This is a genomic window from Geobacter grbiciae, from assembly GCF_018531165.1.
Classification (GTDB): Bacteria; Desulfobacterota; Desulfuromonadia; order Geobacterales; family Geobacteraceae; genus Geobacter; species Geobacter metallireducens.
Map to the genome: position 1 here is coordinate 1 of NZ_JAHDIW010000020.1, position 53,227 is coordinate 53,227.

The 53,227-nt window shown below is 62.0% G+C and carries 41 protein-coding genes; 28 read left to right on the top strand and 13 right to left on the bottom strand.

All coding sequences use genetic code 11. The annotated features are described in order from the left end of the window. Positions 1-323 precede the first annotated feature (323 nt). The 12 genes from KJB29_RS16970 to KJB29_RS17025 all read left to right on the top strand — a co-directional run bounded on the left by KJB29_RS16970 (position 324) and on the right by KJB29_RS17025 (position 15,502). Positions 324-998, top strand: coding sequence for a DUF3793 family protein (locus KJB29_RS16970; RefSeq protein ID WP_215735528.1), 675 nt, complete (start codon positions 324-326; stop codon positions 996-998). A gap of 35 nt (positions 999-1,033) precedes the next feature. Next, on the top strand, positions 1,034-1,339 hold the full coding sequence (locus tag KJB29_RS16975) for a DUF2325 domain-containing protein (protein WP_215735529.1): 306 nt from the start codon (positions 1,034-1,036) through the stop codon (positions 1,337-1,339). A 187-nt stretch (positions 1,340-1,526) separates the two neighbouring features. Continuing rightward, positions 1,527-2,012 carry a MarR family winged helix-turn-helix transcriptional regulator gene (locus KJB29_RS16980; protein WP_215735530.1) on the top strand — a complete coding sequence of 162 codons (486 nt, stop codon included), beginning with the start codon at positions 1,527-1,529 and terminating at the stop codon, positions 2,010-2,012. After that, the gene (locus tag KJB29_RS16985; protein WP_215735531.1) at positions 2,009-2,449 is read left to right on the top strand and encodes a PaaI family thioesterase; all 441 of its coding nucleotides are present in this window, start codon (positions 2,009-2,011) and stop codon (positions 2,447-2,449) included. The genes KJB29_RS16980 and KJB29_RS16985 overlap by 4 nt, the downstream gene beginning before the upstream one ends. Before the next feature lie 95 nt (positions 2,450-2,544). Then, complete coding sequence (locus KJB29_RS16990) at positions 2,545-3,186, top strand: flavodoxin family protein (protein ID WP_215735532.1); 642 nt, start codon at positions 2,545-2,547, stop codon at positions 3,184-3,186. Positions 3,187-3,208: 22 nt separating this feature from the next. After that, on the top strand, positions 3,209-3,781 hold the full coding sequence (locus KJB29_RS16995) for a class I SAM-dependent methyltransferase (RefSeq protein WP_215735533.1): 573 nt from the start codon (positions 3,209-3,211) through the stop codon (positions 3,779-3,781). A gap of 124 nt (positions 3,782-3,905) precedes the next feature. Beyond that, positions 3,906-7,502 (top strand): DUF748 domain-containing protein, encoded by a 3,597-nt coding sequence (locus tag KJB29_RS17000; protein WP_215735534.1) that lies wholly within the window; start codon positions 3,906-3,908, stop codon positions 7,500-7,502. 141 nt (positions 7,503-7,643) lie between these two features. Continuing rightward, positions 7,644-9,296, top strand: coding sequence for a methyl-accepting chemotaxis protein (locus tag KJB29_RS17005; RefSeq protein ID WP_215735535.1), 1,653 nt, complete (start codon positions 7,644-7,646; stop codon positions 9,294-9,296). 373 nt (positions 9,297-9,669) lie between these two features. Continuing rightward, on the top strand, positions 9,670-10,080 hold the full coding sequence (locus KJB29_RS17010) for a response regulator (RefSeq protein ID WP_215735536.1): 411 nt from the start codon (positions 9,670-9,672) through the stop codon (positions 10,078-10,080). A gap of 3 nt (positions 10,081-10,083) precedes the next feature. Beyond that, positions 10,084-10,647 (top strand): CheB methylesterase domain-containing protein, encoded by a 564-nt coding sequence (locus KJB29_RS17015; protein ID WP_215735537.1) that lies wholly within the window; start codon positions 10,084-10,086, stop codon positions 10,645-10,647. A 35-nt stretch (positions 10,648-10,682) separates the two neighbouring features. Continuing rightward, positions 10,683-12,395, top strand: a complete 1,713-nt coding sequence (locus tag KJB29_RS17020) for a methyl-accepting chemotaxis protein (protein ID WP_215735538.1) — start codon at positions 10,683-10,685, stop codon at positions 12,393-12,395. Positions 12,396-12,445: 50 nt separating this feature from the next. Then, a complete protein-coding gene (locus tag KJB29_RS17025; protein ID WP_215735539.1) occupies positions 12,446-15,502 on the top strand; it encodes a response regulator in 3,057 nt (1,018 codons plus the stop codon). A gap of 104 nt (positions 15,503-15,606) precedes the next feature. On the opposite strand, the gene hpnH is transcribed toward KJB29_RS17025, so the two are convergent. The 4 genes from hpnH to shc form a co-directional block, all read right to left on the bottom strand. Continuing rightward, positions 15,607-16,605: an adenosyl-hopene transferase HpnH gene (gene hpnH / locus KJB29_RS17030; RefSeq protein ID WP_004513981.1), complete on the bottom strand. Its 999-nt coding sequence runs from the start codon at positions 16,603-16,605 to the stop codon at positions 15,607-15,609. A 60-nt stretch (positions 16,606-16,665) separates the two neighbouring features. Then, a complete protein-coding gene (dxs, locus tag KJB29_RS17035) occupies positions 16,666-18,573 on the bottom strand; it encodes a 1-deoxy-D-xylulose-5-phosphate synthase (RefSeq protein ID WP_004513982.1) in 1,908 nt (635 codons plus the stop codon). A gap of 75 nt (positions 18,574-18,648) precedes the next feature. Then, positions 18,649-19,635, bottom strand: a complete 987-nt coding sequence (gene hpnA, locus KJB29_RS17040; RefSeq protein ID WP_004513983.1) for a hopanoid-associated sugar epimerase — start codon at positions 19,633-19,635, stop codon at positions 18,649-18,651. Between the two features lie 78 nt (positions 19,636-19,713). Next, positions 19,714-21,753 (bottom strand): squalene--hopene cyclase, encoded by a 2,040-nt coding sequence (gene shc / locus KJB29_RS17045; RefSeq protein ID WP_004513984.1) that lies wholly within the window; start codon positions 21,751-21,753, stop codon positions 19,714-19,716. A gap of 232 nt (positions 21,754-21,985) precedes the next feature. On the opposite strand from shc, the gene KJB29_RS17050 reads away from it, so the two are divergent. From KJB29_RS17050 to KJB29_RS17060, 3 genes are all read left to right on the top strand, one after another. After that, positions 21,986-24,706, top strand: a complete 2,721-nt coding sequence (locus KJB29_RS17050; protein ID WP_215735540.1) for an MMPL family transporter — start codon at positions 21,986-21,988, stop codon at positions 24,704-24,706. Between the two features lie 10 nt (positions 24,707-24,716). Then, positions 24,717-25,379: a tRNA 5-(aminomethyl)-2-thiouridylate-methyltransferase MnmM gene (gene mnmM, locus KJB29_RS17055; RefSeq protein ID WP_246561838.1), complete on the top strand. Its 663-nt coding sequence runs from the start codon at positions 24,717-24,719 to the stop codon at positions 25,377-25,379. A gap of 81 nt (positions 25,380-25,460) precedes the next feature. Then, positions 25,461-27,410: a SpoIIE family protein phosphatase gene (locus KJB29_RS17060; protein ID WP_215735541.1), complete on the top strand. Its 1,950-nt coding sequence runs from the start codon at positions 25,461-25,463 to the stop codon at positions 27,408-27,410. Here KJB29_RS17060 and KJB29_RS17065 read toward each other — a convergent pair. Then, positions 27,367-28,485, bottom strand: coding sequence for an HD-GYP domain-containing protein (locus KJB29_RS17065; RefSeq protein WP_215735542.1), 1,119 nt, complete (start codon positions 28,483-28,485; stop codon positions 27,367-27,369). The two genes, KJB29_RS17060 and KJB29_RS17065, sit on opposite strands and share 44 nt — an antisense overlap. Further along, entirely contained in the window at positions 28,482-30,644 is a 2,163-nt protein-coding gene (locus KJB29_RS17070; RefSeq protein WP_215735543.1) for a HEAT repeat domain-containing protein, read from the bottom strand. The genes KJB29_RS17065 and KJB29_RS17070 overlap by 4 nt, the downstream gene beginning before the upstream one ends. A 158-nt stretch (positions 30,645-30,802) precedes the next feature. Here KJB29_RS17070 and hpnI point away from each other — a divergent pair, with 158 nt between their 5' ends. Further along, positions 30,803-31,978 carry a bacteriohopanetetrol glucosamine biosynthesis glycosyltransferase HpnI gene (hpnI, locus tag KJB29_RS17075; protein ID WP_215735544.1) on the top strand — a complete coding sequence of 392 codons (1,176 nt, stop codon included), beginning with the start codon at positions 30,803-30,805 and terminating at the stop codon, positions 31,976-31,978. A 239-nt stretch (positions 31,979-32,217) separates the two neighbouring features. After that, positions 32,218-32,844, top strand: a complete 627-nt coding sequence (locus KJB29_RS17080) for an HAD family hydrolase (RefSeq protein WP_215735545.1) — start codon at positions 32,218-32,220, stop codon at positions 32,842-32,844. Between the two features lie 6 nt (positions 32,845-32,850). On the opposite strand, the gene KJB29_RS17085 is transcribed toward KJB29_RS17080, so the two are convergent. Next, on the bottom strand, positions 32,851-33,225 hold the full coding sequence (locus KJB29_RS17085) for a sll1863 family stress response protein (protein WP_215735546.1): 375 nt from the start codon (positions 33,223-33,225) through the stop codon (positions 32,851-32,853). A 135-nt stretch (positions 33,226-33,360) separates the two neighbouring features. Here KJB29_RS17085 and KJB29_RS17090 point away from each other — a divergent pair, with 135 nt between their 5' ends. The 3 genes from KJB29_RS17090 to KJB29_RS17100 all read left to right on the top strand — a co-directional run bounded on the left by KJB29_RS17090 (position 33,361) and on the right by KJB29_RS17100 (position 38,380). After that, on the top strand, positions 33,361-34,326 hold the full coding sequence (locus tag KJB29_RS17090; RefSeq protein ID WP_215735547.1) for a PfkB family carbohydrate kinase: 966 nt from the start codon (positions 33,361-33,363) through the stop codon (positions 34,324-34,326). Continuing rightward, complete coding sequence (locus KJB29_RS17095; RefSeq protein ID WP_215735548.1) at positions 34,323-36,530, top strand: sensor histidine kinase; 2,208 nt, start codon at positions 34,323-34,325, stop codon at positions 36,528-36,530. The genes KJB29_RS17090 and KJB29_RS17095 overlap by 4 nt, the downstream gene beginning before the upstream one ends. Positions 36,531-36,640: 110 nt before the next feature. Next, entirely contained in the window at positions 36,641-38,380 is a 1,740-nt protein-coding gene (locus tag KJB29_RS17100) for a sensor histidine kinase (protein WP_215735549.1), read from the top strand. Positions 38,381-38,505: 125 nt separating this feature from the next. On the opposite strand, the gene KJB29_RS17105 is transcribed toward KJB29_RS17100, so the two are convergent. Together KJB29_RS17105 and KJB29_RS17110 are read right to left on the bottom strand one after the other, a co-directional pair. After that, positions 38,506-42,639: a translocation/assembly module TamB domain-containing protein gene (locus KJB29_RS17105; protein WP_215735550.1), complete on the bottom strand. Its 4,134-nt coding sequence runs from the start codon at positions 42,637-42,639 to the stop codon at positions 38,506-38,508. Beyond that, positions 42,636-44,447 (bottom strand): autotransporter assembly complex protein TamA, encoded by a 1,812-nt coding sequence (locus KJB29_RS17110; RefSeq protein WP_215735551.1) that lies wholly within the window; start codon positions 44,445-44,447, stop codon positions 42,636-42,638. The genes KJB29_RS17105 and KJB29_RS17110 overlap by 4 nt, the downstream gene beginning before the upstream one ends. A gap of 166 nt (positions 44,448-44,613) precedes the next feature. On the opposite strand from KJB29_RS17110, the gene KJB29_RS17115 reads away from it, so the two are divergent. From KJB29_RS17115 to KJB29_RS17130, 4 genes are all read left to right on the top strand, one after another. Next, a complete protein-coding gene (locus KJB29_RS17115; RefSeq protein ID WP_214187724.1) occupies positions 44,614-45,048 on the top strand; it encodes a PPC domain-containing DNA-binding protein in 435 nt (144 codons plus the stop codon). A gap of 16 nt (positions 45,049-45,064) precedes the next feature. Continuing rightward, positions 45,065-45,433 carry a translation initiation factor Sui1 gene (locus KJB29_RS17120; protein ID WP_215735552.1) on the top strand — a complete coding sequence of 123 codons (369 nt, stop codon included), beginning with the start codon at positions 45,065-45,067 and terminating at the stop codon, positions 45,431-45,433. A 72-nt stretch (positions 45,434-45,505) separates the two neighbouring features. After that, a complete protein-coding gene (locus tag KJB29_RS17125; RefSeq protein WP_215735553.1) occupies positions 45,506-46,399 on the top strand; it encodes an ROK family protein in 894 nt (297 codons plus the stop codon). Between the two features lie 4 nt (positions 46,400-46,403). Then, the gene (locus KJB29_RS17130) at positions 46,404-46,985 is read left to right on the top strand and encodes an LOG family protein (RefSeq protein ID WP_215735554.1); all 582 of its coding nucleotides are present in this window, start codon (positions 46,404-46,406) and stop codon (positions 46,983-46,985) included. A 170-nt stretch (positions 46,986-47,155) separates the two neighbouring features. Here KJB29_RS17130 and KJB29_RS17140 read toward each other — a convergent pair whose 3' ends face one another. Then, complete coding sequence (locus KJB29_RS17140; protein ID WP_215735555.1) at positions 47,156-47,512, bottom strand: four helix bundle protein; 357 nt, start codon at positions 47,510-47,512, stop codon at positions 47,156-47,158. A 618-nt stretch (positions 47,513-48,130) separates the two neighbouring features. Between KJB29_RS17140 and KJB29_RS17145 the strand changes: the two genes are divergently transcribed. After that, entirely contained in the window at positions 48,131-48,472 is a 342-nt protein-coding gene (locus KJB29_RS17145; RefSeq protein ID WP_215735556.1) for a hypothetical protein, read from the top strand. A gap of 13 nt (positions 48,473-48,485) precedes the next feature. On the opposite strand, the gene KJB29_RS17150 is transcribed toward KJB29_RS17145, so the two are convergent. Both KJB29_RS17150 and KJB29_RS17155 read right to left on the bottom strand, forming a co-directional pair. After that, positions 48,486-48,800: a helix-turn-helix domain-containing protein gene (locus tag KJB29_RS17150; protein ID WP_215735557.1), complete on the bottom strand. Its 315-nt coding sequence runs from the start codon at positions 48,798-48,800 to the stop codon at positions 48,486-48,488. Beyond that, positions 48,790-49,122 carry a type II toxin-antitoxin system RelE/ParE family toxin gene (locus KJB29_RS17155; protein WP_215735558.1) on the bottom strand — a complete coding sequence of 111 codons (333 nt, stop codon included), beginning with the start codon at positions 49,120-49,122 and terminating at the stop codon, positions 48,790-48,792. Before KJB29_RS17155 ends, KJB29_RS17150 begins: the two co-directional genes overlap by 11 nt. Before the next feature lie 295 nt (positions 49,123-49,417). Between KJB29_RS17155 and KJB29_RS17160 the strand changes: the two genes are divergently transcribed. After that, complete coding sequence (locus KJB29_RS17160; RefSeq protein WP_215735559.1) at positions 49,418-50,263, top strand: tyrosine-type recombinase/integrase; 846 nt, start codon at positions 49,418-49,420, stop codon at positions 50,261-50,263. After that, a complete protein-coding gene (locus KJB29_RS17165; protein ID WP_215735560.1) occupies positions 50,260-51,366 on the top strand; it encodes an IS91 family transposase in 1,107 nt (368 codons plus the stop codon). Before KJB29_RS17160 ends, KJB29_RS17165 begins: the two co-directional genes overlap by 4 nt. A 332-nt stretch (positions 51,367-51,698) precedes the next feature. Here KJB29_RS17165 and KJB29_RS17170 read toward each other — a convergent pair whose 3' ends face one another. Next, positions 51,699-52,181 carry a phage N-6-adenine-methyltransferase gene (locus KJB29_RS17170; RefSeq protein ID WP_215735561.1) on the bottom strand — a complete coding sequence of 161 codons (483 nt, stop codon included), beginning with the start codon at positions 52,179-52,181 and terminating at the stop codon, positions 51,699-51,701. Between the two features lie 106 nt (positions 52,182-52,287). On the opposite strand from KJB29_RS17170, the gene KJB29_RS17175 reads away from it, so the two are divergent. After that, on the top strand, positions 52,288-53,130 hold the full coding sequence (locus KJB29_RS17175) for a hypothetical protein (protein WP_215735562.1): 843 nt from the start codon (positions 52,288-52,290) through the stop codon (positions 53,128-53,130). Positions 53,131-53,227: the final 97 nt, after the last annotated feature.

Genomic DNA, 53,227 nt, shown 5'->3' on the forward strand with positions numbered 1-53,227 from the left:
TCCTGAGGGCGACTGCCAATGCCAACAAAGTTACAGAACAGAAACTTCGACTAGCGGAAGATTGGCGCTAATCAGGTTCCCATTTGTGTTTCCTCCTTTTAAGTGGTTGTGACAGTTGTTGAGCGAGAAAGTATCTTAAACTTTACCTGCTTGCCGCTCATTTGCAATCGTTCGCGTGATCTAGTGATACCGCACTCGCTGCCGGTTATCTTTGACCTTGGTCAAGATTTGTGAGAATTGAAGACCGGTCAAAAAAAGCTTGACGGCTCGTTTCGGTACTGTTAAATGAAATGGAATTTCAAAATCGTTGTCGGGAGGAAGGTATGGATGAAATACAGCCGGTGAGGCAAGAGGGGGGCAAGCGTCCGGCGTGGCATGAACTGGCGGTGCGGTTCGCTGATCCGCGGGAGTGTCTGGCGTCGTTTCTGGCGCTGGAGGCGGCGGAGGTCCTGGCCGGCGAGAAGCCGGCGAACCTGATCGGCATCGCCAACCGTTCCCGCCCCTGCGGCCGCAATCTCTACACGCTCTGGAAGCAGTGGGGGGCGTCGGTGCTGCCGGAGAGCGGACTGGCCGTCTGCGAGCTGGTCGACCGGGGAGATTCGCTCCTGCTGCTCATCTACCGTTCCGAAGCGCTGGGAGGTCTGCTGGGGCGCCCCAGCACCTCCGCTGTCCTGGGACGGGCGGGATATGCGGACCTGTCGGACATCGACGCAGTGCTGGGAGAGCTGGCCGCGCGCATCACCGGCGAGAGCTTCCCCCACGAGATCGGCGTCTTTCTCGGCTATCCCCTCAAGGACGTAGCGGCCTTCATGGGGCTGGTTACCATCCCCTTCGTCTGCCAGGGGCCCTGGAAGATCTTCGGCGACCCGCGGGAAAGCCTCCGCCTTGCCGAGGTCTTCCGCAGCTGCCGGGCACGGATGGCGGAGCGCCTCGGCAGTTGCGCATCGGCCCTGGAGTGCCTGGTGGGCGCCGAGCAGCACGTTGCCGTCGCCATGTAGTGAAAATGAATATCATAACTGAGGGGGGTGAGGGTATGTGCATCGCGGTAATCGGCGGGATGGACCGGCTGGAACGGCACTATCGGCAGGAAGCGGCCCGGACGGGGTTCGAGCTGCGGGTCTTTTCCCAGTCCGAAAACAACATCGCCACGAAGCTGAAGCGCTTCGACGCCCTGGTGATCTTCACCAACAAGGTTTCCCACCGGGTGCGGAACGAGGCCATGAGCGCGGCGAAGCTGAACGGCATCCCGGTATTCCAGTACCACTCCTGCGGGGTCTGCACCCTCCGGGACTGTCTGAACTGCCTCGCCCTCCCGGCTGACGGCGGGGCGGGGCAATGAGCGCATTCAATTCAATGACAGGGGGATGCAATTGGTGAGGTTTTGAAACGTCAATCGATTCTCAAGGTGTCCACAGCGCCGCTATCGCAGTAACTCCGGCTTGACAGCAGCGTATTTAGTTTGTATGGTTTGCATGTAAACTATTTGTTGACGTAGTAAGCTGCAATTTGTCGAATCAGGAGTGTGTATGCTCTTCGAAAATTGTCTTTGTTTCACGCTTGCTCGCGCGTCGCGACGGGTGTCTAAGGCGTACCGTGAGAAGCTGGAGGATTTCGGGCTCACGCAGCAGCAGTTTTTTCTCCTTATTGCTCTGTATGAGCAGGACTGTGTCTCGATCACCGCTCTGGCCGAAAAGGTTGCACTCGACAAATCGACCCTTACCGGGCTCCTTGACAGAATGGTACGTGATGGGCTTGTGGAGCGGTCGGCGGCTGCCGGAGACAGACGGGCCTTCAGAATCAAGCTCTCGACTCGGGCCGAGGCGCTTCGGCCGAAGCTGACGGCCATCTACGAACAGACAAACTCCTGGCTTCTCTCTCGATTGACGGAAGAGGAACGGGCAGGATTCGAACGTGCGATCTCGGCCCTTGAGGCTGCCACCCCGGATGATGACGCCGGAGCTGGTGGTGTGCCTGTGCCGGGGCGGAAAGGTATCATGGTATGCACCTCTTGAACGAAATCGGTCCCCACCTGGCGGGTATTGACCAACTCCGAACCATGATGGAAGCAGACCGGCGTCCCGGCATCGGGGAAACCCTCGACATCCGGCTGATCGAGGTAGATGATGGCCGCGTGATGTTCGAGGCAACACCCGACGTTCATCTTTACAACCCGCTTGGTACGGTCCACGGAGGCTTTGCAGCCACCATGCTGGACTTTGCCTGCGGGTACGCTGTTCTCTCCAAGATGGTTCCCGGTCAGGCGTTCACCACCCTCGAACTGAAAGTCGCCTACCACAAGGCGATGACCAAAGATACGGGCACGGTCCGCGCTGAAGGCCGCATTGTTACATTTGGCCGCCGCGCCGCATTCACCGAGGCACGACTCACGGACATGGCCGGGAAACTTTACGCTTCGGCGACCTCAAGCTTGCTCGTGATAGCTGCTTGAGGATTTTAACGGGTTCAGAATAAAACGGCAACAACGCCCGGAGCATGCGTTCATCGAGCTTTGATGCGCAAGCGAATGCCAAAGGAAAATTTTAAATGAGTAGTTACGTATTGGGACTTTCAGGCAGTCCGGTGAAGGATGGGAATACAGACGCCTTTCTCGAGCACCTCCTCTCCGTCGTCAAGGGTAAGGGTTTCGAAACCGAATCCGTTAAACTCTCTGATTTGGGCCTCCGAGACTGCATCCACTGCAACTTCTGCATGGTCAAACAGAAACCCGATCGCTACTGTTCTCTTGATGACGGTGCCCAGGCTCTGTTCGAAAAAGTTGAGCGCGCGGACATCCTTATTCTGGCGAGCCCCGTCTATTTCATGCGCCAGAGTGGATACATGGCGTCGTTTCTTGATCGGCTCCGAGTGTTCATCTATGGTAACGTAGCGGGCGGGAGGCTGAAGAATAAGGTCGGTGTCAGTGCCGCTGTATCCTGGCTCAGGCATGGAGGAATAGAAACTACCCACCTCTCTCAGATCTACGGCTTTTGGACCCTGGACATGATTCCGGCCACGGTTCAGAATTGTATCAGCCCGATGGGCGCCTCTGCCGTGGCCAGCCCCGGCGGGAGCGGGAAATTCGAGAAGGACGTGCGGTTGGGGGTAACGCTCGACGAACCGGGCCTGCGCTCCGGCATGGCGATCATGGATCGAGCCGTTGAATTGCTTCAGTTGGTTCGGCGGTGACCGAACCATAGGGATGAACGCCATGAACGACGATAGCGCACGCTGGGACGTGCGGTACCGGAGTGAGGAGTTTCTCCTGGGGGAAAAACCGTCGCGGTTTCTCGCCGAGCGGATCGAGGAGGTGAAAACGCTCTGCCCCGGCAGAAAGGCCCTGGACATCGCCTGCGGTGAGGGACGGAACAGCATCTTTCTTGCCCGGCACGGCTTTGCCGTCACCGGCCTCGATATCTCTCCCGTGGCCGTGGAGAAGGCCCGCCGCTGGGCCGGGCGGGAAGGGCTCGATTGCGAGTTTCTCCTCGCGGACCTGGAAAAATTCCGTTTCACCGAGACCTACGACCTCATCATCAACTTCAACTTCCTCCTCCGGGACCTGATCCCCCGGGAGGTGGCGGCCCTCACCCCGGGGGGCGTCGTCATCTTCGACACCATCCTCGAATCCCCCACCGCGCCGGTGCCCCACCGAAAGGAGTTCCTCCTGCAGCCCGGCGAACTGGCGCGGCTCTTCGCGCCATACCACGGCACCATCCTCTTCCGCGGGGAGTACCCCGACAGCGCGACCCCCACCGCCAAGCTCATCTATCGACACAGCAGCTAACCTTCCGAAACCATGAAGACAGGCCGCGTCAGCGGCCTTTTTCTTTGACATGAGGCCTGAATCTGGCACATTTTATTAGAGAAACGCCCCAACTTGGCAGAGTAAAAGGGGCTGGAGGGGATGCATGAAAACCTGGCACAAAGTCCTCATCGGTTGTGGTGTATTTCTGGTGATCCTGGCGGCGTTCACCGCCTTCATCCTGCCGGGAATGGTGAAGGGGCGAGCCATCCGGGCGGTGGAAGAGTCCACCGGCCGAAAGCTCTCCATAGGCGCAGTCAGCATCAACCCCGTCACCTGGACCGCCGAGGTGCAGGGGGTCCGCCTCACGGAGCGGGACGGGACTACGACCTTCGCCTCCTTCTCCAGCGCCCGGGTTGCCGTGAGCCCGGCCTCCATCTTTCGGGGAGCCCCCATTGTTTCCGAGGCCCGGCTCCGCTCCCCCTACTTCCATCTGGTGCGGACCGGGGCGAACGCCTACAATTTCTCGGATATCCTCGAAAAGAAGGGGCCGGAGAAACCTGAACCCAAGAAGGAGCGGGCCCGCTTCTCCATCTCCAATATTGCCGTCACCAACGGCTCCATCGACTTCATCGACCAGGGGCTGGCTGTCGAGAAGCGGCACCAGGTGAGGGGGCTGGAACTGGGGGTCCCCTTTGTCAGCACCATTCCCCACTATGCGGATATCTACATAGCCCCCCGGTTCCGGGCGGTGGTGAACGGCTCCCCCCTGGCCCTGGATGGAAAGCTCCGTCCCTTCACCTCTGCCGCTGAATATTCCCTCGACGTGAACCTGAAGGACCTGGACATCCCCTACTACCTGGCCTATGTGCCGGCGAAGCTTCCCGTCCGGGTGGAGCGGGGGACGGCCGCCACGAAGCTTGCCCTGACCTACCGTATCGATACCAACAAAAACCCCGAACTCGTGATGAGCGGGGACCTTTCCCTGGCCAACCTGAAGGCAGCCGGCGCGGACGGCGCGCCCCTGGCCGCCCTGGACCGTCTCGGCGTGGTGATCGGCAAAAGCGAGCTTCTCGCCCCTGCCATCTCCCTCTCCTCCGTTACCCTGGATGGCCCCGTGTTCCATTTGGCGCGGGACGGAAAAGGGGTGTGGAACGTGGCCCGGCTCTCCACGGGAGAGAAGCCGGCTCCTCCCCCTGCAGAACCGAAGGCCGACCCCAAGGAGAAAGCGAAAGGGAAACCGGTCGTCGATGTGGGGGAGTTCACGCTTCGCAACGGCACCGTGACTGTTGCCGATGGCTTGCCGCCGAGGGGGTTCAAGGCCGAGGCCCGGGAGATTGCCTGCACCGTGCGGGGTTTTTCCACCCGCCCGGGGAAAAAGGCCGATTACTCTCTTTCCTTTGCCACGGGCCGGGGTGAGAGTGCGCGCATTACGGGTGACTTTTCTCCCGAACCGGTGGCTGCCTCCGCCATGGCCGAGTTGAAGGGGGTCGTGCTCGACGCCTTTTACCCATACTTGGCCGACACTCTTACCGCCCCGGTCACGGGCAAGCTCGACCTCTCCGGCCAGATGACTTACGATGCCGCCGCCGGTCTGTCGGCCGACAAGATCGCGGTGCGGCTCACCAACCTTGCCGCTCCCTTCGGCCCCAAGGAGGGGGCGCGCCTTGCCCGGTTGGATGCCACAGGGGGGCGGTTCAGCCAGAAGGAAAACCGCCTGGAGATTGTACAGGTGACCCTGGCGGGGGGGGATATCCGCCTTTCCCGGGATGCCGCAGGGAATCTCTCCCCCCTTGCCCTCGTGAAAAAGGCAGAGGGGACCAGGCGTCCGGCAGCACGGGAGTCCCGGTCATCAGTGGCGAAGCCCTTCCGGTACCGGATTGCCGCAGTGGCTGCCAGCGGCCTCGATCTCACCTTCACAGACCGCAAGGCGGTCGGCAATCCCCGCTTCGACCTTCGCCGCATCGGCTTCAATGCCAGTAACATCACCGGACCCAGGCTGGAAACCATTCCCTACCGCCTCACGGCTGGCTATGGGAAAGGAGGGGCGCTCAACGCGTCGGGAAGCGTCACGCCGTCCCCCCTTGTTGCAAAGGGGAACCTTTCCCTGCGGCGGATTCCCCTCACCGACTTCGACGCCTACCTCCCCGAGGGGCTCAACATCATCCTGGCAGACGGCGCCCTCGACACCCGCCTTACCTATGCCGTGGCAAAACGGGGAGAGGGGGTCGGCGGCACCTTTGCCGGCAACCTTGGCGTCCGCTCTTTCCACTGTCTCGACGCCGACGCCGATGACCTCCTCACGTGGGACAGTCTTCAACTCGACAAGGTGTCGGGTAGCCTCGATCCCTTCTCCCTGAAGATCGGCGAGGTTTCCCTTGCCAAGTTCTTCTCCAAGATTGTCATTGGCAAAGATGGGCGCCTCAACCTTCAGAAGCTCTACACGCCGGACCAGAAAGGCGGAGACCGGGGACCGGGGACCGGGGACCGGGAAAGGCCTGAACGGCAAGCCGGCCAACCGGTGCAGCTTGCTCAAGTTGCCCAGCCGGCTAAGCCCCAACGTCAGATCGCCATTGATACCGTGATCCTCCAGGAGGGGACCCTCGCCTTCTCTGACCATCACATGAGCCGGCAGTATGACACCACCTTCTACAACCTCGGCGGAAGGATCAGCGGGCTATCCTCCGAGGAGAGCCGGTTCGCCGACGTGGACCTGCGGGGGAACCTGCAAAACCTCTCGCCCCTCCAGATCACCGGCAAGCTGAACCCCTTGCGCGACGACCTCTATGCCGACATCACGGTCCGCTTCGCCGACATCGACCTGACCCCCCTTACCCCCTATTCGGGAACCTACGTGGGATACGGCATCGACCGGGGCAAGGTCTCCTTCGACCTGAAATACACCATCGAGAACAAGCAGCTCAACTCCGAGAACAAGGTCTTCATCGACCAACTCACCTTTGGCGACAGGATCGAGAGCAATAAGGCCACCAGCCTTCCGGTGCGGCTGGCGGTGGCGCTCCTCAAGGACCGCAAGGGGGAGATCCACCTGGACATACCGGTCACGGGCCGCACCGACGATCCCCAGTTCAGCGTCTGGCGCGTGGTCTGGCAGATCATCAAGAACCTCCTCGTCAAAGCGGCGACCTCTCCCTTCTCCCTTCTCCAGTCGGCCTTCGGCGGCAAGGAGGACTTCAGCGTCATCCCCTTTGTGGCCGGGTCGGCACATCTGGCCGAGACCGAACAGGCCAAGCTGGCGAAGATTGCCCAGGCCCTCAACGACCGGCCATCCCTCAAGGTGGACATCAAGGGATACGTGGATAAGGAACGGGACCCCGAGGGGTACCGCGTCGAACTGCTGACCCGGAAGATGAAGGCCGAAAAATTCCTGGTGCTGGTGAAGGAAAAGCGGAACCAGCCGGGGGATTCGGCGGAAACCATGGTTATAGCTCCCGATGAGGCATCCCGCTATCTCAAGGCGGTCTACAGGAAGGAAAAGTTTCCCAAGCCCCGCAACATCCTGGGCCTTGAGAAGGATCTCCCCGACGCCGAGATGCGCAAGCTGATCCTCGCCAACACCCGGGTGGGGGAAGGGGAGCTGAAGGCGCTGGCAGCCGAGCGGGCCGGGGCGGTGAAGGCTCTTCTGGCGGGGCCGGGCAAGGTGGATCCGGCCCGCCTCTTCCTCCGGGCCGACGATATCCACAAAGCACCCGCAGACAAGGGGCCGGGCTCGCGGGTGGAGTTCGGGGCGGCGGTGCAGTGAGGGATGGCTAATGCACTGATTTTTTTAGAGATGTGATAAATTCCGCTCAAGTTATTCGGGAATTCTCCGAAACGAGATGTAAGGACCTCTGCGCGTCGTGTGTGACGGAGCGGGGACCCGAATTCAGGGGAGGAAAAGAATATGTCGTTCAAACTTACCATCAAGGCCCGGATCGTTTTCATCGTCGCGTTTTTTTCGGCCATGCTCATCGTCTTCGGCATGCTGGGGTTGTCGGGGATGAAGGCCGCCAATGAAACCAGCCACGCGCTCTATGGCGAGAACATGAAGAGCGTGCAGGTCCTCAGCAGGATCGCGGCCCTCATGCGCGACAACCGCATCCAACTCCTTCTCAGTCTCCAGCATGATCCCAAGAGTGAATTCAGCACCCTCCACGACCATCCCCTCACCATGCACATCGACATTGTGGCCAAGAATATCGAGGAGATCACGGCCCTCCTGGCGGAATACGAAAAACTTCCGAAGAGCGAGGAAGACAAGAAGCTCGCCGCGGAGTTCAAGACGGCGAGGGAGGCCTTTGTGCAGGAGGGGCTCATTCCCGTGCGCGAGGCGGTCCTGGCCGGGAAATATGGAGAAGGCGTGGAGCTCACCCTCAAGAAGGTGAACCCGCTCTTCAAACCGGCCAATGAAGCGCTGGAAAAAATGATCAAGCAGGAATTTGCCGCGGCAAAAGAGGACTTCGAGCAGGACGACAAAACCTACCGTACCGACAGGCTTATCATGTTTGTCGGTCTTGCCGGATCCATAGCCATAGGAGTCTTGCTGAGCCTTATCATCATCCGTTCCCTGCGCCGCAGCTCCGAAGAGCTGGCATCCGTTGCCACGGCCGTGTCCGCCGGCGACCTGACCAGGCGCGCCACCGGCCTCTCCAACGACGAGCTGGGAGCCATCGGGGGGTCGTTCAACGAGACCGCCGACTCCTTTGCCCGGGTCATCGCCGGCATCCGGGGGAACGCGGAACAGGTGGCCACTGCCGCGACCCAGGTCCACAGCACCGCCGAGCAGATGGCCACCGGCGTCGAGGAGGTGGCGGCCCAGACCGGAACCGTTGCCACTGCCGGCGAGGAGATGGCGGCCACCGCTGCCGAGATCGCCCAGAACTGCCAGATGGCTGCCGAAGCTGCCCAGCGGGCCACGGCGTCGGCCACCGGCGGTGCCACGGTGGTCCAGCGGACTGTGGACGGCATGGCGCGGATCGCCGACCGGGTGCGGAGTTCCGCCAGGACCGTCGAGAGCCTCGGCTCCCGCTCCGAGCAGATCGGCGAAATCATCGGCACCATCCAGGACATCGCCGACCAGACGAACCTCCTGGCCCTGAACGCCGCCATCGAGGCGGCCCGGGCCGGGGAGCAGGGGCGCGGCTTTGCCGTTGTGGCCGACGAGGTCAGAGCCCTGGCCGAGCGCACCACGAAAGCGACCCGGGAGATAGGCGAGATGATCAAGGCGATCCAGCAGGAAACCCGTGGAGCGGTTGCCGCCATGGAGGAGGGGGTCCACGAGGTGGAGGCTGGGACTGCCGATGCCCAGCAATCCGGCGCGGCCCTCCAGGATATCATGAACCAGATCAACGAGCTGGCCATGCAGGTGAGCCAGATCGCCACCGCCGCCGAGCAGCAGACCGCCACCACCGGCGAGATCAGCGGCAACGTCCAGCAGGTTTCCGAGGTGGTCCAGGAGACCGCCAAGGGTATCCAGGAATCAGCCCAGGCTGCGTCGCGTGTTGCGGAGTTGGCTGACGAGCTCAACGGCCTCGTGGGGCGGTTCAAGGTGGCGTAACAGCCGTTCGGGCACGGAACAAAGGAGGGGGCGACCGGTGATGCGGTCGCCCTTTTTTCATATTCACCGCACATGGAAATCATCCTTCCTTCAACCGAAACAACAGTACCCCCTTCACAAACCATCGCAGGAGATGTTGGCTTTCGGTGCCCCGCCAGCCTCTCTTGACAATTCTGCTAAAGTTTCGCCCGCTCCTGACGATAAGCAAGAAAACGACGTTTCATCACAAAGCAAACTGAGTTCCAGGATGTGGCGTCGATCTCCTCGAACGCGCGTTTCGCCGGTCACGGGAACTGGCCACTGACGAGGCTTTCCGAAAGTGGCGAAGAGGGTTCACGCAGGTACCGGCTCACGCTTCAGGCCGGAGGCATCTATGGCAACAGACCCTCAGGATACGGCACAGGTCGTGATCGTGGACGACGAACCTTTCGTCCGGGATGCGGTGGCTAAACTCCTCGTGCGTGAGGGAATCGCCGCGGTGGCCGCGGAGAACGGGGACGAATGCCTGGACCTTTTGCGGAAAGGGTTCAGGGGAATCATTCTCATGGACGTCATGATGCCCCGCAGAAACGGCTGGCAAACCATCCGCGCCATGGCGGACGAATCCCTGGTGGCCGGCAATATCATCTCCATGCTGACCTCCGTCGACGAGCCCGATGAACAGATGGAAGGGTTGCAGGAACTGGTGTTCGACTACATCACGAAGCCTTTCGACCCTTCCGAGATGGTTGCAACGGTACGCACGTACCTTGGCTGCCTGGAGCAGATGCGAGGCGGGAACTGAGCCATGCCATTGCCCAACCTGGCGGTCATAGGGGCATCGACGGGAGGACTCAAGGTGTTTGAGTCGCTGTTTCCCCGTCTTCCGGTCCTCAATGCCGGTGTCGTGATCGTCCAGCACATCGTCCCGCTCGTTGACCGGTCCTTTGTCGCTTCCCTGCAGAGGGCCTCCGCCATGCCCGTTGCGCTGGCACGGGATGGCGATGCCATACGCCATGGTACCGTCTACCTGGCGCCGGGAGCGCTTCACCTGCACCTTGTCGCCAATCAGACCATACGCCTTGCAGCCGGCGAGAAGGTCAACTCTGTCTGCCCGTCCATTGACGTCGCCATGAAGAGCGTCATTCCGAAACCCGGCGCCCGGATGGCCGGCGTCATCCTGACCGGGATGGGCCATGACGGTGCCGATGGCATCGCCCACATGAAACGATGCGGAGCAGTGACCATTGCCCAGGACAGGGCGACGAGCGTCATCTATGGCATGCCCAAGGCTGCCCAGGCCACGGGGATGATCGACTTTGTCCTCTCCGCCGAACGAATTGCCGACAAACTTGCTGAGCTCTTTAAATAAATCCATCCAACCGCATCCCAAAGGGGGAAAGGCACATGAGAGTAACCAGGTACAAGAATTGGAAGATCCGGAACAAAATCATGTTCATAACAGTCCTCAGCGTCATACTGATGCTGGGAGGGCTCTTCTCCTTTCTCCTGCCGAGACTCGAGACGAAGATCACCAAGGAGAAGCGGGACGCAACGCGGCATGTGGTGGAAACGGCCATGGCAGTCCTCGAAGTGGAGAACGAGCTGGTCAAGAGCGGCAAGGAGCCCCTCGCAGCGGCCCAGCTCAAGGCTGCGAATATCCTCTCGAAGATGCGCTATGAGAAAAAGGAGTACCTCTGGATCAATGACTTGGGAAATCCCCCAAAAATGATCATGCACCCAACCCTCTCGGCACTCGATGGCAAGGTGCTGGATGACCCCAAGTTCAACAAGGCGACCGGCATGATCGAGGGAACGGACGGGAAGGTGATACCCCTCGACGGCAAGAACCTCTTCGTTGCCTTTGCGGAGGTGGTGCAGAAGGCGGGGCACGGCTTCGTGAACTACGAATGGAACAAGCCCAAGGAGGGTGGAGGCACCACCTCCGAACTCTACCCCAAGCTTTCCTATGTCAAGAAGTTCGAGCCGTGGGGATGGGTGGTCGGAAGTGGCATTTACATCGACGACGTGGAAAAGGACATCAGCAAGGTCCGGTGGATGTTCCTGGCCCTGAACGGCCTCATGGCCCTCATAAGCCTTCTCCTCGCCTATTTCGTGAGCCGGGGGATCACCCGGACCCTCGGCTATGTCGACGCGAACCTGGATGATATGTCCAAGGGTGGCGGAGACCTCACCCGGCGCCTCGCCGTGGAGCGGGAAGATGAAACCGGCTCGCTGGCCCGCTCTTTCAACCGTTTCCTCGACAACATGAAGGAGATCGTCCAACGGATCAATCAGAACGCCGTGGATGTGGCCAAATCGGCGGACCACCTCAACGAGACCGCAGGTCATATCGCCAGCGGGACGGAGCGTGCTTCGACCCAGTCCACATCGGTGGCCATATCGTGCGAGGAGATGGCTGCCACCTCTTCCGAGATAGCCCACAACTGCATCCGGACCGTGGAGATCGCCAACCGTGCAACCCAGACAGCCCAGGACGGGTCCCAGGTGGTGAGCCACGCGGTCAGCAGCATCCAGCGCATCGCCCACAAGGTCCAGGAGTCGGCAAAAACCGTCGAATCCCTGGGTGTCAGGTCCGAACAGATCGGCAATATCGTGGGGACCATCGAGGACATCGCCGACCAGACCAACCTCCTGGCCCTGAATGCGGCCATCGAGGCGGCACGGGCCGGTGAACAGGGGCGCGGCTTCGCCGTGGTGGCCGATGAGGTGAGGGCCCTTGCGGAGCGCACCACCAAGGCCACCCGCGAAATCAGCGAGATGATCAAGAGCATCCAGCAGGAGACCAAATCCGCCGTGGCCGCCATGGAGGAAGGGGTGCACGAGGTGGAAAAGGGGACCGCGGAAGCGGGTCGGTCAGGAGAGGCCCTCGAGGAAATTCTGGCCCAGGTTGCGGAGCTCACGAGCCAGATCAACCAGATAGCAACTGCCGCCGAGCAGCAGAGTGCCACCACCAATGAGATCAGCAAGAGCATGTACGAGATAACCGCAGTGATATCCGATGCCTCGGGCAGCTCACAGAACACGGCCAATGCCGCAAGCCAGCTGGCCGGCATGGCTGACGAGCTGAAGCGGATCGTGGCCCAGTTCAGGATGTAACCGGCTCCGGATGGATGTCTTGATGGAACCACTCGGGGGCACAGCACTGTATGCCGGAGCTTAACATTGAGGAATTCAAGCGGCGGCTCAGCATCTTTGTCGGCATTGTGCTGGCTGCCGTTATCTCCATTTCAGCGTGGAGCATCACGACCGAATACCGGGATATCCTCAGTGAGGCGGAAAAGAAGGCGTCAGGGTACGCCCAGGCCCTTGGCGAGCACACGGAAAGCGCCTTTGCCGAGGCTGACCGGGTGGCCAGGGATCTGATTCATGATATCAATACGGCAGGGGGGGCCGAACGGATCCCCCTGCCGCAGCTCTACGAGCTTCTGCGGCGCCAGGGAGGGGATGCACCACAGATCGGCGCCTTGTTCATCACCGGCAAGAACGGCATCATGTTCATCAACACCCAGGAGTACCCCCCCCGGAAGATCGATGTTTCCGACCGCGAGTATTTCCGCCATTACCTTGACAATCCCGGCGCGGACCTGTACCTGAGCAAACCGGTCATGAGCCGGCTGGTTAAGCGATGGCGCTTCAACCTCATACGGCCCCTCACCCCCGCCGGTACAGAATTCTCCGGACTTCTGGCGGTTGCCTTTGAGGTCGACTATTTCAAGAAATTTTTCACAGCCTCAAGCATCGGCCCCCACGGAAGGATTGCCCTCTTCCGCACCGACGGCATTCCGCTGGTATTTGAACCCTACGTGCAGGACATCTACGGGTCGACCATGCGGAACACAGAATTGTTCCGCACCCATCTCCCCGCCTCCCCTTCCGGCACGTATTACGACGAGTCCAGCATCATTGACAAATCACCGCGGATAGTGGCCTACAAACGGCTTTCCCGTTTTCCCGTAGTGGCGACGGTGTCCCTCAACCGCGACGACGTCCTTGAACCCTGGACCGACAAGGCACTGCTTCAGGGGGCTGTGACCCTCGGCCTCTGCCTGGTCATCGTCTGCCTGACGCGCCTCATGTTCCGCCACCTCGACCGGCTGAGAATCGCACAGACCGGTCTGCGCAGCCACCAGGAGCGATTGCGGATCAAGGCGGCCCAGATCGACGTCGCCAATGACGCCATCCTGCAGATCGATCATGAAGGGCGCCTGGTGCACTTCAACCAGGCACTCTGCCGAATGAGCGGATTCAGTCATGACGAGTTGACGGATATGATGCTCCATGACCTGGAGCCTCCGGAGAGCGTTGACCACACGAAAACCAACCTGATGCTGGCCATGAGGGATGGCGAAGCCATGTTCGATGCAGCGCTCCTGGCCAAGGATGGTTCCTCGGTACCCATCGAGGTCCACGCTCACCCCATGGAGAGCGCCGGGGGAGCGTTCATCCTCTGTATTGCCCGGGATGTACGGGAACGGAAACGGTCCGAAATGCGTGAGCAGGCCCGCCTGATGATACTGGAGAAACTGGCGACCGGGGCTCCCCTTGCGTCATTGCTCGACCAGATCGTCTACTTTGTGGAACAGCAGATTCCCGGTGCCATCGGATCCCTGCTCCTTGCCGATGAGACCGGCGAGCGCCTTCTCCATGGCGCCGCCCCCAGCCTCCCGGAAGAGTACAACCAGGCGGTACACGGGCTGCGCATCGCCCAGGGGATGGGATCGTCGGGCACTGCGGCCCACCTGAGGCAACCGGTAATCGTCGATGACATCACGCGCCACCCCTACTGGAAGGGGTTTCAGCCCGCACTGGAAGCGGGGCTGAGGGCATGCTGGTCCCAGCCGGTTCTCTCCTCGGATGGCGAACTGCTCGGGGCCTTCGCGGTCTACCATCGGGAGCCACACTCCCCGGATGATAGAGAACGTGCCCTGTTGGAGTCGGCCGCGCACCTGGCAAGCATCGCCATCGGCCGGGTCCGCCAGGAAGAGCAACGCGAACACCTGGAGGGACAGCTTCGCCACATTCAGAGGATAGAAGCCATTGGCCAGCTTGCGGGCGGAATCGCCCACGACTTCAACAATCTGCTGACCCCTATTTTCTGCTATGCGGACATGATCAAAAGGGGGCTTCCGCAAGAAACGCCAGAGGCTCAAATGGCGGAAAGCATTCTCAAGACCGCCCACAAGGCCAAGGGACTGACCCAGAAACTGCTCTCCTTCGGCCGCCGGCAGAGACTCAACATGCAGCCCCTGGACCTGAACGAGGCGATCCAATCCTTCCATGACATCCTGCGGTGCACCATTCGGGAGAACATCGCCATCCGCATGGATCTGGCCCCAGGCACCGCCCCTGTCATGGCCGACCGGGGGCAGATCGAGCAGATGCTTCTCAACCTGGCGGTGAACGCCCAGGATGCCATCAAAGGGACCGGCACCATCACCATCAACACCGGTTACGTTCTCCTGGACGACGAATACGCCAGGCTCCATCCCGGCATGCAGCCAGGGCCCCATATCCTGCTCGCCTTCGCCGACAGCGGCCATGGCATGGATGACGAAACCCTGTCCCACATCTTCGAGCCGTTTTTCACCACCAAACAGGTTGGCCACGGAACGGGACTGGGGCTGGCAACGGTCTTCGGCACCGTGAAACAGCATGATGGATATGTTGCCGTGGAAAGCCGCGTGGGGAAAGGGACCACGTTTACCATCTACCTGCCGGCAAAGGCCCATACGGCATCAACCAGTGCCCCGGAGTCAAAGAGCACTGGCAGCCAGCCGGAACATTCAGGAAACAGCAGCACCGTTCTTGTGGTTGAGGACAACAGGATGGTCAGGGAGATGATCGTTCAGATGCTGAAATACGCGGGCTACGGAGTGCTGGCTGCCCCGAATCCCGACGAGGCATACGAGATTGCGCAGGCTGCACCCTACGCCTTCGATCTGATGCTATCCGATGTCATAATGCCGGGGATGAACGGCCCTGAGCTTTTTGAGCGGCTGCAGGAGCTTCGGCTCGATCTGCCCGTGGTCTTTATTTCCGGCTACACCAACGAGGTAAAAATCCACAACTGCAGGCTGGAAGAAGGGGGCAATTTCCTTCCGAAGCCTTTCACCAGCGAGCAGCTGTTGCGGAAGGTCAGCCAGGCGCTCAACACGGGTGCAGGTAGGGCGGATGTGACGTTCGGGCGGGCAGGGGGGACATGATTGTTACAACCATTTTGCAGATTTAATGGTTGCCCATGCACCAAATGAAAAACCCGCTGACCTCAATGGTAAGCGGGTTTTTTTCATTGCCGGCGCAGAGACGGTCAACTCATGTTCCAGATGGCCATCTCAAGAATATCCTTCCAGCTCTTCCCGATCTCGGAAACCACCGTGGGTTCGAAGCCGCAGTGCATCATGCACTGGGCGCAGCGGGGGTCTTTCCCCACGCCGTACTTGTCCCAATCGGTCTTCTCCATCATCTCCCGGAAGGTGGGGTAGTGGGTGTCGGTGATGAGGTAACAGGGGGCCTTCCAGCCGAGGGGGTTGCGGGTCGGGTTTCCCCACGGGGTGCAGTCGAGCTTCTTTTCCCCCTTGAGGAAGCGGAGATACATGGGGGTTGACCAGAAGCGGAACCGCTTGCTCATCCGGTAGACTTCCTCGAATTTTTTCTCGATTTCCCGCCGCTGCAGGAAGAGGTTCTCCCCCACAGCTTCGTAATCGAACCCCGGCGCCACCAGGATGCCGTCCACCCCCAGGTCGGTCAGAAGGGAGAAGAGCATCTCGATCTCCACCAGGTCCGTGTCCTTGAAGATGGTGGTGTTGGTGCAGACCCGGAACCCCATGGCCTTGGCCTTTTTGATCCCCTCGATGGCGATCTTGAAGGTTCCCTTCCGTTCAAGGATCCGGTCGTGGGTCTCTTCGAGGCCGTCCATGTGGACGTTGAGATAGAAGTTGGGGTGAACCTTGATGTTCTCCAGGGCCTTTTCCAGCAGCAGGCCGTTGGTGCAGAGGTAGACGTGCTTGCCGCGGTTGAGGACTGCCGGGATCAGCTCGTAGATGTGGCTGTAGAGGAACGGCTCGCCGCCGGTGATGGTGACTACCGGCGCCGGGCATTCGTCCACCGAGCGGAGGCACTCCTCCAGGCTCATCATCTGCTGGATGGTGTCGGCGTATTCCCGGATGCGGCCGCAGCCGGAGCAGGCCAGGTTGCAGAGGTGGGTCGGTTCGAGCATGAGGACCAGGGGGAACTTCTCGATCTTCTTCACCTTGTTGGAAATGATGTACTTCGTGAGGTCAGCGTTCAATTTCAGGGGAAAACGCATTAAACGGTACTTCCTTTCATTGATGCTTGTGTGGGGGCGCGTGTCCGCCCCTTCGAATGGTTATTTCACCAGCGACAGCGCCGCTTGTCCTTTTGCAGTCAGAAATGCCTCGACGGTGGCGGCGATGCCGGCGCCGTCCAGGCCCAGATCCTTGCGAAGCTGGGGTTGGGGCCCCTGCTCGATGAAGCGGTCGGGGATACCGATCCGCTTGGCCCGCACATCGGTCATCCCTTCGTCCGCCAGCAACTCCAGGACGGCGCTCCCGAAGCCTCCCTGGAGGGCGTTCTCCTCCACGGTGACGATGCACCCGGTCCGCCGTGCCGCGCCGAGGATGAGCTCCCGGTCAAGGGGTTTCACGAAGCGGGCGTTGACCACCGTTGCCCGGATCCCCCTAGCTTCCAGGAGCTTCGCTGCCTCCTGGGCCGGATAGACCGTGGAACCGATGGCCACGATGGCGACATCGTCCCCTTCAGTCAGAAGCTCGCCCCGGCCGATCTCCAGGGACTGGATAGTCTGGTCAAGGGGAAGTCCATACCCGGCACCACGGGGGTAGCGGAGCGCCACGGGGCGGCCGGCGTAGATGGCGGTCTTCAGCATGTGCTGGAGCTCGTTCTCGTCCTTGGGGGCCATGAGGGTCATCTCCGGCAGGTGCCGCAGGTACGAGAGGTCGAAGGTGCCGTGGTGGGTGGGGCCGTCGTCACCCACGAGCCCCCCCCGGTCCAGGGCCATGGTCACCGGCAGTTTCTGGAGGCAGACATCATGGAATACCTGGTCGTAGGCCCGCTGGAGGAAGGTGGAGTAGATGGCCGTCACGGGCCGAAACCCGTCGGCGGCGAGGCCCGCCGCAAAGGTGAGGGCGTGCTGCTCGGCAATTCCCACGTCGAAGAAGCGTTCCGGGAACCGTTTCGCGAAGGGGGTGAGGCCGGTGCCGTCGGGCATGGCCGCAGTGATGGCGATGATCTTCTCGTCCTCCTCGGCCAGCTTCACGAGGGTCGCGCCGAAGACCCCGGTGTAGGATGCCGCCCCCGGCTTGCCGCCGGTGGTCTTGCCCGTGGCCACGTCGAAGGGGCCGACCCCGTGGAAGGCGGCCGGGTTCTCCTCGGCCGGCTGGTACCCCTTCCCCTTGGTGGTCATGACGTGGACGAGCACCGGCCCTTCGAGCCCCTTCACGTTCTCGAAGACCTCCAGGAGCTGCGGCAGGTCGTGTCCAGGAATCGGGCCGATGTAGTCGAAGCCCAGGGCCTCGAAGAGCATCCCCGGGGTGAGGAACCCCTTGAGGGAGTTTTCGGCCCGGCGGGCGAAGTGGAGGATGTCCTTCCCGATGGCCGGGATGTTCTCCAGAAGGCCCTGCATCTCCTTCTTCAGCTTGCGGAAGTCGCTGCCGGTCATCTTGCGGGAGACGAACGAGGAGAAGGCCCCCACGTTTTGGGAGATGGACATCTCGTTGTCGTTCAGGACCACGATCAGGTTTTTCTTCAGGTGCCCCGCCTGGTTGAGGGCCTCATAGGCCATGCCGCCGGTGAGGGAGCCGTCGCCGATCACCGCGATGGCCCGGCTGCCGCTCCCCTTCAGATCCTGTGCCGCGGCCATGCCGAGCCCCGCCGAGATGGAGGTGGAGGAGTGGCCGGCCCCGAAGGCGTCGTGGGGTGACTCGCTCCGCTTGGGGAAGCCGCTGATCCCCTTGTACTGGCGCTGGGTGTGGAAGCTTTCGCGCCGACCCGTGAGGATCTTGTGGGTGTAGGCCTGGTGCCCCACGTCCCAGATGAGCTTGTCGGCCGGGGAGTCGAAGCAGTAGTGGAGGGCGACGGAGAGCTCCACTGCCCCCAGGTTCGAGGCCAGATGGCCGCCCGTTTGCGACACTGTCTCGATGAGAAACCGGCGGATTTCATCTGCCAGCCCCGGGAGCTCCTCCCGGGGAATATTCTTGAGATCGGCCGGGCCGGTTATGGTGTCGAGCAGCTTGTACATGACGCTCTCCTTCATCGGTTGCGTAGGGGCGTGATTCACCACGCCCGGGGAGCAATGAATTGCGCCCCTCCATATTTACCGTACATATCCGTTGGCGCGGAACCATTCCACCGCACGCCCCAGGGCTTCGACGGCCGGGCGCTGGGGAAGCCCCAGTTCCTTCACCGCCTTGGACGAATCGAAATACATGAATTTTCTGGCCATCTGCACCCCTGCCAGCGGGATGAGGGGCTCCCTGCCGGTGATCCGCGACAGGGCCTCGTTTGCGTAGGCGGCTGCGAGGATAGGTAAGTAGGGGAGGCGCACCTTCGGCGCTGCGAGTCCCGTAACCGTTTCGAGGAGAGAGAATATCTGCCGCAACGTCAGATTCTCGTGGCCGAGGATGTACTTCTCGCCGATTCTGCCGTGCTGAGCCGCCAGGATGTGTCCCTGGGCGCAGTCCTCAACGTCGATGATGTTGAGCCCCGTGTCCAGGTAGGCGGGCATGGCGCGGTTGAGGAAATCGACGATGATCTTTCCGGTGGGAGTCGGTTTCACGTCGTGGGGGCCCACCGGGGTCGAGGGATTCACGATGACCAGGGGGAGTCCCCGGGCCAGGAACGTCTCAGCCTCCCGTTCCGCCAGAAATTTGCTTTTCTTGTAGTCCCCCACCATGTCGGCGAAGGTGACGGGGGTGGCTTCCGTGCCGGGGGTGCCGTCGCCGGGATTTCCCAGGGTCCCGACGCTGCTCGTGTAGACGACCCGGGATACCCCGTGCCGCAGGGCCGCGTCCAGGACGTGGCGGGTTCCCTCCACGTTGGCGGCGTACATGGCGGCGGGGTTGCGGGTCCAGAGGCGGTAGTCGGCCGCGGCGTGGTAGAGGACCTCGCACCCCTTGACCCCCCGGTCCAGGGATTCCGGGGAACAGAGGTCCCCCTCGCACACTTCCACATCGAGGCCATCGAGATTGCGCCTGTCGGAGCCGGGCCGGGCCAGAACCCTGACATGGCAGCCGTCCTTCAGCAGTTCCCTTGCTATGCTAGCGCCTATGAAGCCGGTTGCGCCGGTAACGAAAACCTTCATGGTTCCTTCTATCAAAACTGATGTAGGGGCGGTTCTTGAACCGCCCCTACGCAGGTGCCCGTTTCTGCGACTGGCTGGTTATCCCTTGTGGCCCTTCAGCGCCCGGTAGCGTCCCATGGCCATGAGCGGAAAGCAGTTCCGGTAGATATGATACTTGATCATGAAGTATTTTGGGAAGCCGGTTCCGGTGAACTGGTCCTCGTCCCAGGTCCCATCGGGTTGCTGGGTCTCGATCAGGTACCGGATCCCCCGGGCCACGGCCGGGTGGTCCACGTCGCCTGCGGCGAGCATGGAGAGGAGTGCCCATCCCGTCTGGGAGGCGGTGCTTGGGCCGGTGCCGGCCAGCTTCTGATCGCAGTAGGATTCGCAGCACTCACCCCAGCCGCCGTCGGGGTTCTGGTGGGCGGCGAGCCATTCAACGGCCTTGCGGACGTAAGGCTGTCCCATGTCTTCGCCATAGGCCTTGAGGCCGCAGAGCACCGACCAGGTGCCGTAGATGTAGTTGACCCCCCAGCGTCCCCACCAGGGGCCGTCCGGTTCCTGGTTCTCCTTGACGAACTGGAGCGCCCGCACCGCGGCCGGGTGGTCCTTGGGGTAGCCGAAGGTTCCCATCAACTCCAGCATCCGGCCGGTAAGATCCGCCGTGGGGGGGTCGATGAGGGCCTCCAGGTCGGCGAAGGGAATCTTGTTGAGGATATGCTTGGTGTTGTCCTTGTCGAAGGCTCCCCAGCCGCCGTTCTTGCTCTGCATGCCGATGCACCAGGCAATGCCGCGCTGGATCGCCTCCGCCTTGGCCTTCGAGTCCTTCACCTTCACATCCTTGATGGCCATCATGACGATCCCCGAGTCGTCCACGTCCGGGTACCAGTCGTTCTGGAACTCGAAGGCCCATCCCCCCGGCTCCAGGTTGGGGGCCTTGATTTTCCAGTCGCCAACCTTGCGGACTTCCCGGTCCAGGAGCCACTGGGCGGCTTTCACCAGGGCCGGGTGATCGGTGGGAACTTCGGAGTCGACCATGGCCATGAGGGCCAGGGCCGTGTCCCATACCGGCGAGATGCAGGATTGGAGGACGATCTCGTCGTCGCTCTCGATGCAGAAGTTGGCCAGGGCCTGAAGCCCCTTGGCAACGGCCGGGTGGTCGTTAGCGTAGCCGAGGCAATGGAGGGCCAGAACCGAGTTGAGCATGGCCGGCTGGATGCCGCCCCAGTCGCCGGTGGGCTCCTGGTGGTCCAGCACCCACTGTTCGGCAATGGCCATGGCCTTCTTCATGCCGGGGCGGATGGGGCTCGCCTCATAGACCTTGAGGATATGGTCGATGCCGATGAAGATGTTCTTCCAGGTAAGGATCCCGTCTTCCTTGGTGAAGGTGTAGTCCATGGGGCGCGGCGGCCGCACGTAGAGTTCCTGCACCCTCGCCCAGGGGGGGAGCTTGCGCACCGGCCGCTCGGCCATGACGATGGAGAGCGGAATAATGGTCGCCCGGGACCAGCTGGAGAACTCATAGAGGTTGAAGGTGAAGCCGTTGGGAAGGAGCATCATCTCGATGGGCATGGAGGGGACCCCCAGCCAGGAGAATTCGCCGAAGAGGGCCAGGAAGATCTTGGTGAAGACCCGTGCCTTGAGGATGCCCCCTTTCCCGAGAATGAACGTGCGGGCCTTCTGCATGGCCGGATGGTCGGCGGGGTAGCCGGCCAGCTTCAGGGCGAAGTATGCTTCGATGGTGGTGGAGAGGTCGCCCGGCCCTCCGTGCCAGATGCACCAGCACCCCTCCTCGGTCTGCTTGGAGAGGAGATAGGTAGCCATCTTCCGATCTTTGTCCCGGTTCACCAGCCCCATGAAGTGGAAGAGGATGACGTACTCGGCGGTGATGGTGACGTTGGACTCCAGCTCCGCCCACCAGTACCCGGCGGGGAGTTGCTCCCGCAAAAAGAACTCCTGGCTCCGTTTGATGGCCTGGTCGAGGGGGCTCGTGGTTTCCACGTCCCGCTTTTTCCAGATGGAGGCGGGGAGGTGGTGGACCTTGCCCCCCCGTTTCTTCTGCGGCTCCTCTTTTGTCTCTTTCGCTGTTTCGTTGAAGGAGGTGAGTGCGTGTGAAATGGGATGCTTGGAAATCTTCATCGAAATGCTGCTCCTTGATTCTCAGAACACTCTCTCCCGATGCCGGGATGAGTGAGAAAAAATAAGCATGTACTTCTAGCACAGAATTAACAAAAAAAACATAGTTTTCCCGTGTTGCCCGTGCCGATGGGGCACAAGGGACGGCTCGGGCGGGGAGATTGTCTTTGCCGGTGGGGTATGGTACGCTTCGCGAGTTTTGCCCGATACCGACAGATGAAGGATGCGATTCGATATGGAAAAGAACAGTGGTACGAAACGCTTTACCGGGCTTTTCGGGTTCGTTGCCCGCCACCCGCGGCTGATTCTCGCGGTTGCTCTCCTCCTTTCAGTCCTCTCGGTGATCTACACGAAGGAGCGGATGGAGTTCCTCACGGGCCGGGACGACCTGATGCCGAAGAACGCCCCCTTTCAGCAGGACTATCGAGCCATTCGGGCCGAGTTCGGCGACCGGGAAGAGATCGCGGTCGTCATCGAGAGCGCTGACGCAGCCGCGGCCTCCCGTTTCGGCGAACGGCTCCAGGAGAAGCTGGCCGCGGACCGGACCCGGTTCCGTGAGGTCTTTTTCCCCGGGGGGATGCCGTTTTTCAAGGAGCACGGCCTCCTCCTCATGCCTCTGGAGGATATCCGAAACCTCCGGAAGAACTTTACCATGGCAAAGCCGGTTCTCAAGGAGCTGGCAACATCGCCCACCGTCCAGACCCTCTTTACCCACCTGACCGGCCGGATGGATGCCTACGTGGCCGGTGGCGGGAAGGGGGGGGAGGCTGAGCTGGCCGGCATCACCTTCATGCTCGACAAGCTCGGCACCGGCATTGACGCCTTCGGCGGGGGAAAGAAGGGCTCATTCTCCCTGGAGGAGGTATTCCTCGGGGGGGATTCGGCCCTGGCCCGGGCCGGCCGGATGCAGATCCTGACGGTGCGGCCGGTGAAGGACCCCGGGAGCTTTGTCCCGGCCGTGGAGGCCATCGGGGCGGTACGCAGGGAGGTCAAGACCCTCAGGGCGCTCCCCGAGTTTGCCGGGGTGACCGTGGGGCTCACCGGGACCCCGGTCCTCGAATACGAGGAGATGGCCACCAGCGAGCGGGACATCACCATTGCCACAGTCCTCTCCCTGGCCCTCACGGTGGTGCTTCTCCTCCTGGCATTCCGTGGGTTCCTGAACGTCATGGCGGCCATGGTGACCCTCATCGTGGCGCTCTGTGTCTCCTTCGGCCTGGCGACTCTGGTGGTGGGGCACCTGAACATCCTCTCCATGGTTTTTGCCATCATGCTGATCGGCATTGGCATCGAGTACGGCATCCAGGTGGTGCTCCGCTACCAGGAGGAGCTGGGGCTCGGCGAAGGCGAATTGGAGGCCATCAGTACGGGGCTCAACCGCAACATTTGGGCCATCGTTATGGCCGCCTCCACCATTGCCGCGGCCTTTTTCACCTTCGTCTTCACCGATTTCAAGGGGATCTCAGAGCTGGGTGTCATCGCGGCGCTGGGGGTCTGCGTCTGCGTCCTGGCCACCTTTACGGTCCTGCCGGCGGTCCTGGTGCTCCTGGCGCCGTACCGCAAGCGCAAGGAGGAGGAGCGGGAGGCCCGGGCCGCAACCATTCTTGCCCGCTCCTCCCGGATGAAGGCCCTGGAGCGTTTCCTTTTCGGCCACCCGAAGACGGTCATAGGGATTACCCTCGTCCTCTGCGCCGCGTCCATCTATCCCCTTGTCCAGACACGGTTCGACTACAACCTCATGAATCTCCAGGCCAAGGGGCTGGAGCCGGTGGAGTACGCCTACAAGCTGATGCGGAGCAAGGAAAATTCGGGCTACTTCGCCGAGGTCGTGGCCTCGTCCGCCACGGAGGCCCGTGAGCTGACCCGGCGCCTCGAAGCGCTCCCCGCCGTTGACCATGTGGTGAGCCTCGCCACCTTTGTCCCCGATGACCAGGAGGCGAAGATTGCCGAGCTGGCGGCCCTGCGGCGCGAGCTGGCCGACGTGAAGCCCGCCCCCTACGAGGAGGACCTTCGGGTCATGGAGCTCCCCACGGTCTTCGAGAACTTCAGAAACTCCGTGGAGCGGCTGAAGCTTCACCTGGAAAAGGAGCAGAAGCCCGAAGCAAAGCGGGTCGGCGCCTTCCTGGCCACCCTCGACCGTTTCTTTGCGACCCTCGAAAAGGAGAAGGACAAAAACGCCCTCGGGATGCTGCGGGACTTCCAGGGGGGAATGCTCGCCTCCTTCCCGGAGAAGATCGGGATGTTTGCCGACAGCCTCGCCGTCACCCCGGTGACCGAGGCGGATATTCCGCCCCAGCTTCGGAAACTGTTTGTGGGGAAAAGCGGGAAATATCTCCTCCAGGTGGCCCCCAAGGAGGAGATTTTCGAGCGGGAGCCCCTGAAACGCTTCCTGGACCAGGTGCGGAGCGTTGCACCCCGGGCCAACGGCGAACCGGTCATGGTCTACGAGTCCATGACCATCATGCGCGACGCTTACCTGCGGGCCTTTGTCTACGCCTTTGCCGCCATCGTGGTGATCCTCTTCGTCACCTTCCGGAGCGTCATCTACACTCTCGTGGGGCTCGTTCCCCTCGTGGTGGGGATCCTTCTCATGGTGGGGGGGATGTGGCTTTTCGGGATCAGCTTCAACTCCGCCAACATCATCGTCATGCCCCTCATCCTCGGCATCGCCGTGGACTCCGGCATCTACATCATCAACCGTTTCCGCCGCGAGGACGGCGACGCCGCCTCGGTCATCACGGGCAGCACCGGCCTGGGGGTCGTCTACAACACCCTTACCATCATGGCGAGCTTTGGCGCCCTCATGGTGGCCCACCACCAGGGAGTATTCTCCATCGGCGCGGTCATGAGCCTCGGGATGGTGGCCTGCCAGGCGGCCTTCGTGCTGGTTCTTCCGGCGGTTTTGACGCTGGTTAAAGGTCGGGACCGGGGACCAGGGACCGGGGACCGGGTTTAGAGGCAAACTGATGGCAGAGGTGACGATGAACAGAGGTGGTTCGGGAAGAGACGATGGTTCAAGGGGTGATGGCTTTTCCTGGTCCCCGGTCCCCGGTCCCCGGTCCCGGGGCCTTTCCGGTGCGGTGCAGCTTTCCCATTTCTTTCTCCGGGAGCGCCTGAGGCCGGGTGACCGGGCCGTGGACGCCACCTGCGGCAACGGCCACGATACCCTCTTCCTGGCGAAGTTGGTGGGGCCGCAAGGACGGGTGTGGGCCTTCGACGTCCAGGCAAAGGCCCTGGCCGCCACGGAAGAGCGTCTCGCCGAGGCTGGTTGCCGTGAGCGGGTCGCGCTCGTTCACGGCGGTCACGAGCGCCTTGCCGAGGTGGTCACCGGTCCGGTCCGGTCCGTGGTCTTCAATCTGGGTTTTCTCCCCGGTGCCCCCCGGGAGACCGTCACCACCCCCGAGACCACCATTGCCGGCCTGGAGCAGGCTGCGGCACTCCTCCTCCCCGGGGGGCTCGTAACCGTCGCGGTCTACACAGGGCATCCCGGAGGCGCCGACGAGGGGGCCGCCGTCGAGGATTGGGCAGCGGCCCTTCCCCCCGGCCGGTTCAACGTCTGGCACTGCCGCCAGGGGAACCGGTCCGGAGCGGCTCCCTATCTCCTGATCGCCGAGCGGGTTCCCGCGTAGGCCCGTCTTTTCCCGTTGACGCTTGTCCGCGGCTCCTCCCGTAGTACAATGAACATGACATTTTTTTCATCGAGGAACCCTATGGCAACTCCGCTCCGCGTCCTGATCATCGAAGATTCCGAAGACGATGCCCTTCTGATTCTCCTCGAACTCAGGAAAGGGGGGTACGAGCCCGAGTACGTGCGGGTCGAGACCCCTGAGGCCATGATGGAGGCCATTGCCGGCCGGCAGTGGGACATCGCTCTTTCCGACTACGTGCTTCCCCGCTTCAGCGGGATTGATGCCCTCAATATCTGGCGCCAGAGCGGTTTTGACGCCCCCTTCATCATCGTTTCGGGGAAGATCGGCGAAGATACGGCGGTGGGGGCCATGAGGGCGGGGGCCAACGACTATTTCATTAAGGGGAACATTTCGCGGCTCGTCCCCGCCATCCAGCGGGAGTTGAAGGAGGCGGAGCTGCGCCGGAAGAAACGGGAGGCGGAGGAGGCGCTCCTGACCAGCGAACTCCGCTATCGCCGGCTCGTGGCGGCGGTTACCGACTACATCTATACGGTGGAGGTCCGTGGGGGGAACGTTGTGGCAACATACCACGGTCCCGGCTGCGCGGCGGTCACCGGCTATGGCCCCGAAGAGTTCAAGGGGGATCCGTTCCTCTGGTACCGGATGATCCACGAAGAGGACAAGCAGCGGGTGACGGAGCAGACGCAGCAGTTGCTGGAGGGTGAAGACATCCCCTCCATGGAGCATCGGATCATCCACAAGGACGGCTCCATCCGCTGGGTTCGCAACACCATCGTTCCCCGCTATGACGAGTTAGGTGGGCTCGCGGCCTACGACGGCCTCATCGCGGACATCACCGCCCGCAAGACCGCCGAAATCGAGTTGGGGCTCCGGAGCGCCGCGCTGAATGCCGCGGCGAACGCCATTGTCATCAGCGATCCCGGCGGGCGGGTCATCTGGGTCAATCCCGCCTTCACGAATCTTACCGGCTACACCCTGGAGGAAATCGCCGGCCGCGGTCTCGGCATCCTCAAGTCGGGGGTCCACGGCGAGGAGTTTTACCGGGATCTCTGGGAGACGATCCGGGCCGGAAAGGTCTGGCGCGGCGAGATGATCAACCGCCGCAAGGACGGTTCCCTCTACCCCGAGGCCCAGACCATTACCCCCGTGGTGGATGAGGCGGGAGTGGTTCGCCACTATGTCGCCATCAAGGAGGACGTGACCGAGCGCAAGCGTGCCCAGGAGGCACTTCTGGAGAATGCCCGCATGTCCTGCGACATGGAGCTGGCGCGGCAGATCCAGGGGGCGCTCCTGCCGTCGGCCCCTCCGGTCGTCACGGGAGTCCGTTGCGCCGGGCGGTGGGTTCCCGCGGCCCATGTGGGGGGAGACTACTATGACTTCTTCCCCCGGGACGACGGCTCCTTCGACACGGTCATCGCCGACGTCTCGGGCCACAGTGTCGGCGCGGCCCTCATCATGACCGAGGCCCGGAGCGTTATCCGTACCCAGGCCCGTTCCGGCGGTTCCCCTGCCGCCATCGTCAGATCCCTCAATGAGAACCTCTACGAAGACCTCACCCGGGCGGAGCTCTTCACCACCATGTTCTACGCCTCCTACCGGCCGACATCGGGCATCCTCACCTACGCCAGCGCGGGGCACAACCCGCCGCTCCTCTACCGGCGGGCCGAGGGGAGGTGTCTGGAACTGGACGCGGATGGGCTCATCCTCGGGGTAAAACCCCAGGTGACGTTCGAGGAGCGGGAGGTGCGGCTGGCGCCGGGAGATATCCTGCTCCTCTACACCGACGGGATCACCGAGTCCGATAACGGCAGCGGAGAGCTTTTCGGGATCGGCCGCCTCAGTGCCCTCCTGGCTTCGCTCCACGGCGAGGAACCCGAGGCGGTCATCGAGGCCGTGCTGTCGGAACTGGCCGCATTCACCGGCGGCAGGCCCCCTGCGGACGACATCTGCACGGTGGCGGTGAAAATCACGCCATCATCCGGCTCAGGATCAGGAGAAAGTTGCGGGTGAGGAGAGGATGGAACTCCCGCCCCCGCCGGTCAAGGAGCATGCCGGCGATCTGGCGCAGTTCCACGGAGTCGCTGTAGGCCCGGCGGGTACGAAGCGCGTCGAAAAAGTCGGAGATGGAGGTCATCTCACTGACGAGGCTCTGGCTCCAGCCGGGGGGCACTTCCGGATAGCCGGAGAAGTCATGCTTCATGTGGTGCTCGAAGGCCGCCACCGCTGCCAGATGGGGCACTCCGGGCGTTTCGATGAGGCAGCGGGCCCCCTGGTGGGGATGGCGGCGCATGATGCGCCATTCGTCCTCGGTGAGCTGCGCCGGCTTGGTGAGGATCTCCCGCGGGACGAACATCTTGCCGATGTCGTGGAGGAGGCCGGCAATGCCGATCTCCTGCAGGAGCGGCCCGTCGATCCCCAGTGACATGGCCTGGGCAAGGTTGAGAATGCAGACGTTGACCGAGTGGGCGAAGGTGTATTCGTCCAAGTCGCGCAGGGGGGCCAGGGCCATGAGGGGGCGGGCCTGCTCCCGCAGGGCCGTGATGATCCCCCCGACCACGTCGGCGATGCCGGCGGCCCGCAGTTTCCGGTTGCGGGCGACATCCTCGTAGAGCTCGGTTATGCGGGTGACCTCCTCGGTCGTGAAATCGGCGAGGGGATCCTTCTCGTCTCCCTCACCGGACCGGTTGAAGCGCACCTCCACCCTGCCGAGACGGATATGCTCCGTTGACCGGATCTCTCCCCCCTTTTGCCCTCCTCCGAGGGAGGCAGCCAGCGATGACAGCTCCTCCCCGGTGATCCCCTGGAGAAACCGGATGTGTCCTATTCCCCGCGCCCGCAGCATTTCCACGAACCTCCCCACGTAGAGGCCCGTATCGAGGGGGACTCCCCCTGCAAGAAGCTCGTCGCCGATGATGACGAGGGAGATGTCGGGCTCCTCCTGCAGAGTGGTCGTCAGGTTGTCAAGGGTTACGGCCCGCAGCCGCGTCACCTGCTGGTGGTCAAAGGAGTAGAGGGCCGCGCTGGAGACGGCGGTTACCAGGTGCCGCACGGCGTTGCGCAGCGGTTCCAGGGCACTCCGGTTCATGGACGCCTCCCTGTCATGGTCCGCAGTGTTTGCCGGGCGGCCTGCTCCAGCTCGGGTACCCCCGAAGCGGCCGCTTCCCGGGCAAGGGAAAGCGCGTCCGTGGCGGGATACCGGGCGAGGGATCGGGCAATCTCGACCTTGAGGCGCGTCACGGAGGCGGTGCGGAGGATGCTCCGGGAGCGGAGGATGCGTGCCAGGTCGGGGAGCACCGCCGGGTCCCCCGTTTCGGCTAGTGCCCTGACCACGGCGCAGCGAACGTCGAAATCGGGGCCGGTAATCCCCCCCTTGTGCAGGAGCACCAGCAGCCGCTCCCGTACCCTAGGGCTGCGGCTGCGGTCCGCGAGCTGGATGGCGGTCAGGAGCGTTTCACGGTTTCCGCTCCCCAGTTCCCGCAGGAGCATCCGTTCTCCCTCGGGGTCCCGGAAATGGACCAGGGTCCGGAGGGTCTCCTGGCGCACCCGGGGGTGCGGGTGGTTCAGAAGGCGGTGCAGGGGGTGGATAGCGGCGGGGTCGTTGAGCCCCCGCAGAATCGCCACGAGATTGCGGACATAGAACCAGCGCCCGTCGTCCAGCCGCGCCACGACTTCCCCATAGGCTGCTTGTCCCAGCGACAGGAGGCACGCCACGTAGTAGCGCCGAAGCGACATGCTTTCCTCTTCGGCCAGCCGGTCAAGGAGAGGCGCCACGCAGGGAAAGCCGATGCGGGTGATGACAGCGCGGATGTCGTCATAACGCTCTTTTCCCCACACGACCGGGGCAGCCATCAGCGGGGTCGTGAAGGATGGTGTCGCGATTGATGTCAGAAGCCGCTGCTGAAGTGGTGTTGACGGCGCTTCTCCCGGGGAGGGGAGATGGTCGCAGACGGCCCTGAGGGCTGTGAAATCGCCCGCGTCCAGATAGTACGCGCAGAGTTCGCCGAGGCTTTCCTCCATGCCGAAGGTTTCTCCCTCGGGGTCTGATTCCAGGACTTCGAGGATGATGGCCCCCACCTTTGCCTCATGGTTTTCCCCCTGGAGCAGTGCCTTCAGGTCCCCTGACTCGGCAAGCCCCGAGGCGATCTTTCCGGCGGCAACGATCTGCTCGAGATTCCCCTGGTAGGCGTCGGGGATGTACTGATCGAAATTTCCCTCCCGGAGCACGGTGCCGAGCCTGTGCCCCACCCGCAGGGCCTCTGTCCGGGAGAGGGGGGGTGCACTGTCGTTTTGGGATGCGCCGAGTTTCCGGCAGAGGTTCAGGATGATCGGGGGAATGGCGACGTTGCGGTCGTTCAGGTCCGCGATGGTGTCGAGGATGATGCCGTCATCCACGGATGCCACGAGCCGGCGGGCCGCGTCCGGGCGTTCGGCCAGGGAGGTGAAGGCTTTGCCGAGGAATTGATGGCGCCGCTCCGGGGTGAGGGACTCCACGAGGGTCCCGAACCGTTCGGCGCACTCCCGGGCCGTCTGCTCTCCGTCGGAATCCCGGTCCATGCGGCGCATGAAGGACGCGATCACCGCGTCATAGGCTGTGTCCGGACCTCTCTGGTCGCCGAAGGCGTGGCCGTTCAGCACCTGTGCCAGAAGGAGCGGGTCGAGGGGAGGGCGCTTCGCTGTCGCATCGCCCAAGGGATCGATGGTCCCGTCCAGAAGCCCCCTGACGAACTGCTCCCAGAGGGACGCCGAACCGCTCCCCCCTTCCGGCTGGCCCGTGAGCTCCTCTTCCTCGGTGACCCTGAAGAGGTCATAGTTGACCCCCCGCACCTCCAGGCGTGTCAGCCCTTCCGCCCGGGCGACCGCTTCGATCCCGCCGCCGGCGCCGATCTCATCGCGGCTTCGCGAGAGAAGTGCCCCAAACCGGAGAAGTTCGTCGGCGTCCAGGTGACGGTGGCAGGTGAGGGCAACGACCCCCCGGTCGGAGAGTGCCCGGGCGAAATCGCGGTAGACGGGGTTTCTGCGGTCGAGGGGGTGGTCGCCGAACAGGATCGTGTCCCTGGCGATGCCGAGGGTAACGCTCTCGGTCCCGGCCAGGAGCCGATTCAGGAGGCTGGCCACCTTCACGGCCGCGTCCCGGGTGACCGGGTGGCCCGCCGGGTAGGCGGTCACGTGGCGGCGGAGGATGTTCATCTCGATGACCAGTGTCGAGAGCATCTCTATGTCGATGTCGGCATGGGGGAGTGTCATCGGGCTGTTTCCTGTTTGTGAACGGTCAGGCCGATAGTAGTTCACGGCGAGCCGTTTTCGCAAGAGGCAAACCCCGGTCTGGACGAGTTTTGCGTTGCAATGGCTCCGCGAACAGGGGTAAATAGGCGCAAGAACAATCCCGCGAGGTTTCCGGCATTATGCTCACCACGGTGCTCCCGTTTCTCTGCATCCTCCCTCCCCTTGCCTACGGCGTCATTTCCCTCGGCTGCGCCCGGTCCTACTTCGGCCGCCGGCGCCCCGCACCGGGGCACACGCCCCCCATCTCGATCCTCAAACCGGTAAAGGGGATGGACGCGGGGAGCTTCGACAACTTCGCCTCCTTCTGCCGCCAGGAGTACCCGGCCCCGGTCCAGATCATCTTTGCCTGCGCCGATGCCGCCGATCCGGTTATCCCGGTCATCGGGCGGCTCATGGCGGAGTTTCCCGCCATCGACATGGATCTGGTGGTGGACGCCACCCTCTATGGCCCCAACCACAAGGTTTCGAACCTGATCAACGCCTTCCCCAGGGCGAAGCACGAGCTCCTCATCGTCTGCGACAGCGACATCCGGGTATCCCCCGACTACCTCCGGGAGGTGGCGGCCCCCTTCGCCGACCAACAGGTGGGGCTCGTGACCTCCCTCTACCGCAGCCCCGGCGTGGCGGGCGCCGCCACGGCCGTGGAGGCCATGGGATTCACGGTGGAGATGATTCCCAACGTCATGGTGGCCATGAAGCTGGAAGGGCTCTCCTTTGCCCTGGGGGCCTCCATGGCGGTGCGCCGGGAAGCCCTGGAGTCCATCGGCGGCTTTCCTGCCCTGGCCGATTACCTGGCCGACGACTACCAGCTCGGCAACAAGGTTCACAAGGCGGGGTGGCGGCTGGAACTCTCCGACTGCTTCGTGGAGAGCGTCATGCACCGGGAGGATCTGGCCACGGTCCTCTCCCGCCAGCTCCGCTGGTCGCGCACCATGCGGGTCTCGCGCCCCGGTGGCTACCTCGGCTCCGGCATCACCCAATCCTTTCCCATGGCCTGCCTGGCGCTGGCCCTTTCCGGATTGTCCGGCGCCGGCTGGGGGGCCGTGCTCCTCCTCTACCTCGTCCGCGCCGCCGTTGCCATGGCCTTCAGCCGCTGTTACGTGAAGGACGGCATCTTTCCCCGCTGGCTCTGGCTCCTTCCCCTGCGGGACTTCCTCGCCTTCGCCACCTGGGCCCTCTCCTTCGCGGGAAACCGTGTCCGCTGGCGGGGGAACCTGTTCCGGCTTCTTCCCGGCGGCAAGATCGTTGAATTGCCAAAAACATTTGAAACACGGAGCAACGGAGCAACGGAGTAAAATCTGTGAGGAAAATGCTTTCAGGTCCGTGCAGGAAACCAACTTCCGGCTCATCCCCTGTCCATCGCGAAACTGCGCCGGCGCCGGCGACCTTTCCCGTGAGCGGCATGGCTCCTGGACGGCACAGATTGTGCTTAAAGTTATAACTATTATAATTATGTGCGTTTAACTTCTTTTTTTGCGCCGTGGTTTGGTACTATGGATCGATAGAGCGCACGGCGGCGCAAAAAGGAGAGACGATGGAGCACCGCACGTCCATGGCCAGTATTGCCGAGATCATGGCACGGCCCCACTGGGTATTTGACCTCGATGGCACCCTGACCGTGCCGGTCCATGACTTCGCGGCCATCCGGGCCGATCTCGGCATCCCGGATGGGACCGATATCCTGGGGCATATCGAGTCGCTTCCCAACGAGGAGGCGCGGCGCCTTCACCAGCGGCTCGACGAGATCGAGGAATGTCTGGCAGCCCGGGCAGAGCCGGCGGCAGGGGCGGTGCGCCTCGTGGAGACGCTCCACCGCCGGGGGAAGAGTCTCGGGATCGTGACCCGCAACACCCGGGAGATTGCCCTGCGGGTGCTGGAAACCATCGGCGTCGGGGGGCGTTTCGCGCCGGACGATGTCCTGGGGCGCCATGATGCCCAGCCGAAGCCTGATCCCCAGGGCCTCGCCATCCTCTCTACTCGGTGGGGGGCCACGGGGAGGTCCATGGTGATGGTTGGGGACTACCTCTTCGATCTCCAGAGCGGCCGGGCATCCGGCGCCGCCACCGTCCACGTGGACCGGAGCGGGAACTTCCGTTGGCCGGAACTGACCGATATCGCCGTGGAGAGCCTCGATGAACTGGCCGAGCTGCTCGGAACATGAAAGGAGTTACTCCCTGAACCGCTCCCGTGCCCGGTCGTATGACTTCTGCAATTCATGGAGGGCCTTTTCCGTTCCGGCTTTCATCTCTTTCCATGCTTTGCCGCTGGCCCCCTTCATCTCCTCCATCTTTTCGCGGAGGGCGTCCTGCTGCTTGCGCAGATCGGCCATCTCCCGGGCGAAGGCTGCTTTGGTCTCCTCCGTAGCCTGCTTCATCTTTGCGTCTAGTTCGTCGATCTTTCGGCCGATTTCCGAGGCCTTTCGCTCCGTGTCGCCGCCGTTCTTTTCCTGCTGTGCGGGTTGTTCTTCGCTGGCTGGTACCGTGGGGGGATAAAGGATGGAAAGGGCCAAAAGGGCTGCGGTTGCCACAATAAACGGTCTCATGGTGCACTCCTTTGCTCCGGGATTCCGGCACTCCGTGCCGGTTGCATCCGTTTAATAGTAAAGCCAAGGGTGCCGCCATGCAAATGATGTTTTACTAACGGACGCCAATTGATGTAATGGGGATACTGGAAGACCATGGGAACTGGCCGTAACGGGGGGCGTGCGATTGTAGCGACAGGCTTGGGACAGTGCTGCTGGGATACCCTTGCGGTGGTCGATTCCTATCCGTCCCCCGACAGCAAGGCCGAAGCCGCGGTCTGGGCGGAACAGGCTGGCGGGCCCACGGCCACGGCGCTGGTGGCCTTGGCGCGGCTCGGGATACCCTGCCGCTTCGCGGGTGTGGTGGGAGATGACGATGCCGGCAGCCGGATCCGGCAGGCCCTCGATTCCGAGGGGGTGGATGGGGCGTTTCTGGTCACGAGGCGCGGGGGAGCATCACAGCGGGCGTTCATCATGATCGAACGGGGGAGCGGCCGCCGGACAATCGTCTGGCGGCGTCCCACTGGTGATCCCCTTGATCCCCGTGAGGTGCCCGATGCCTTCCTTGCCGGCAGCTCCCTCCTCCTCCTGGACGGGCTCATGGCCGACGCTTCGCTCCATGCCGCCGGAAGGGCGCGGAGCCTCGGCATCCCGGTCATGGTGGATGCGGGGCGGATGCGGCCCGGCATGCTCGACATCACCCGGCAGTGCGATTACGTGGTGGCGGCGGAGCAATTCTTCCTGGACCTGGGGTGGGATCGCACGCCGGAGCATTTCAGGGGGCTGGCGGCCGACCTCGGCGCGCCGGTGGTCACCGTGACCCTTGGCGCGGCAGGAAGCCTCACCTGGAGCGGAAACGAGCCGTTTCACGTCCCCGCCTTCACGGTGGATGCGGTCGATACCACCGGTGCCGGCGACGTCTTCCACGGCGGTTACGGCTATGGCATCCTCCAGGGATGGAGTGTGCGGGAGACGGTCGTCTTCGCCTCGGCCATGGCCGCCATGAAGTGCCGTCAGGTGGGGGCCCAGCAGGGGATACCCCGTCTCCCCGACGTGTCGGACTTCCTGGCGCGGCGGAATATAACGGTGCTTCCGAACCCACAGACAGAGGTCAGTCCGTGACACAACTCAGTCTCAAGACCCGCATGGCAGTTGGAGTCGCTCTCCTGTTCCTCTGTTTCGGCTCGGTGACCGGATTTTTCGCCCTCACCTACTTCCAGCAGAAATTCAAGGAGAGTATCTCCACCCACCAGGAGGCGCTCCTCTCTTCCCTTGCCAATGATCTGGACAGCAAACTCCTCTTCGCCCAGAAATCCCTTCAGGCGTTTGCCCCCAAGCTGACTCAGGAAGTGCTTCGGAATGAGGATAAACTCCAGCAGGCCCTTGACGACAAGACCACCCTCCATCTCCTCTTCGATGCCCTGATCGTATTCTCCCCCGAGGGGAAGCTCCTCACCGAAAGCCCCCAAAAGCTCGAGATCCGGGGACGTGATTATTCCTTCCGGGACTATTTCAAAAAGACCGTCGCGACCGGAAAGCCCCAGATCAGCACCCCGTTTGTTTCCACCTATGCCCCGGGCCATCCGGCGGTCATGCTGACGTTCCCGCTTTTTGACGCCAAAGGGCGCATGACCGCCATCCTGGCCGGCCATGTGGATCTGCTGGGAGAGAACTTCCTGACGGACCTCCGGCGGCTGTCCATCGGCAAGAGCGGCTATGCCGTACTGATCGACGAAAACCGGACACGGCTCATCCACCCGGACATATCGCGCATCATGAAACAGGTTCCCCCGGGGTTCAATCCGCTCTTCGACCGGGCCATGGCCGGCTTCGAGGGGAGCGGCGAGTCCGTAAACACCAGCGGAGTCCAGATCCTTGCTTCCTATAAGCGGCTTCACGCTGTCAACTGGCTTTTGGGGATCGTTTATCCACTTGATGAGGCCTATGGGTCCCTCTACCGGGCGCGGGCCTATTTCGTGAGCGCCCTGGTGCTGGGGATTGTCCTGATGCTCCTGGTGAGCTGGTATGCCATGCAGCGGCTGATTTCACCCCTCTCGCGCCTGACCGGCCATATCAAGGCAATGGCTGCCGAACCCGAGGCGGGGGGGCGGACGGTTCCGGTGGAGACCGGCGACGAGATCGGCACCTTGGCAACGGCCTTCAACACCATGATGATCTCCCTCAGGGAAAAACAGGAGTCGCTGCGGAGAGCCGTTACGCGGGCCGAGGATGAGCGGGAGAAGGCCGATGCCATCATCGCTGCCCTCGGTGACGGGCTCAGCATCCAGGACCGGAATTTCCGCATCCTCTACCAGAACGAGAAACACCAGAAGATTACCGGCGGGAACCATGTGGGGAAGTTCTGCTACGAGGCCTACCGCCACAACAACCATGTCTGCGATGACTGCCCCGTGGCCCAATGCTTCGCCGACGGCAAGGTTCACACGCGGGAGAACCGGAACGTTTCGGGGGGGAACGCAGTCTTTGTGGAAGTCTCCGCTTCGCCGCTGCGGGATGCCACCGGCGGGATCGTTGCCGGCATCGAGCTGGTGAGGGATATCACCGAGCGGAAACGGACGGAGGAACAGGTCCGGATCCTCAACGCCCAGCTTGAGCAGCGGGTCAGGGAGCGGACCGAGGAGCTGCAGCAATCTTTGAAGGAGATGGAGACCTTCTGCTATACGGTGTCCCATGATCTCCGTACTCCCCTCAGGGGAATCCATGGATTCAGCTCGATCCTCCAGCAGGATTACGCCGATTGCCTTGACCAGGAGGGGAAAGAATACCTGCAGCGGATCGGCGGCGCCGCCAACCGCATGGGTGAGCTGATCGACGACCTGCTGGAGCTCTCCCGTGTCAACCGGGACGAGCTGAGGCGGGTTCCGGTGGATCTGACCACCCTGGCCGGGGAGATCGCCGACGACCTCACCCGGAGCCAGCCGGAGCGGAACGTGGAGTTCGTCATCGCGCCGGGACTCCGGGCCACGGGCGATCCGTCACTACTGGGGGCGGTCCTGGCAAACATCATCCATAACGCATGGAAGTTCAGCTCCCGCAATCCCGCTGCTCGCATCGAGGTGGGCTCCCGCACTGACGGGGAGGAACAGGTCTTCTACGTGAGGGACAACGGGGTGGGGTTCGACATGCAGTACGCAGACAAGCTCTTCCTCCCCTTCCATCGTCTCCACGCGGCCGAGGGATTCGAGGGGACCGGCATCGGCCTCGCCACGGTCCAGCGGATCATCGAGCGGCACGGGGGGCGGGTCTGGGCCGAAAGCGAACCGGGGAGGGGGGCCACGTTCTTCTTTACCGTCGCGGTGTCCTGACCGGGCTTTCCCTTGGCCGATTCTCCTGGCAACCAGAGGCTCAATTCAACTTTCTACGCTGTTGACGTTCAAATTGCCGCTGCAGAGTTTTCAGATTTCCGAGGTTGACAATGTCCTGGATTCTCATGGCCACTGTGGCTGTGGCATGTTCCGTATTCATCCTGACGCTGGTGAATGTGTACCTCTACTGCTCCTACCGGGAGAGGTTCATGAAGCTGTGGGTAATCTCCTGGGTGCTGCTTGAACTCAGGTATCTCTTCAATATTGCCTCGGTTGTCCTGCCTGATGTTGGAATTTTTCATCTAGCCAATTACCTTATGTTCATCGCCAGTGCGGTCTTTCTTATTAAAGGCACCAGGGCTTTTATTGGCAAACCGCCGGAGAGATGGTCCGGCATGATTGCGGCAGTTACAGCTCTCTGTACCGTTATTGTCATTTTTCTGGGCATGCCGGTCATGATGGCCGTGATTCCGCTCTTCGCCTTCATGGCATTGGCCTATATTTATATCGGGATTCAATTTCTGAAGCAGGCCAGGCATTACGGGATAGGGAGCCGCATCGTGGGAGGGCTGTTCATCGTCTGGGGAATCCACCAGGCCGATTACCCGCTGCTGCGACCAATAGAGTGGATCGCCCCATGGGGGTTTCTGTTCGGGAGCGTGCTGACAACCTCAATCGCAATAGGTTTGATCATCATCTATTTTGAAAAAACACAACGGATTCTGAAGGAAAAGGATACGCGACACTCCAACCTGATAGAATCCACCAGCAACTGGATATGGGAAATCGATGCTGACACTGTCTACACGTATGCCAGCCCCCAGGTGAAGGCTTTGCTTGGTTACAAGGCGGAAGAGGTACTCGGGAAAACTCCGTTCGACTTGATGCCTCCGGAGAAAGCCCTCCGCATCAAGGATTACTGGGCCGGAATCAGTGCGAGGAGAGAGCGGATCCACGGACTGGAATGCCCCTATCGGCATAAGGATGGCCGGCTAATGGTGCTGGAGACAAATGGTGTACCCTATTACAATGCCGATGGTGACTTTGCCGGCTATCGCGGGATGGCGCAGGATATCACCGAGCGGAAGCGGACGGAGGAGCAGATCCGGACCCTCAATTCCGAGCTTGAGCAGCGGGTCAGGGAGCGGACCGAGGAGCTGGAGCAATCCCTGCGAGAGATGGAAACCTTCTGCTATACGGTGTCCCACGACCTCCGCACCCCCTTGAGGGGAATCCACGGATTCAGCTCCATTCTCCAGCAGGATTACGCCGAACGGCTTGACCAGGAGGGGAAGGAATACCTGCAGCGGATCGGCGGTGCCGCCAACCGCATGGGGGAGCTGATCGACGACCTGCTGGGACTCTCCCGTGTCAACCGGGACGAGCTGAGGCGGGTTCCGGTGGATCTGACCACCCTGGCCGGGGAGATCGCCGACGACCTCACCCGGAGCCAGCCGGAGCGGAACGTGGAGTTCGTCATCGCGCCGGGACTCCGGGCCACGGGCGATCCGTCACTACTGGGGGCGGTCCTGGCAAACATCATCCATAACGCATGGAAGTTTAGCTCCCGCAATCCCGCTGCTCGCATCGAGGTGGGCTCCCGCACTGACGGGGAGGAACAGGTCTTCTACGTGAGGGACAACGGGGTGGGGTTCGACATGCAGTACGCAGACAAGCTCTTCCTCCCCTTCCATCGTCTCCACGCGGCCGAGGGATTCGAGGGGACCGGCATCGGCCTCGCCACGGTCCAGCGGATCATCGAGCGGCACGGGGGGCGGGTCTGGGCCGAAAGCGAACCGGGCGAGGGGACTACGTTCTTCTTCACCGTCCACGATGAAAAAAATACTTGAAACACGGAGCAACGGAGCAACGGAGAAAAATCTGAGAATTGAATTTATTGAAAATCAGCGGGCATTGAGTTTTTTGTTTTTCTCCGTGTGCTCCGTTGCTCCGTGTTATTCAGGCCTTTCCCCGGTTAATCGAAGTCGATCCGGTAGGTGATGTCCGCCCCCAGTTCGGTGCCGGCTTGGGTTTCGATCTCCAGCTGTTTCATGAGCCGGTAGCGGAGGACCACCTGATTCCGCTCGCTGAAGAGGGACCTCCCGTAGCTCAGGTAGAGATCGGGGGTCAGATATTTCCCCACCGTCACCATCGTTTCCCCGATTCCCGCCGTTGATGCCGCCGTACCGCCGGGGGCGACGGCAATCTTGCGGTATCCTCCGTAGGACGTCCCCTTTGCCCCGGAGACGTCGAGCACGTCGATTCCTATCCGCTGCCTCAACTGGTCCTGCAGGGAGACCGACTGTCCCGCCGACAGGAGTGCCCCGGCCGCCTTCATCAGGAGGCCGGTATCTCCCTGGTCCCCGCTCAGGGGACGCCCCAGGACGATGTAGGAGAGGATCTCCGTGTCGGGCATCGCCGGCTCCGAGTAGAGCTTGACCACCGGCTGATCCGCGGTACCGGTCACCGTGACCCCCGCCTTCACGTCCCCCTCGGTGCGCAGCGCCAGAAAGTCGAGGGTCGGCCGGTCGATGGGCCCCCCGGCGTAGAAGACCCTTCCCCGCACGATCTCCAGCTTTACCCCGTAGGTGCTGTAGTGCCCTTTGATTACCCTGATGGCGCCGGTGCTCGTTACCCGGTCGGGGCACAGGATCGCCAGGTCCACGCTACCCCCGAGCTGGGCATCGATTCCTTCCGTCTTGACGATCACCCGGTCGCCGAGGGTCACCCCGATCCTGATGTCGAGGGCCAGGGGAAACTCTGTCTCTTCGTGGGGGGGCGCGCCCTCCAGAACCACGTCGGGGCTTGATTTGACGGGGCCGCCGGTCCCCGCTGCGGTGACGAGGAGCTCGGGGACGGTGATCTCACCCCGGACCGCCACCTTGGCCGGAGTCCCCTCGAAGGTGAGCTTCGGGGTGGCGAGCATCTGGACCTCGGGGATGTTGACCGTCTGGAACCGGTCGCCGGTCACGGTTCCCCGGTAGCTGGCAACGCGCCACCGGTCAAGCCCGATCACGGCGGTGGCGGTGAGGGAGCCGGCACCCGACTTGGTCTTGAGAGATTCGATGGTGATCTCGTTGCCGGCGAGGCGGCCGTTGAGGGCGACGCCGTCGAGGCGGATCCCAGCCGGCGGAAGGTAGGCGCCGGCATCGGCCAGGGCGAAGGTGCCGCCGAGGCGGGGGGCCTGCCACGTGCCGTCGACGCCGAGGTCGAGCCGGAGCGTGCCGTGGCTCTCCTGGACCAATCCCGGGAAGAGGAGGGCGAGAACGCCCCGCTCCCGGAGTTCCCCGGTGAGGGTGGCCTGGACCGGTCCCCGGGGATCGAGGGAGGTCGGGATGCGGGCCGCCAACGGGAGCCGGAAGGTCCCTTTGGCCTCCCCATACTCGGCGAGAGTCAAGGAGAGGTTCCCGGCCAGAGCCGTGTCGCGCCAGTTCCAGGAGGCGTCGGCCTGCCGCAAGTGGACCGCGTACTCCCGCACCCCGTCGTGCCGGCGGACGGTTCCCTGGCTGACCGCTGCCGTCCCCCGGGCGTCGATGCGGGAGCCGGGGAGGAGGCTTCCCCCGGCCTCTCCGGCAAGGCGGCCCGAGAGGTCCACCCCCTTCGGAAGCCATGGCCGGGCCAGGGCCAGATCGAGCCCTTTCCACGAAGCGGTGAACTCGCCCCGCTCGGGCACGGCAAAGCGGGCCGCCCCCCGGGAGGAGAAGCGGGCCTGCAGCGTCCCGCCGTCGGCACTCTCCAGGTCGAGCCGCGTCTCCATCCCCTCCGGTCCCCCCTGGAGGGCGAGGGCCAGTTTCGGGACGGCAATCTCCTGCCCCCCTGCCGTAACCGCAGCCTGGGCCGTGGCGTCGCCGGTGAATATCAGCCGGTCATCGGTCCGGAGTCGGGCGCCTTTCCCGACCCCTCCCCGCCAGGAGAGGGAAACCTCCCCGTGGGCGCCGGTGGCGTTTATGCCCCCGTCGGCTCCGGCCCACCGGAAGGCGCCAGCGGCGAGACTTCCGCGCCCCGCGAGATCCATGCGATTGTCCGGCAGCAGGTGGGCCGTGGCGTTCCCCGAAAGTCGTCCCGCAAGGTGGAACTCCCGGGGGAGCCAGGGGGCGGCGTGGGCCAGGTCAAGCTCCTGCCAGCTTCCCCGGACGGTCCCCAGGAGCGTCTTGCGGCCAAGGTCCGCCGCCAGTTCCAGCCGTTCGCCCCCGGTGCCCGCCAGAACGAGGGGGCCGAGGGTGATTGCGGCGGAGGTGACGGCCAGGTCTGCCGGGGCTGTCAGGTGCACCGGTCCCGCAGGGTCCCGGGCCGCGAGGCGGGTAATCCGGCCGCGCCAGCTCCCGTCGGCATAACCGCCGGCGAAGGTTGCGGCGGCGGAGTAGGCGCCGGAGCGGATGTCTCCCTCGACGGTGTGCCGCGCGAGGCTGCCTGCCGCAGTGATGGCGGCGGTGTCGGCCCGGAGCGTTCCGGCGCTGACCCCGGTCAGGCGGAGGCGGGCGGCGAGGGTTTCCGTTGCGTCGTCGGCGAGGCTTGCGGCCACGTCGGCGGAGGCGACGGTGAGGGTGCCGGTGCCGAGTCCCGATCCCGTGCCCGTGATGCTGCCGGCCAGCCGGTCGTTGCGGTAGCGGGTCCACCCTTCGAGGGCGAGGCGCCCGCGGGTGTCAGGGACAAGACCCCCCAGGTCGGTGATGTCGGCCGTGAAGCCGATCCGTTCCCGGAGCGCCCCTTGGGCCTCCAGGTCGAACCCCTTGCCGTGGAGGGCGAGCTCCCTGACCTGCAGGTCGCTGCCGTCGGAGCGGGTGTCCAGGGCGCCGGTGAGGGGGTGTCCCCGCAGGCGGCTCTCCCGCAGGGTGAGGTTCACCGTCCCCGAGGGGAGGGGGGTGCCGGCCCAGCGGGCGCCGCCGCTGATGTCCAGATTTACCGCGCCGTCCCAGCCGGGGGTGATCCGGGCTGGGTCGAGGCCCCGCCCCCGCAGGGAGCCGGAGAGGGCGAACCCTTTGTCCCACCCGAGGTTCAAGGCTCCGCTCACCGTTCCCCCCAGGAGGTTCCCGGCCAGGGAGGAGAGCACCATTCCCCGGTCGGTCCCCTTCACTGCTGCGCCCAGCCGGGCGGTTCGCCACCCCTTGCCGGCATTGGCCAGATCGACGTGCCCCCGGTAGTCCCGCCAGGTTCCGGCAAGGGCCACGGTGCCGGAGATGGCCGTGGCGGTTCCCGTCTCGGGGGCCAGGTCGAGGGATTCGAGCGTGGCCCGCAGATCCGCCACCGGGTCTCCGGCCGTGAGGGTTACGGTCCCGTCGGCGGTGACGGTGCCGCGCCTCCCCCCTTCGGCGAGGCGGAGAGCGTGGAGGGTGAAGCCGGTGCGGGTCATCCCCACCTTCCCCGCCAGTGTTGCCGACCGCTTTGCCCCGTCGGCGGCCATGAGGGAGAGGGTGCCCGCCATCTGCTCCGGGGCGCGGGCCGGCGTCAGCCGCGTCGCCAGGGTGAAGCGGCGGAACCCGGCAATCGCATCAGCCGTGACAGCGGTAAGGTCGGCCCCCAGGGCCGGCCGTTCAAAGGCCGCCACCACCTGGCCGGTCATGGCGCCGGCGGGGGCTCGGGCGGAGAGCCTGCCGACGGTAAGGGTCCGGTCGTGCCAGGTGACGCGTGCGGACAGGTCCCCCACGTCCTGTATCGGCCCGGTCCTGCGCCGGTAGCGGAGTCCCGTGATCCCCAGTTCGTCCACGAAGCCGTCGATGCGGGCGCCGACGCCGGTGACGGTGGGCCAGGCGAGGTCCGGCGCGGCGGTGCTCGGAGGGGCGTTGTCCTGGATCAGGACCCGGTCCAGGGAGAGCTCCCTTACTGCCACGGTGCCGGTGAGGAGGAGCAGGGGGTGCCACCGGAACCGCAACCGCTCCGCCTCCAGATACCCCGTGGGCCATGCCGCGCGTACCCCCCCGAGGCGCAAGTCGCGCCCCGCCCTTCCTTCCACCTGCCGTGCCGTGATTGTCAGGGGGGTCAGGTGCGATATGGCCGCCAGGAGCCACCGGGCACCCTCCGGTGTCCCCAGGAGCCAGCGGGCCGCGAATCCCCCGGCCAGGAGGACTCCCAGAATCAGCACCACGAGAAGGTAAGCGGCAATCCGTTTCACAGCTCGAACCCTATGGTCAGGTGGATGCGGAAGGCCGGATTGTCGACGCCGATCTGCCGGGCCACGTAGAGGTTGATGGCGCCCACGAGGGTATAGTAGTGGATGCCGAACCCCGCCCCCTGGTAGAGGCGGATTTTGGTGAGATCGTTGAAGGCGTTTCCCGCGTCGTAGAAGAGGGAGACCCCCCAGTTGGTGAAAAGGGCCCGCTGGAGCTCGATGCTTCCTTCAAGCAGGTTCCGGCCGCCGATCACTTCCCCCGAAGCGTTTCGGGGGCCCAGGGATTTGTAGGAGTAGCCCCGCACGCTCCGGTCGCCGCCGGCGAAAAACCGCAGCGATGCCGGCAACTCGGCCAGGGGGTCGTTGAGGAAGGTGAGCCCCCCTGCGACCCGGCTGAGGAGGGAGAGGCGCCAGGGGAGCGGGACGATGGCGCTCCCCTCGGCCCGAACCTGGATGAGCCCCGTGTCTGACCCCAGGTACTGGTGGGTGCCGCTTCCCTCGACCATGAAGCGATACCCCCTGGTGGGGCGGACCAGGTTGTCGAAGCGGTGCTCGGAGTAGCGGATGCCCGGCAGGACCAGGAGGGAGCTGGAGTCCTCGCCGGCAATGGTGAACCCCTCCTGGTGGACCCGCAGGAAGATGGTGCCGAGCTTTCCCCTTCCCATGCTCCGGTTCACGCTCCCTTCCAGGGCCGCAAGGCGGCTTATGTAGGTGCTCACATCCTCCTTCTGAAGGTTGAGCTGCAGCGCGGAGTAGGTCCGGGTATCCCGGGGCGACGGGATGACATAGTTGGCGGCGATCCCCTGGAGGCGCTCCGAGAGATAGAGCTGGGATTGGAACTCGTGCCCCAGGCCCAGGACGTTCAGGTGACGATAGGTGAGGGAACCCCGAGCCCCGGTGTCGGTGCCGTAGCCAATCCCCGGCTGCAGCCGTTGGGTGTGGCCGGGCTTGAGGGTGATGGTCACGGGAACCTGGTGGTCGTGGGCGTGTTCCCGGTCGGGGGTGACGATCACCTCGGCGAAACGCTCGGTATTGGTGAAGTTGAGCTGGGTTTCGCCCAGCCGGGCATAGGAGAAGGGGCGGCCCGGCTTGATGGCGACGTAGCGGCGGAGGAATTCGTCGGGATAGCTAGGTGCCCCGGTGATGGTCACCTCGCCGAAGCGGTAGAGGGTGCCCGTGTCGAGGACGAGCCGGATGTCGGCCTTGGTCCGGTCGGGGGAGATGCGGATCTCGTGGGTGGAGAATGCGGCATCCAGGTAGCCGAGGGCCAGGGCCTTGGAGCGAAGGACCCCCTTGGCCTCCTCGTAGTTGGGCTGGACGAGGAGATCGCCGGTATGGAGGGGGAATTGGCCGGTCAGCCCCGTCAGGGTCTTGTTGGCGCTCCCCGCGCCGGCCAGGGTAACCTGGACGCTGGATACGATAACCGGGGGGCCGGGGTCGATGTCGGCCTTGAGGCGGTAGTTCCCCTCCGGGGTTTCCACCAGGGAGGTGGTGATCCGCGCCCGGTAGTAGCCGAAGGGCTCCAGGGCCGACCGGACCCGTTCCTGGGCCTGGCCCGCGAAGCGCTCCAGCCACTGGGTGTCCACTTTCCCGTCCCGCACGAGGCCGTAGGGGAGGGCGAGGGCCTTCTTCACGTTTTCCAGGGCCTCCCCCTCAACCCCTTCCACCACCGTTTCCACCGGTTCCGCGGCGCGGAGGAGGAGAGCGCCGCCGAGCAGAATCCAGAGGAACACGGCAGGCGCTAACCCTGCGCGGACGAAGATATTCCGGAAGCGGGTGGTTGATATGGGGGGAGGCGCTTGGATGGCCATTGTTGTCCTGTCCCGGGTGGTGGTTTCCGGTCACAAGTGTACCGGCTGACAGGGCTCATGGCAATCCCTTCATCTGCCTGCGGGGAACGGGAGCGACACAGCTCTTGACAACGGCTTTCGTCCCGTTCATGGTCAGGGCAACCCATGGAGGAAGGAGAGATATCCCATGAACTATCAGACAGGAACTCCGGGGCGCATCGTGGTGGCCCGGTTCGATCACGGCGAGGACGTCCTGGCCGGGCTTGAGGAAATCGCCCGTCGGGAGGGGCTGCGGGCCGCGGCCTTCCATCTCGTGGGGGCCCTCAAGGGGGGACGCTACGTGGTAGGGCCGGAGGCCGAGGAGCTGCCGCCGGTGCCGGTCTGGCGTCGGCTTGAGGAAAGCCACGAGGCGGTGGGGTTTGGCACCATCTTCTGGGAGGGGGACCGGCCCAAGGTCCACTTCCATGGCGCCTACGGCAAGGGGGATGCCGTGCGGGTCGGCTGCCTGAGGGAGGCCTCCGAGGTGTTCCTCGTCCTGGAAGCGGTCATAACCGAGATCCGGGGAGTGACCGCCATCCGGGAACTGGACCCCGCCTCGGGGATGGTGCTGCTGAAGGTGTGATGCTGATGGAGGGATCATGAAAAAGCGAGAGGGTTTTTCCGACGCCCCCCTGGTCTGGTCGTCGGAGCACGGAAGGGTCTGCCCCGGCTGCGGCAAGCCGGCGGCAGGGTGCGTCTGCAAAAAGCAGCAGAAGAGCCCGGCCGGCGACGGCATCGTCCGGGTCCGGCGCGAGTCCAAGGGGCGTGGCGGCAAGACCGTGACGGTCATCACCGGCGTTCCCCTGGGGAGCGACGGGATCGCGGCCCTGGCCGGCGAGCTCAAGCGCCGCTGCGGCACCGGCGGCACGGTGAAGGAGGGGAACATCGAGATCCAGGGGGACCATGCCGATCTCCTGGTGGCGGAACTGACAAAGCGGGGCTACACCGTGAAGCGGGCAGGGGGGTAGGATGAGGCGCTGGATCGTTCTTGCGGCTGCGACCCTGCGGCTGGCGCCGCTTACCGCTGAGGAGGAGGCGCCGTGAATCCTTACCGCATCGGCATAGACCTGGGGGGGACCAAGATCGAGGCCCTGCTCCTCGGCCCCGAGGGGGAGGAGCATTCCCGGCGGCGGATTCCGTCCCCGGCCGGCATGGGGTACGAAGCGGTCGTCGCCGCCGTGGCTGGGCTGGTCGATGAGGCGGCCGGCCGGATTCCGGAGGGTGCCCGCCGGACCATCGGCATCGGCATTCCCGGCTCCGTCGATCCGGTCACTGGGCTCGTGCGCAATGCCAACTCCACCTGCCTCATCGGCAAGCCGCTCCAGGGAGACCTGGAGTCCCGCCTGGGGTGCTCCGTTGCGCTTCGAAACGATGCCGACTGCTTCACCATGGCCGAGTGCAGGATGGGGGCCGGCCGCGGGTACGGCCTCGTCTTCGGCGTCATCATGGGGACCGGCTGCGGCGGCGGTATCTGCATCGACGGCGTGGTGCGCGAGGGGCCCCACCGGATCGCCGGCGAGTGGGGGCACATCTCGGTGGACCCTGCCGGCGCCCCCTGTTATTGCGGCAACCGGGGGTGCGTGGAGACGAAGATAAGCGGCTCCGGCGTGGAGCGGGCCTTTTGTGCCGACCATGGTGAAGGGATTGTCATGGAGGAAATCGTCCGGTTGGCCCGTGAGGGAGAGCTCCGCTGCACCGTCGCCTTCGACCGCTTCCTGGACGACTTCGGCCGCTGCCTCGGGGGGCTCATCTCCATCCTCGACCCTGATGCCGTGGTCCTTGGCGGCGGGCTCTCCAACATCGACGAACTCTATACCATCGGCGTCGCGCGGGTGCGCCGGTACGCATTCCACGACGCGCTCCGGACGCCGATTCTCAGGAACCGGCTCGGCGATTCGGCCGGCGTCATCGGCGCCGCGTGGATCGGGAGGTGACACCATGAAACATATCTGCGTCTTCTGCGGTTCCAGCCCCGGCAGGAACCCCGTCTATCGCGTCGCCGCCGAGGCGATGGGCCGGCTTCTGGCCCGGGAGGGGATCGGCCTCGTCTACGGCGGGTCGAGTATCGGCCTCATGACGGCCGCGGCCGACGCGGCCCTGGCAGCCGGCGGCGAGGTGATCGGCGTCATCCCCCGCTGCCTGGAGGTCAAGGAGATCGCCCACCCCGGGCTCTCGGCCCTCCACGTGGTGGAGACCATGCACGAGCGCAAGGCCCTCATGGCCGGGCTGGCCGACGGCTTTGTCGCCCTTCCCGGCGGCATGGGGACCTTCGACGAGTTTTTCGAAGTGGTCACCTGGGCACAGCTCGGCATCCACGCCAAGCCGTGCGGCCTATTGAACGTGGCGGGGTACTACGACCGGCTGACCGCGTTTCTCGATCACACCGTGGCCGAGGGATTCGTCAAGAAGGAGCTCCGGGAGATGATCGTCGTGGAAGAACGCCCCGATGCGCTGCTAGAGCGTTTCCGCGCCTACCGGCCGCCGGTGGCGGAAAAGTGGCTCGATCTGGGCGGGGTGTGAGCTAGAAATCCAGCGGGCTTTTCGCCTCTTTCACTGTCCGGACCGGCACGCAGTGGGTATAGATCATGGTTGTTTTGAGGCTTGCGTGTCCCAGCTTGGTCTGGATGGTGCGGATATCGTAATTGGCTTGCAAAAATGCAGGCTGAAGACTGAGGGGTGAAGACTGAAGGTCAATCATCACGCAACGACCGAATCAAAGCACTCAAGACCTTTTCTGTCTCGATAATCGTTGGGTCAGCTAATGACCAGTCCTGAGGGCTCAAAAATCCCAACCGCTTAGACAGCCCAAGCTGATAGCGCAATTCTCTCAACGATCCAAAGGCAATGGTAAGAAACCTGAGATAATCCGACTGGCTGGTACGAGCGCACCCCTCCACGATATTTGAGGGCACGGATACCGCAGCACGCCGTATTTGTGAGGTCAATCCATACAACTCTTCTTTCGGGAAGGCTACCGTTATCCGATAAGCCAACAGCGCCACTTCGTCAGCCAATACAAATGCCTTGAGCTTGTTATGATCACGCATGTTTTCCCCGTCAGTCTTCAGTCTTCAGCCTCCAGCCTTCAGTAATCCCCAAAGCTGCCGAGCGGCATTTCCTTTCTCTTGAGAACAGCCTCGAACCGGGCCATCGTGTCACGCGGGACTTGAATCATGAGCCATCCCCAGAAAGTGAAAAATACAAGCAGATCCGCGGCAAACTTAGCGCGGCGCGGGTTACGGTGTCAAATAGAAAATTCTCATAAAGTCTCTTTGTGGAGGCTGATATTCGTGCAAGGAGTCCGCCACCGGGAGTGAGGTGAAGAAACAGGCCATGACATGAGGCGCGGGCAATTGCTGGTGTCGACCTATACATGCGCCCGTGATAGCAGGAACAAGAGCAAAAGGGCTCAAGAGTGAGCTCGTATCATATGAGAACTGCCAGTAACAGCTGTAAAATATGAGCGGATACCTGCCGACAAGACGATCATATTCAGACATATCCATTGAAAACGCCTCATAATGGCGCTACTATTCCCGCTGTATCATCAATAAATCCGGAGAAAATTCCAAGGGCAGCGAATGCTACGCGGCTTAGCGCAACATCAGTTTATGCGGCGGCTTCGCACCGCATAAACTTAAAGTGTTGGTCCATAAGGAAAAGAAATGGGATTCCCAAGAAAATTCAAGGAGCTTCTGGAAATTGAACTGAGCGACGTAGACCGACCAGACGAAGCATGGTTGACGTATGCAGTTTGTGCCACTGAAAAGGATTCGTGTGGCTGGGGCGGTTGGATGTTGGAGGATATACGCAAAAACGCAGATGGAAATGACCCGTCACTTGTTCTCCCTGCGTTTTGTGAACAAGTTTGTCCTCGTTGCGGAAAAGAAACTTTTCGTACCGGCGCCACGTTAAAGTTTGTTCCGTCATCAGATCAATCCGGGCGATTAGTGCCTGGAGTTGACTACGAAGAGTTACCAATTGAATATGATGAGGATGAGGTCTAACGACAAACCACAATCACGAATGCTGTGGTATCAGCTTTATCTCCAGTTTACAGTTAACAGCGGCAGCGTACTTGCGAAGCATCTCAAGAGACGGGGAATGACGGTGAGAACCGAGCGAAGCCTCAACCCTCGCCAACGATGGCTGCGAAACTCCCATTTTAGCCGCCACTTGTTCCTGGGTCATCCCAGCCTGGCGCCGCGCCGCTAACAGGGCATCCAAAGCTGCAAATTCATCATCCAAGGCATCCCATGCCTGTTTGAAATTGGGGTCTTGAAGCTCATTCTCCAATTTTTTCTTGGGGTGGTACGAAACCGGCTTATAGCTCATGACTAATTACCTCCTTCTGCCGAGTGAGCGCTATATCGAGTTCCCGTTTTGGTGTCTTATCCGTCTTTTTGATGAAACTGTGAAGAATAACGATCTTTCTTCCGACCATGGTGCAAAAAAACGCTCTTCCAATTCCTTCTTCTGCCTTGGCGCGGATCTCAAAAAGGCCATTACCAAGCGCACGTGTATGCGGCATCCCCAAGTTGGGGCCGTATTCTTCCATGCGTACGGTTAATGCTCGAAATCGAGCACGCAAACCAACAGGCCAAGCATCAAGCTCAGCCTCGACAGTTTCATTGTAATATGAAAGTCGGAAAACCATGATTCAAATATACCACGCATGTTATAAATGTAAAGGATTTTAAAAGCGCGGCCCCAACCATCGGCAAGACCCGCCGAGGGCGGGTCAGCCTCATTACCGTTGCACTAAACCGCTTCGCGGCAACTCAAAACAAATCATAAAAGCTCATAAAATCAGATAAATACGCAACTGCACAAGACTCATATTGGGCAGCCTCTTCGGAGGCTGCCTTTTTTGTTGTCTGATAGGGCCATTTCCTTTCACCTTGAGCGATATCCGGCAACAACCGGAAATCACAGGAAAAGGAGAAAGGATCATGACCGAATTGAGAAGAAGGATGAAGGAGGATCTGCAGCTTGCCGGTTATTCGCCCCGGACTGTTGCCAGCTACATCGACACCGTGCGAGTGCTGGCAAACTATTACCATCGCTCACCCGACCTGATCACCGAGGATGAAATACGCCAATTCTTCCTTTACATGATCAACGAGCGCAAGTCGTCAGCCAGTTCGATTACCGTCTATCTGTGCGGCATCAAATTTTTTTATGAAACCACCCTGAAGCGGACCTGGCAAATCTTCGACCTGATCAAGCCGCTGCGAACCAAGAGACTGCCGGCAGTGTTGTCGCCGGAGGAAGTGCGGATCATCCTGAAAGGGATTACCCATCCGGTCTATCGCATTGCCCTGACCACCATCTATGCCTGTGGACTGCGCGTTTCCGAGGGGGTGCGGCTTACAGTGAGCGACATCGACAGCAGGCGACAGCTTTTGCGGGTGCACAATGGCAAGGGGGGCAAAGACCGCTATGTCCATCTTGCCGATCGTCCCTTGGAGCTTCTGCGGGACTATTGCCGCCAGCACGGCATCGTTACAGGATTTCTCTTCCCCCACAAAGACGGCCACATCAGTTGTGAGAACCTGCAAGTTGCATTCAGAAAGGCGGTCCGAAGCAGCAGCGTCGACAAACCTGCTACGGTCCATACGCTGCGCCATTCCTACGCCACACACCTTCTGGAGAGCGGTGAAGATATCCGGGTCATCAAGGATCTGCTCGGCCATACCAGCATTACCACCACCGACATCTACACCCACGTGACCGGCAAGATCGCCACCCGGCTCCACGTCAACCTCAACGGGATGATGGACAACCTCCAGCCATGATCGAGCTGGCGGACGTCGTAAGAATTCATGGCCCGGAGTATCTGGACAAGTTCGGCGACCGGATGCCCAAGAACCACAAGCGGGCGCTTTTCGCCATCGCAGCCTGTCGCACCGAGGAGATGGGGGGACATCTGCAGGAATGCGATCATCACTGCGGCCACTTCGATTATGCCTATCACTCCTGCAAAAACTCCAGTTGTCCCAAGTGCCATGGCGCCGACACCACCAGGTGGCTGGCAAAGCAGCAAGCGCAACTTCTGCCCGTCCCCTACTTCCATCTGGTCTTTACCCTGCCGTCAGAACTCAGAGACGTGGTGCGCCGCAATCAGCATGCGCTCTATGGCCTCCTCTTTGAAGCGGCGATAGCGGCCCTGACCAAGCTCGGCCTTGACCGCAAATACCTTGGTGGCCGTCTGGGGATGGTTGCCGTGCTCCATACCTGGACCCGGGCCAAGGAATACCATCCCCACCTCCATCTCCTCGTTCCGGGGGGCGCCCTCGACAAGGACGGGGTCTGGCGACCGTCCCGCAAAAAGTTTCTCGTGCCGGTCAAGGCGCTCTCGCCGGTCTTTCGGGCCATCTTCATGAAGCGCGCCCGCAAGGCACTGCCCGCGGAAACCTTCCCCCAAGAGGTCTGGGATAAGGATTGGGTCGTCTTCTCCCGGCCGACCTTCAAGAAAACGAAAAAGGTGCTGACCTACCTCTCCCGCTATGTCTACCGCGTCGCCATTGCCAACAACAGCATCATTGCCCTGGAAAATGATCACGTGACGTTCCGTTACCAGAACGCCGACACCAGACAGTGGAAGACCATGACTCTTGCGGCAATGGAATTCCTGCGCCGCTTTCTCCAGCACGTTCTGCCCAAGGGGTTTCACAAGGTGCGCTACTTCGGCTTCCTGCACCCGACCAACAGGGGAACCCTCAGGAGACTGCAACTGTTGCTGTGGGAGAGAGATCGTAAGCAAGCTGCTGAATCGGAGCAGAACGTTGCGGCCGGAACCGAAGTCGTAAAGGTCTGCCCCTGTTGCAAGGAGGGCATCATGGTGGTGGTGTCATGGTTGCCGAGAAGGGCAAGGAGTCCGCCACCGGGAGTGAGGTGAAGAAACAGGCCATGACATGAGGCGCGGGCAATTGCTGGTGTCGACCTATACATGCGCCCGTGATAGCAGGAACAAGAGCAAAAGGGCTCAAGAGTGAGCTCGTATCATATGAGAACTGCCAGTAACAGCTGTAAAATATGAGCGGATACCTGCCGACAAGACGATCATATTCAGACATATCCATTGAAAACGCCTCATAATGGCGCTACTATTCCCGCTGTATCATCAATAAATCCGGAGAAAATTCCAAGGGCAGCGAATGCTACGCGGCTTAGCGCAACATCAGTTTATGCGGCGGCTTCGCACCGCATAAACTTAAAGTGTTATACGAATTACAGTTTCACCAGTTTGCCCGGGATCCTGCATCGCTCCAATGTTTCGACGTTTGCGGATCCGTATGCCACCAGAACAGAGGGAGCGCCAGAGTTAGCCGCCGCCTGCTCTCCGGTTACATGGTGGAAGTAGAGCCGCCCCTGAATAAAAAGAACTGCCTGCGCCCGGGTCCAGACCTGTGAAAAGAACATCTCGGTTTCCGTCCTGGCAAAGATCAGCGCAATCCCGTTGCCATGATCGGCTAGCCTCCCGAGCCAGATACCAGTTGCGGATCCGTAAGGCGGGTTACACCAGACACGCCCGAACCACGGCTTTTTCAACCCATTGTCCAGTATCGTGTAATGTTCCCGGGCAGTCGGCCACGGACGATTTACCGGGGAACACGGATCCAGATCGAACGCTCCGAGGGCTTGCAGTATCCCGGGAGGTGTCAACCACTCGTCTTTACCTGCGTTCGCGCTGTGATGGGATCCAATAGCCATGATTCAAAACCTCGTATAACCCGTCATTCGAAGCGGATTCCACTCCGCTTCGCTCCGTTGCACCGCTCAATTCCTAGCCGTTGGAATACAAGAAGGAGAGAATCCAGTGCATGAATTCAAGATAGATGGACCGGCCTTCAAAGAAGGCTCACCTATTCATATTTCGGTTGCTGCACTGGATAGCTTCCAGTCAATACTTGACAAATCGTACCTGGTCCTTGCTGGTGCAAAAAGAATGTCAGCCAAGGACAGAGAAATCTTTTATCTTCGAGCTACAAGTTTTCGGCAAGGATCTTTGCTTACCAATTTCGAAATAGTCTTAAGCGGAATTCAGCTTGGACTGCCTTTCGTCAGTTCCTTCGGCCCACAAAATTTTTGGGAATATACAAAGGACTCATTTTCTTTTCTTAAAAACGTATGTACGGCAGTGCAAAAAAATGAAAAACCAACCTACGAATTCAATAACCAAGGAGACGCATCTGTTCACATTGGAGATAATCATTATCATTACCATGCGCCAGTGATTCAGATTGCTGAGCTGGCCCTGCCAAATTACCAAGATCTTGCTCATTTAATAGACCCATTAAAAGTAAACAAAATATTGTCAAAACCTGCAAACCAGGAAGAACCTGATATTTACATTGGGCCAAAGGACAGGGGGATGTTCGATATCCCAACTAGAATTGAAAAAGAGACCGTTTACTTGAAATGCGAGATATATGATTTCAACAAATACAAAAACAAAGGGAAGCTTTCCGTAAAGATTCCTGAACAGGCCGTTCCCCAAGGTGACTACAATTTTGAGATTTTTGGATCACAAGACAATGTTGAATACATCTATTCCATGTTGAAGCCGCTGGTTGAGCTGTATTGCCTTATAGAGATGGAGTCTAATCCTTTCGGCGATGATAAAGTCAATAAATTGCATATTACTGGTGTTAATTCTTGAAGGGAATCCCCAACAAAGCGGGCTCCTCGACGTTTTGAGTGGGTAAGGGTATGATTCGTCCTCATTCCCATACCCGGAGGTTTCATCACAGTCATGC

What these genes read in the sequence shown, in the direction of transcription:
- KJB29_RS17100 (WP_215735549.1), top strand. Translation starts at nt 36,641, where the DNA reads ATGTCCTGGATTCTCATGGCCACTGTGGCTGTGGCATGTTCCGTATTC.
- KJB29_RS17065 (WP_215735542.1), bottom strand. Translation starts at nt 28,485, where the DNA reads ATGAACCGGAGTGCCCTGGAACCGCTGCGCAACGCCGTGCGGCACCTG.
- KJB29_RS17155 (WP_215735558.1), bottom strand. Translation starts at nt 49,122, where the DNA reads ATGGTTTTCCGACTTTCATATTACAATGAAACTGTCGAGGCTGAGCTT.
- KJB29_RS17010 (WP_215735536.1), top strand. Translation starts at nt 9,670, where the DNA reads ATGGCAACAGACCCTCAGGATACGGCACAGGTCGTGATCGTGGACGAC.
- hpnH (WP_004513981.1), bottom strand. Translation starts at nt 16,605, where the DNA reads ATGCGTTTTCCCCTGAAATTGAACGCTGACCTCACGAAGTACATCATT.
- KJB29_RS17060 (WP_215735541.1), top strand. Translation starts at nt 25,461, where the DNA reads ATGGCAACTCCGCTCCGCGTCCTGATCATCGAAGATTCCGAAGACGAT.
- KJB29_RS17130 (WP_215735554.1), top strand. Translation starts at nt 46,404, where the DNA reads ATGAAACATATCTGCGTCTTCTGCGGTTCCAGCCCCGGCAGGAACCCC.
- mnmM (WP_246561838.1), top strand. Translation starts at nt 24,717, where the DNA reads ATGGCAGAGGTGACGATGAACAGAGGTGGTTCGGGAAGAGACGATGGT.
- KJB29_RS16975 (WP_215735529.1), top strand. Translation starts at nt 1,034, where the DNA reads ATGTGCATCGCGGTAATCGGCGGGATGGACCGGCTGGAACGGCACTAT.
- KJB29_RS16995 (WP_215735533.1), top strand. Translation starts at nt 3,209, where the DNA reads ATGAACGACGATAGCGCACGCTGGGACGTGCGGTACCGGAGTGAGGAG.
- KJB29_RS17080 (WP_215735545.1), top strand. Translation starts at nt 32,218, where the DNA reads ATGGAGCACCGCACGTCCATGGCCAGTATTGCCGAGATCATGGCACGG.
- KJB29_RS17115 (WP_214187724.1), top strand. Translation starts at nt 44,614, where the DNA reads ATGAACTATCAGACAGGAACTCCGGGGCGCATCGTGGTGGCCCGGTTC.
- KJB29_RS17140 (WP_215735555.1), bottom strand. Translation starts at nt 47,512, where the DNA reads ATGCGTGATCATAACAAGCTCAAGGCATTTGTATTGGCTGACGAAGTG.
- KJB29_RS16990 (WP_215735532.1), top strand. Translation starts at nt 2,545, where the DNA reads ATGAGTAGTTACGTATTGGGACTTTCAGGCAGTCCGGTGAAGGATGGG.
- dxs (WP_004513982.1), bottom strand. Translation starts at nt 18,573, where the DNA reads ATGTACAAGCTGCTCGACACCATAACCGGCCCGGCCGATCTCAAGAAT.
- KJB29_RS17050 (WP_215735540.1), top strand. Translation starts at nt 21,986, where the DNA reads ATGGAAAAGAACAGTGGTACGAAACGCTTTACCGGGCTTTTCGGGTTC.
- KJB29_RS17015 (WP_215735537.1), top strand. Translation starts at nt 10,084, where the DNA reads ATGCCATTGCCCAACCTGGCGGTCATAGGGGCATCGACGGGAGGACTC.
- hpnI (WP_215735544.1), top strand. Translation starts at nt 30,803, where the DNA reads ATGCTCACCACGGTGCTCCCGTTTCTCTGCATCCTCCCTCCCCTTGCC.
- KJB29_RS17090 (WP_215735547.1), top strand. Translation starts at nt 33,361, where the DNA reads ATGGGAACTGGCCGTAACGGGGGGCGTGCGATTGTAGCGACAGGCTTG.
- KJB29_RS17110 (WP_215735551.1), bottom strand. Translation starts at nt 44,447, where the DNA reads ATGGCCATCCAAGCGCCTCCCCCCATATCAACCACCCGCTTCCGGAAT.
- KJB29_RS17025 (WP_215735539.1), top strand. Translation starts at nt 12,446, where the DNA reads ATGCCGGAGCTTAACATTGAGGAATTCAAGCGGCGGCTCAGCATCTTT.
- KJB29_RS17165 (WP_215735560.1), top strand. Translation starts at nt 50,260, where the DNA reads ATGATCGAGCTGGCGGACGTCGTAAGAATTCATGGCCCGGAGTATCTG.
- KJB29_RS16970 (WP_215735528.1), top strand. Translation starts at nt 324, where the DNA reads ATGGATGAAATACAGCCGGTGAGGCAAGAGGGGGGCAAGCGTCCGGCG.
- KJB29_RS17120 (WP_215735552.1), top strand. Translation starts at nt 45,065, where the DNA reads ATGAAAAAGCGAGAGGGTTTTTCCGACGCCCCCCTGGTCTGGTCGTCG.
- KJB29_RS17150 (WP_215735557.1), bottom strand. Translation starts at nt 48,800, where the DNA reads ATGAGCTATAAGCCGGTTTCGTACCACCCCAAGAAAAAATTGGAGAAT.
- KJB29_RS17160 (WP_215735559.1), top strand. Translation starts at nt 49,418, where the DNA reads ATGACCGAATTGAGAAGAAGGATGAAGGAGGATCTGCAGCTTGCCGGT.
- KJB29_RS17070 (WP_215735543.1), bottom strand. Translation starts at nt 30,644, where the DNA reads ATGACACTCCCCCATGCCGACATCGACATAGAGATGCTCTCGACACTG.
- KJB29_RS17145 (WP_215735556.1), top strand. Translation starts at nt 48,131, where the DNA reads ATGGGATTCCCAAGAAAATTCAAGGAGCTTCTGGAAATTGAACTGAGC.
- hpnA (WP_004513983.1), bottom strand. Translation starts at nt 19,635, where the DNA reads ATGAAGGTTTTCGTTACCGGCGCAACCGGCTTCATAGGCGCTAGCATA.
- KJB29_RS17020 (WP_215735538.1), top strand. Translation starts at nt 10,683, where the DNA reads ATGAGAGTAACCAGGTACAAGAATTGGAAGATCCGGAACAAAATCATG.
- shc (WP_004513984.1), bottom strand. Translation starts at nt 21,753, where the DNA reads ATGAAGATTTCCAAGCATCCCATTTCACACGCACTCACCTCCTTCAAC.
- KJB29_RS16980 (WP_215735530.1), top strand. Translation starts at nt 1,527, where the DNA reads ATGCTCTTCGAAAATTGTCTTTGTTTCACGCTTGCTCGCGCGTCGCGA.
- KJB29_RS17000 (WP_215735534.1), top strand. Translation starts at nt 3,906, where the DNA reads ATGAAAACCTGGCACAAAGTCCTCATCGGTTGTGGTGTATTTCTGGTG.
- KJB29_RS17170 (WP_215735561.1), bottom strand. Translation starts at nt 52,181, where the DNA reads ATGGCTATTGGATCCCATCACAGCGCGAACGCAGGTAAAGACGAGTGG.
- KJB29_RS17085 (WP_215735546.1), bottom strand. Translation starts at nt 33,225, where the DNA reads ATGAGACCGTTTATTGTGGCAACCGCAGCCCTTTTGGCCCTTTCCATC.
- KJB29_RS17005 (WP_215735535.1), top strand. Translation starts at nt 7,644, where the DNA reads ATGTCGTTCAAACTTACCATCAAGGCCCGGATCGTTTTCATCGTCGCG.